This is a genomic window from Halalkalibacter nanhaiisediminis (genome assembly GCF_007830185.1).
Classification (GTDB): Bacteria; Bacillota; Bacilli; order Bacillales; family Bacillaceae_D; genus Halalkalibacter; species Halalkalibacter nanhaiisediminis.
Genome location: NZ_VLKZ01000015.1, coordinates 1 through 47,244, shown reverse-complemented (window position 1 = coordinate 47,244; position 47,244 = coordinate 1). Strand labels below are relative to the sequence as shown.

Below are 47,244 nucleotides of genomic sequence, written 5' to 3'. Positions count from 1 at the left end.
GATAACCTTGCAACCATCGTCACAAACACAGGTCGAAGACCTGTATTAGTGAAGGGCAAAAACATTAAATCCATTAATCAACGATATAACCAGTTAAAAGCTCATTATATGGGTATTCTTCGTCATGGGAAAAATCCAAAAGAAGGACCATTTACATCCAAACGTTTAGAAAAAATCAACCATAAACGTTTCAATCAAATGAAGGATTTATTTCATAAAGCAAGTTGTCAAATCGAACAAATGGCTTTAGAAGAAGATATCGACACCATCATCATTGGTCAAAACAAAGACTGGAAACAAAACTCGAATATGGGTAAAAAGAACAACCAATCATTTGTTTCGATTCCGCACAGTCTTTTGATTCAAATGATGACCTATAAGGCTGAAAGACATGGAATCAAAGTGATTGTGACCGAAGAGTCCTACACTTCAAAAGCTAGTTTTCTTGATAATGATGAAATCCCTGTTTATAGTGAGAACGATTCGAAAAAATCATTTTCAGGTAAGCGTATTAAACGCGGTCTTTACCGTTCGAAGAACGGAACTCTTCTTAATGCTGATGTAAATGGTGCTGCAAACATCATGAGAAAAGTATTTGAAAAAGCGTTTACTTGTATTGATTCATTATTTCAACCAACATCAAGTATATTAAAATAAACGTAATCCCGAAGGCAGGACTCAATGGGATAGCGGGGTTGGGTGTTTTCAGCACACCGATGTGTCAACTCCACTGGTGGTTAATCGTCATTTTTTAAGTCGATACCCCAGAAACCCCCACTTCAAATTTCGTAGAAATTAAGTGGCGGGAGTATTCATTTTTACATCTTTATAGGTTATGTATAGACCTATTTGTTTTCTTGGATGATTACCTACCTAGATGAAAAAGTTTAGGCCAAAGACAAGAAGCGATCCACAGCCTATTGAAAGCAACTCGACCAGAAGGTTCAGCATGACATCACTTTCATAGAACTCTTCACATGATCCCTTACACCTTATTGACCAGAATCCGAAAACTCACCTTCAATCCTACTCATAAACTCTTCAGCAGCGCTGTATCCTTGCTGCCTCAAATACCAGTTATTCGCAGCGGCTTCAATTAACCCTGCTACATCACGCCCAGGCTGGAGCTGAATTTCAATAGTGGGAATCTTAATACCCATATACTCTGTATATTCAGGCTCATGCTCCAATTCGTTATTCAAGTCATCCTTCTGCCATTTCGTCAATTTGATATCAAGAGCAATTCGTGTTTCCTCTTGAAATGCCTTTCGTCCGTATAAACGAACTACATTCAATAATCCAACGCTACGAAGCGCCAAAAATTCCTTTGTCTTCTCATCATGAGTACCTAGAAGTGTTTGCTGACTAAGCTTCTTTAACACCACAACATCATCTGCAACGAGTCTATGCCCCTTTCCAATTAACGTATGCGCCAACTCGCTTTTTCCGACTCCCGAATGACCACGTAGTAAAATGCCAATTCCAGACACATTCATACAAACTCCATGGATCGTCATTTCTGGTGCTAATTGCTTTACCAGATACGCATCCAGCTTGGTGATAAATTCTGTCGTTGTCTCAGGCTTGTTTGTAGCTAACAATGGGATTCCCTCTTCAATACAATATTGAGTTAAATATGTAAGCCCTTCAACACCTGCTGTTACAATGAAACATGGCGGATGATAATTAACAATATTCCCTATTCGCAGTTTTCGTTCCCCTTTACTCAACTTATGTAAATAATTAATTTCTTTTCTTCCTAAAACCTGAATCCTTTCTGTTGGAAAAAAATCAAAATGACCAACGAATTCCAGACCAGGACGATGTACCCGAGATTGCACAATCATTTTCTCTTCTAGGTTCTCACCAGCCAACACTTTCATTGAAAACTTCCGAACAAGGTTTTCAACTGTTATTGTTTTTCCCTTCATGTTCATCCTCCTCATAACCTTCTAAATCTGAATTATACTGAAAAATAATGAAATTATCATCTTTTAACGAAATGGTTTTTACGCGTTTATACTAAAATAAGGTTCAATAAAATAAGAAAAAGCCCTTTTTATTCAAGGGCTTTGACATTCAGGTATAATCAAGCATAGTGGGCAAACAACTGCTTTGTAAAAGCCTTGCTCTCTTCAGCTATAACCTTCTACTGTTTCTCCGTTAATCTAACTTTATTCCTCCCAAACTAGCACCTTTGGTAAAGAATCGCTCGATGTTCTTTTCAACCGTCGGATCTGGGATTAGTGGCGGTGCATGATGCGGTTTAATACGAGCATCAATAATGATATTATCACAAGCCCAATGCTTGTTTTCATAATAGCTGTTTACACCATAGATATCATGCGAAGGATTACTGCGTGTAAATGTTACCCACATGAAATTTTTTAACGTCTCGCTAACAAATTGACTGTCATCACATAGGATGATCATCGGGCAAGAAGTTAGAGAGCCTTTCGATTGAATCGATTTACTTAAAGCTGCCAATTCCTGTTGCGCTTTCTCGTACGTTGAAAAATTCGGACCTTGGACAGCAACAACGCCAGGCATCACTAAACGCGCATGTTCAAATCCTCGCAATTCATTCAATTCACTAGGTACTTCTTTACATAGCTCTCTTTTTTTATCTCCATAAGCTGCAAAAACAACTTTACTACCGCTATTTAACCCCGTACCAGAATAATCAAGAGTGTCAATCGTTGTATTTGTATAAAAGTGAATGTCTCGACGAAGATCCATTCTTTCTAATATATAAGTTAGAAAATCGACTTCTTTATGGGTATCTAATGGTTGGTTCTCTTCTGCCGTAATAAATAAATACTTAGCTAAACTAACTTGTCCTGTACCTAATATCCGATTAGCGATAGTAAGCAGTTCAGTCGGTTGCTTCACTTGTTGATAAGGGGTGTACCGTTCGCTGCCTATAGCAAAAAGCAATGGATGTACCCCTGCCGCATCAACAGCATGGACTTCTTTCACTCCAGGAATTTCCTGTGAAATCGCATCACCTGTCATCTCATGAATAAGATCACCAAAAGCAGTATCTTCTTGTGGCGGTCGTCCTACAACGGTAAACGGCCAGATCGCATTCGGCTTAGCATAGACTTTATGAACCTTCATCACAGGAAAAGGATGGATCAGACTGTAATAACCTAAATGATCGCCAAATGGACCCTCTGGCTTTGTGTCATTCGGATAAATTTCTCCTGTAATCACAAAATCAGCATCATTGCTAATACAATAGCCATCCTGATAGCTGTAACGAAAACGGCGTCCAGAAAGCAAACCTGCAAATGTCATCTCACTTAACCCTTCTGGTAAAGGCATAACTGCCGCCAACGTATGAGCTGGAGGACCGCCAATAAAAATACTAACTTTTAATGGTTTTCCTAGTTTGTTCGCTTTTTCCTGATGAACTCCGATACCTCGGTGAATTTGATAATGCAACCCAATTTCCTTGTCTACTTCATACTCATTTCCAGTGAGTTGAATCCGGTACATTCCTAGGTTAGCATTCATAATGCCTGGTTTTTCTGGATCTTCCGTATAGACTTGAGGAAGCGTGACAAAAGCACCTCCATCATCAGGCCAATGCTTTATAAGTGGGAGGTCAGAAATGTTTATCTCTTGAGTAGCAACTGGCAGACTATTTCCCTTTTTTAAAGGCAGCGCTTTAGAAGCAGCTAAACCGGTTCCAATATGTTTAAACGGATTTTTCAATGCTTTCATCGGATCTTCACGCAGACTGATAACATTTTGTACCGCATCTAACGTATTTCGAAAAAGAAACTTACTGCGTTCTACTGTCCCAAAAAGGTTGGATACCGCGCGAAATTTTGTACCTTTTACATTTTCAAATAATAACGCAGGCCCGCGAGCCTCATGAACTTTCAAGTGAAGCGCGGCCATTTCAAGATATGGGTCAACTTCTTCGTGAACACGAATCAAATGTCCGTTCTTTTCCAAATCGAGGATACACTCTTCTAAATTTTTATACATCATGTAATTGCTCCAATTTCATCGTTATAGTAAAGCTTTTTCAGCAATTGGCTCTTAAGTATAGTTAAAAAGATATCGGCCTTGTTGTCAATGTTAACGAGTGTGATCAACTTACTTGCACAACTTACAATAAGACGAATAAAAGTAGTTAAAAACAAAAAGACTGCATACCTTCTCATATTAATTTAAAGAATTACTTCTCTGCTCTATATATGTTTCTCATAATTAAAGTATAAATTATTCAATATTTTTCATTTTTATATAATTACTTTATTGTAATAATCGAAAATTCATTTCCTTCTTTTACACTTTCCAAATAACCTTCTACTTTTATCTGAACTTTATCTCTATTTATCTCGTCGCCCTTAGTCCTTCCTTCATCTGGAAGGTATCCAGAAAAATATTCGTTCTCCCCTGCGTTTATTTTCTGGTAATTAATCCCTCCAATTTGAACTTGGTATTGATTCTCCTTTGAAGAGTCGTTAACTTCTATCGGATTTGAAATAAAAATATTGTTTATAATAATATTTCCATCACTATTATTCTTAAGTTGAAAGTTAACATGTTCACCATTAACACTTCCTTCTAATTCGTTTAATTCAATATCAATTTCGTTGATAGTCGCTATTTCCTCACCCGAAATATTATTATTACAACCTACTAAAATCAAAAATGAAAAACACAAAATTAAGTAGCACACCCTTTTTTCCATAAAATAAACCACCTTATTCCATTTTTTGAATAGTATCATAATTTCAGTCTTTATTCTATATAAAGAAAGTTCTCACTATTGGTATATAAAAATATATCTGTATAAGTTAATGAATAAAGAAATACGTTTTGCATAGAGCTAAAAAATTCTTGAATTGCTTGTATATGCTAGATTAAATGTGTAAAACATTTAAGATAAAACCTGTTAAGATACATTTTAAAAAACACGTATAAGCTTAGTTTCAATTAATCAAAAAATAGAGGAACCAGGATCCTGTTTGTTGTATCCTCTTTCCGCTATTTCCCTCAAACTCCTCGTTTGGATATTGGCTTATTTTAGTTTCTTTTCAAAAATGAACCACAATTAATTTTATCCAACCTAGATAAAAAACAATCCTTCTCTGCTAAGCAAGAAATGGATTGTTTTTTAAAATGGAGCATAGTCAATAAGTTATGTTATCTCAATTTGACTTGAATAGTCGCAAAAATGTATAGATAGTGAATGTTACCGATCCTTACACCGAAACTGATTTTAGTAACCTATATTTTGAATCGATTCAATAAATTACTCAATTCTTCAGCAAATTGCGCCGTTTTTTCAATTGAAGCTGTAATATCTTGTATCGAAACTAACTGCTCTTCTGAAGACGAAGCAACTTCACGAATGTACTTAGTTGACTCCATTGTTTTATGTGAATTATCATTTATAACTTGTTCAACATCTTTCACCTTAGAAAGTAGGTTTTCGATCTCTATAAATATCCTATCTACTTCATTCGAAGACTCTTTAGACGAGTGGTATATAGCTTGTAAACTTCCATTAACATCTTTTAATTTTTCCATACCCGTTCCAAATTGGTTTGTTCCAGATTCAATCTCCACAACCGCATTAGAAGTGTCTTTTTGTATCTCGTTTATCAGCTCGGAAATTTGTTTAGCTGATTGAGCAGATTCCTCCGCTAACTTTTTCACTTCATTAGCAACAACAGCAAATCCTTTTCCGTGTTCGCCAGCTCTAGCTGCCTCAATAGAAGCATTTAATGCAAGAAGATTGGTTTGTTCTGATATTCTAGTAATCATTTCAACAATATTGCCAATTTCAGAAGAACGATTCCCTAGTTTTTTTACAGTATCGGATGAATTTCGAACAGAATTCTGTATAATAGACATTTGGTTTAACAACGAAATAACTTCCTCATTCGCTTTCTCAACTTCTCTGTAAGCATTCTTTGTTTTCTCAGATACCAATAAAGAATGATCTTTAATCTCTGATACACTTTGCGTAATCCCATTAATTGATTCTAAATTCTTTTTGTTTCCTCTTTCTTGTTCTGTAGAAATTTCTGCAGCATTTTGAACATTTTTTGTAACGACACCAGATAATTGAACCATTTCCTCAGCATGCTCTGAAAGAACAGTAGTGTTCTCGGCAACAACTTCTCCTTTATGGAGAATATCCCCAATTAAGTTCTGCAAACTATCTAGTAACGAATTAAAACTGTTTGCTAATCTCCCAACTTCATCATTTCGATGAATATTTAATCGTTGAGTTAAATCGCCCTCGTCATTAGCTAATTCTTCTATTTTATCAGTTACTTCTTTTATAGGTTTCAAAGATCTCATATTAATAACATAATTTATGATTGCCCCAACTACTATGAAGATAATCGTTATAATAATAAAGTAATTCAATAATGAATTTGCATCCGCAAATGCTTCACTCGTAGGGACTGAAATCATAATGCCCCAATCCATTTCTTCTGCTTTGCTATAGTAGATTAAACTATTTTCACCGTTAAAGTTCGTTTCGATTACACCTGTTTCCCCACTCATACTATCTTCAACCAATTGGTCCAAATTGCTATTTTCGTAGTCTGCAATTTTCTTATTAAGTACGTCTTCTTTATTTTGACCTGCAACAATGGTACCATCACTGGTAAAAACCGTTACGTATCCACTATCTCCTAACGTTATGTTGGAAATAATATTCATCAGACTTTCAATTTGATGACCTCCCGATGCAACACCTATAACCTCTCCGTTATTCCCGTATATAGGTGAAGAAGATAATACGATTGGAGCACCATTTAAGCTTGGTGATTGTGAAGGAACTGGATTATATGTCTTTGTAAGCTCATTCATACCCTTTTGATAGTGTTCATAGTCACTAACTGGGATTTGATTCCCGCCTAAGTATAAGAAACCTTCAGCATCCATAAAGGCAAAAGCATCTGGATTATCCATCCTTTCTGCTATTCTAATACCAAGAGCGTCTGCTTTTGTGCCATCACTTACTTTTAAATCATCAACTTCAGCCATGTATTCCATTGTTTCTTGTTTCCCTTTTATCCATATGTCTATATTGGCTTTTACCGATTCAAGTTGACTAAAAGCTTGTTCTTGAAATCTATCATATAGAAAATCTTTTGCTTTCGTATATCCAAAAGCAGAAATACTTATCATAGATATTGTAATTAATATACTGATAATGATTGTATTTTTAACAACTAACCTCATTCCTTCACTCTCCATATATTCTTTAATAGTTTCATATATAACCACAAATTTTTTACAAAAGTAATACTAAAAATAGTAAGAACTATCTCAATGAATGTCTGGCTTTTCATCAAACACAAAAAGAAAAATCCACCAAAAAGGTGGATTAATAGAACATAAAGCCATCTTATTTGGTAACCCAGCTACCATAACATTTCTGTCTTAGGTCTGAAGCTTTGCGTCCCTATCTTTCAATAGGTTTGCCATTTTCTTAAGAAAATATTTTTATCTATTAAATTTAAGCATATCGTCAATGTAAAATTTTACACATTTAAATAATACCATATTTATATTGAAAAGCATTCAATATGATAAAAAATACACATTACTAAAGTTTCACTACCTCTATCATTGCAGGAAAAAGGAAATCCCTTCAGCCTCGCAAAGATAATTTCCATTTTATCCATTAAATGCTCTACTGCAGAAACATTATATAATTCATGCGAAATGTACTCATAAACTTCTTCTAAATCATCCCTAGCAGCAGATGTCATCTTTGAAGTGAGAAGACTGTCGTCCATATTTCTTTCTTAACTCTTGCTCTCTTTCTACCTTTGCCCCGTCGCATATTGCATCATTACTTTAGAAGTCGCTTCTCCCCTTAAAACTTCACCCGCAATGGACCTTCTGCTGATTTCCACCACTCAAATTCGACTTATCCGCAGGAGTCGCTCCGAGTAAATGAGCTTGAACAGAGGTCATAGCTGTCACTTCAGCTGGGATCGTATATGTGCCATGATACGTCATCACACCATCAACGACTGTTTTAGTATTGGCAAACAACGGAACGGTCTCTGTTGTTCCATTCGCTAAATCCCTAAGCCTAGAGTTGCAACGATCGGTTGCTTTTACACGAATGCTCTCTTCTGCTACATGCTTACCATTAAACATTTTCACATAGTAATCAACAGGCTCCATCAAAGTAAAAGATGCTGACAAGACACCTTATCAGCTGCGAGGGATGTAGCTGACTTTTCCGTATTACTTTTATACTTTCGCATAATTATTTTCTCATCATTCCATTTTTTTATAGCGGAAAAATTGATTTCGTGGTGAAATAAATATATTGATTACAAGCACAATAATAAGAAATAGGTATGATCATAGATAAAGGTGGATTATCATGGGGAATCATTTCGATTATTTGGTAGAGCATTATGGATATATCGGTTTAATCATCGCTTTAATATTAGGCATTATTGGCTTACCAATCCCGGATGAAATTCTCCTTACATATGTTGGCTATATTGTCTCTCAAGGAAAGATGTCCTATTTTTCCACCATACTCTGTGCCTTTATTGGGGCAACGGCCGGGATTTCGATTAGCTATCTCCTCGGTAGTAAGTTAGGCTCACCTTTCTTAGAAAAATTTGGCCCAAAACTTCATTTAACAGAAAAAAGGATGAATACGACGAAAAGACTTTTTCATACATTTGGCCCTTATTTACTTTTCATCGGCTACTTCATTCCAGGAGTACGGCATATCACCGCTTATCTGGCGGGGATTAACTCTTTGCCTTATAAGCGGTTTGCCCTCTACGCATATTCTGGCGCTCTCTTATGGGGATTCACTTTTATTACATTAGGGAAGAAATTAGGGGATCATTGGGTGGAAGTAGAGCATTACTTCGCGATTTATAGCGTTTATCTCATTCTCTTTGTCATTATTATCGTCATTGTTGGCTACTTATATTGGATAAAAAATGAATCAAAACAAGCATAAGCGATTATGAAGGATATCGAGTAGGAGGATAATCATTAATTGATTATCCGACCTCTCACACCACCGTACGTACGGATCCGTCATACTAAGCATGTACCTTGTTGTAATGTTGAACACAAGAGATTAACCCAAACCTTTTTGCCTCGGGCTTCCTTCAGATTCCACGCCGCCATGGACATCCTTGCCTTTAGCTATGCCTGCCCAAGTGAGACAGCCCAATCAAGTACTTGGGCTCGCTATTTTATAGTAGCCACAGCACACAAAACCTCAAGAAAAATGAAATGTGATCAAAACCGATTATTCCTCAAAAATATGATATCTACTGGCAACCTCAAAATTATTGAAAACACAAAAAAGCACCTATACTGGTGCTTTCCCTAACTTCCCTATTCGATGGAGCATAGCGGGATCGAACCGCTGACCTCTTCGCTGCCAGCGAAGCGCTCTCCCAGCTGAGCTAATGCCCCATGTTTAAAATTGTCGTGCTCTATGTATCATTATAGCGCGAATTAATCGTAACGCAATACCTAATCTCGATGGCTTTATTTTCAGAAAAACAATTCCATCAGCCACCATACAATTCCTGCAATAACAGCAACAACTAGTGAACTCATGACATTTTCAAGGGTGAGTTTGCGGTGCTTAACGATATCAAAGACGAGCCACCCACAGAAAATGGCGAATGCAAAGATAAGTGTTGATGTAAGTTGAGTCATTCCGTCTCTCCTATTCCCATTATGTTCTTTGTCTATGATAGCAGAGGGTGATTGACTCGGCAAGAGAATGGCTATACTGAGTGACATGGACTCATAAAGAGAAAACGGGGTGAGTACGTGCCACAATGGTGGATATTGAGAACATTATTTGGAAAGGTCTCATTACTTATTAAGTTATTTTTGGCTGTTATGTTGACAATTGTTGTCGGTGGGGGCATTGTCCATTTAATTGAACCCGTTCAGTTTGTTCACTGGTTTGATGGTATTTGGTGGGCCATTGTCACGATTGCAACAGTCGGTTACGGAGATTATGCGCCAGAATCCATTCTAGGTAGGCTATTAGGAATGACTTTAATGTTTGTCGGTGTAGGGTTCATGACCTTGCTTGTCTCAACAGTTGCATCAGCTGCTTTTTCTACAAATCAATCTACTCGCTTCGGGGAGCTTGCGTTTTTGGGGAAAGATCATGTGATAATAATTGGTTGGAATGAACGTAGCAAACATACAATTGAGAATATTAACCAAGCACAGCCAGTTACTGAGATTGTCCTCATTGATGAAACATTACGAGAAGCTCCTAAGGGATATCAAAAGCTACATTTTGTCAAAGGCAATAGTAGTGAGGATGCCGTGCTAAAACAAGCAAACATAGGGCTTGCCTCAAGTGTGGTCATTACAGCAAAGCATCAAGGTAGTGAATTTGCCTCGGATGCCCGTGCTATTTTAACAACACTTGCTGTAAAAAGCCAAAACCCTAATGTATATACAATTGTAGAAATTTTAACGAGAGAACAGCTTGAAAATGCTCGTCGCGCTGGTGCAGATGAATGCATTGAATCAACAACATTAACAGGTGCGGTGCTTGTCACGAGCCTTCTCTATCATCATATGAGTGATGTTTTAGATGACTTGCTTAAATTTAATCAAGCAAACCAGCTTTCTTTTCAAGCAACACCTCGCAAACAAATAGGTTATCCTTTTTCACAAGTGATCGCTGCTTTTTATGAGGAAGGTACATTGTTAATTGGATTAAAAAGAAACGAGCAGGTGCTGATCCATCCGCCCGCTTCTATGCTTATTCAAGAGAATGATGAATTGATTGTCATTGAGCGCCACTTTGTTAATAAATCAAGGTGAGTTCTAGCTCTCTAATTAAGCTGTGAGCCGTGGGTAGATATTTTTCATCAATCGTTGCATCTTTATCAACAGGGTCTTGGAATTGATTAACAAGACTATTCATTGGCACGATTCCTTCTGTTGGTTCTACGTTATCATCAAGCCCACGGTTAAACTTGTGATTTAATAAATACGGCTGCCCTAGCTGGACGGTTACACCTCGTTGATCAAGCTCACCATCAACCGCTTGAAAAGGCAATCGTAAAAAGGTGTAGCCTACATCCTCATCGATTTTGTAATCAAAATAACCATGGTCATATTCCCAGCCTCCGCCAATACTGTAGCCAAGTGGCTTCAATTTATCTTCAAGTTCCTTTAATTTGAATTGCTTTCCTATGACAGCTGATGAAAGTCTGTGCATCATCCTCATCCTTCCTCTTATCTTTCTTTTAGAGTGATCACATGAATGAGGTTTTATGTATTGATTAGTAAACTTGGCATGTCTCACAGGATTTGAATAGATGCAGCGTAGCACCTTAGATAAAAATAAAGCCTGATCCCTATTAATTCTTTGGATCAGGCTAAACTAATTATTTTAAACGAGATTCAAGCTCAGCTTTTTCTTTTTCAAAACCTGGCTTTCCAAGTAAAGCAAACATGTTCTTTTTGTATGCTTCAACACCTGGTTGATCAAATGGGTTAACCCCAAGAAGGTAACCACTAATCCCTACCGCTTTCTCAAAGAAATAGACGAGATAACCGAAGTGGTATTCATTAAGCTCAGGAATGTTGACGATTAAGTTTGGAACACCGCCGTCAGTATGAGCAAGCATTGTACCTTGGAATGCTTTCTTGTTTACAAAATCCATTGTTTCTCCAGCAAGATAGTTTAGTCCATCTAAATCACTAGCTGCTTCTTCAATTTTGATTTCCTCACGTACGTTCTCTACATTCAAGACTGTTTCAAATAAGTCACGACGACCATCTTGAACATATTGACCCATTGAGTGAAGATCTGTCGAGAAATCAACAGAAGCTGGGAATAATCCCTTTTGATCTTTCCCTTCACTTTCACCAAATAATTGCTTCCACCACTCACTTACAAAGTGAAGAGAAGGCTCATAGTTCACCATAAGCTCGATTGTCTTTCCTTTGTTATAAAGCGCATTACGCACAGCTGCATATTGGTACGCTTGATTTTCCGCTAAGTTTGGATTAGCGAAATCTTTGCTTGCATCTTCTGCACCCTTCATCATCGCTTCGATATCAAGACCACTTACAGCAATCGGAAGTAATCCTACAGCTGTTAAAACAGAGAAACGTCCGCCGACATCATCTGGTACAACGAATGTTTCATAGCCTTCGTCATTTGCAAGCGTCTTAAGAGCACCTTTTTCACGATCAGTCGTCGCAAAAATACGCTTACGTGCCTCTTCTTGTCCATATTTTTTCTCAAGGTAATCACGGAAAATACGGAAAGCAATTGCAGGCTCAGTTGTTGTTCCTGATTTAGAAATCACATTGACTGACACATCTTTTCCTTCAATTAAAGCCAGTAAGTCTTTGATGTACGTTGAGCTAATATTTTGTCCAACAAAGAAAACCTGTGGAGTCTTACGCTCATCTTTAGAAAGAATGTTATAGAAAGAATGATTAAGGGCTTCTATTGCTGCACGAGCTCCTAAATAAGAACCACCAATACCAATAACAAGTAAAACATCAGAATCATTCTTAATCTTTTCTGCTGCTTTCTGAATGCGAGCAAACTCCTCACGGTCATAATTGCTAGGAAGATCAATCCAACCTAAGTAATCACTTCCTGCACCTGTTCCATTATGTAAAGCTTCATGAGCTGCTGTTACGGCCCCTTGCATATAATCAATTTCATGTTGATTGAAAAAAGGTAATGCTTTCGTATAATCGAATTGTAATTTAGCCATTCGTTGGCCTCCTTTTGTTTTTAAAGGTTTATCTCTGTACACTTTAACGAATGAAAGAGCAAGAATCAAGTAACTAGCAAAATGTAAACGGAATCAAACAAAAAAAGCTAGTACACGACTTTTATCTTGGCAAAATGATGACGTTATTATACATTTTTCGAGGACAAAAAAGGTGACCGAAGCCACCTTTTTCATTTTATAATGATGCTGTTAAAATGTTCTCTACATCATTTTTTGTTAATGGTTTGAAGTTGCCGAATTCACCGTTCTTTGCAGCAAGGCCTGCCATTTTATCAACTTGGCTATTATCAATATCATAATCAGCTAACCGATTTGGTGCACCAAGTGACGTCCAGAATGCCGATAGCTTTTCAATTCCTTCAAGAGCGACCTCTTGATCTGTCTTACCAGCTGGGTCAACACCGAGCACACGAGTTGCCAACTGAACATGGCGTTCAATTCGCTCATCTAATGCATGACGAAGCCAGTGTGGGAATAGAATTGCGAGTCCTCCCGCATGCGGAATATCATAAATAGCAGAGACCGCATGTTCAATGTTATGTGTTGCCCAGTCTCCACGTAAGCCCATTTGCGTAATACCATTAAGCGCCATCGTTCCACAATAAAGAATCGTTTCACGGTATTCTTCATTCTCTAAATCAGCGAGTAACTTCGGAGCTGTTTCCATAACAGTAAGCAGGATCGACTCCATAATACGGTCTTGTAATGGCGTATTTTCAGCCTTGTGGAAATATGCTTCCATTACATGTGTCATCATATCGACCATGCCATAAACCGTTTGATCTTCTGGTACAGTAATCGTGTTCTTAGGATCAAGAATCGAAAATTTCGGATAAGAGAAAGGACTACTCCAACCAACCTTTTCATTGATCTCCCAATTTGTCACAACAGAACCAGCATTCATTTCTGAACCAGTTGCCGCAAGCGTTAAGACAGTCCCTAATGGAAGAGCTCCAGTAGCTTCCGCTTTCTTCGTAATCACATCCCATATATGACCGTCAAATTTTGCCCCAACGGCAATCGCTTTTGAAGCGTCAATAACACTTCCTCCACCAACAGCAAGAATGAGGTCAATGTTATGCTCGTGACAAAGATCTATTCCTTTTTGTACGGTTGTTAGACGCGGATTCGGTTCAACCCCGGCAAGCTCAGTAACCACCGCTCCAGCTTCCTTTAACTGCCCAATTACTTGATCATATAAGCCGTTACGCTTAATACTTCCGCCGCCATATACGAGAAGCACATTTTCACCATAATGTTTTACTTCGTTTGCTAAAGCACTGTTTTGGCCTTTTCCAAAAATCAACTTTGTTGGATTTTGAAATACAAATGGATTCATCGAACTCCTCCTTTATTTCATTCCATTCTATTATTACCAATTCGAATTCAAATGTAAACTTTGGCACACTGTCCTCATGCATAATTACCATTACGTTATCTCATTCTATAAGGGAGGCACAACCTTTTCTTCCTGTTGTGTTCATTTAATCACTAATGGAGGTGAATGATGTGAGCGGTATTCAACGTACAGCATTACTACTTGCGATTATCGGTGCGATCAACTGGGGATTGATTGGGTTCTTCCGTTTTGATCTTGTCGCTGCCATATTTGGTGGTCAAGCAGCTGCATTCTCACGTGTTATCTATGCCATTGTCGGCCTAGCTGGTCTCTATTGTATCTCTCTTCTTTTTAAACCAAGTGAAGAGCTTGAACGTGTTCCAGAGACACAACGCTAACGACGAAAAAGGATCTGACTCATTCTACATCAGATCCTTTTTCATTTCTTCTTTTCAAGGAAAAAGCTTGATGATTAAAATCCCATGAAACCGTTAAAAACATTGTTAACAAGGTAAGAAGTTAGTCTCGTCATCCAATCAAAATAGAGCATTACGCCAAATACGATCATCATTACCCCACCGACCTTCATCATTAGGTTCATGTATTTTTTGATAACATTCATTTTGCCAACAAAGAACGTCATCGTAAAAAACGGAATTGCAAATCCAACACTATAAACACTCATGTAAAGCATGCCAGATCCGGGGCTAGTCATACTCAGTGCAATGACTGATGCTAAAATCGGCCCAATACAAGGAGTCCAGCCTGCAGCAAATGCTATGCCAATGACATATGTCCCTATATATCCACTTGGTCGCTTCGAAAATTGAATCTGGTTGTTTTTCATTAGAAATGTAGGTTTCATGACACCAAGTGTGACGAGCCCAAATAAGACGATAAACATTGCCCCAAGTTGCCTAATTAAATTGTTATACTGAATAAACAGATCACCAATTAAAGACGTCGACATGCCAAGCACAATAAAAATTGTTGAGAACCCTAATATGAAAATGAAGGTATGTAACATTGCTCGTGGTGGCAATCCCTTTCCCTTTTGCTTTATTTCATCTACTGACAAACCCGTAATATAGGCCAGAAAAGCGGGATACAACGGGATGTTACATGGCGAAACAAAGGACAACAGCCCCGCCCCGAAGGCTAATAGTATCGTAATATCAGTCATAGAAAGCTCCTTTCAGAGGTATATGGATTACGCATAGGAGTGTAATCCTGCAATGACCAAGTTTACGACAAGTAAGTTAAACATGATAATGGCGAACCCGATGACTAAAAGCCAAGCTGATTTCTCGCCATGCCACCCTCTTGAGAGACGAAGATGCAGGTAGGCTGCATAAAACAGGAAGGTGATTAACGCCCATACTTCCTTCGGGTCCCAACCCCAAAAGCGTGTCCACGCAATTTGAGCCCAAATCATGGCGAAAATTAATCCACCCAATGTAAAGACAGGAAATCCAATAATAATCGCTCGATAACTTACCTCATCAAACAATTGAGGATTTACATTTTTTAAAGCAGGCTGTATCGCAGCAGAAACACGTTTTCTTAATACAAGCCGTAAAGGAAGATAAAGAAGGAACCCAGAGAAAATAGACCACAGGAACGTATTGAGCTTACGCGGGGCTTCAACTCCATTCATCCATCCAGGTGTTTCAAATAATGGCCCAAACCGGTCCTGATCTGTTTCAATCAGTTCCCCTTCAGTAGGTCCAACAATGGGTGGCAATTGATAGTCAAGCTGCGCTTCATAATCCATCTCATTAACCCAGTTAAACGTAGCGGAATAATGAATAGCGGAAAAAATTCCTACCGTTATGGCAATACCAATTGCACATGTAACGGTAAAAACAATCGCCTCAAGCCAAAACGTTTGCTTCGAGCGTCTGGTTTGATCAACAACTCGAATTAAATAAATAAGTGCAGCAACAAAACCAATTCCTAAAATGCCTTGACCAATCGCTGTCGTAATCACATGAATATGAAGCCAATACGTTTGAAGTGCTGGTATGAGTGGTGAAACCTCCCTCGGAAAAACAGAGGCATATGCGATAATGACAATCCCAATTGGCATCGTAAAAATACCGAGTACTGGCTTTTTATAAATAAGAAAGAGAATCAGAAAGGCAAAAATGATCGTCATCCCAAGAAAGGTTGTATATTCAAACATATTACTAACTGGAGCATGTCCAGCAACCATCCATCTCGTGACGAAATAGCCAAGCTGAGCTAAAAAGCCTGCTAAAGCAAAGCCAAAGCCCATCCATCCCCATCTCTTTGTTTTTTTCTCATGTTTCTTGCTTTCAAAGTACATCGTCATGGAAAAAACAATCGTTGCGACGATATAGATAAAAAAAGCCGCGAGCAATAAATTACTGCTAAGTTCAACCATGTTCAACGTCCGCTCCTTTCAAAGATTAAGTGTCTTCTTTTCTATCTACAGGCTGTTTCAGTCCTAATTCGTCTGTCAGTTCAGTCATTTCTCTTTGAAAACTAAACCAATTTTTATTCGTATGAGCAGCGAGGATGACCTTATCACCTTCCTGCTTTAACCAAATTCTTCGATGTGTCCAGTAGCTTCCCTGCACTAAACCAACCATGAAAATAAAACCGCCTGCAATGAGAAATGGCAATGTATGATCTTTTCGAATGGTCAAAGCTGAGATATGCTTTGTTTCAATATTAGAGAGCCTAATGGTGTACGTATTGCTATCATTAGGATCAAAATTTTGACCAATTGTTAAAAAACTAACCTCGTTTTCATTTTGATTAGGGCTATTCACCACAAAGATAAATGCTGGATTTTCAGGAATACGAGATTGAGTACTTGGCATGCCATTATTATTTAGATAAAAGTCAGGGAAGTAGTCTTGCAGCGTAATCATGTAGTTACCTTCTAACTCATACAAATCATCTGGATTTAACAAATCGACTGTAAATTCATCGATCACCTCTCCTGTTTCTTCATTTTCAAGCGTAAACATCATTTTGCTAAGCTCAAATAATTTATAGTCCACTTGATAGAGCGCAAATCTATCAAATTTAATGGGGTCATTGACGATGATTTTATGCGAATCTATTTCCTGAAGTTCTCGAGGTGCCCCTACAGGCCCATCCGTCTTTTGTTGATAGAGCGTGACAGTCGTTTGATACGTTTTAACAACGGGTCCACCTTGATTCTGAATGGCCTGACCGAAGACCTCATCCTCCTCATCATATAGCTCCACTAAAAACTCATGATTTTCTAAGTAATACTCTCCGTTTGTCCCAGGAATCACCTCTATATCTCCCTCACCAATCCATAGTTGATCATCGATAAACATCCCAGGAAAAAAGCGAAGCATCCCTCCAATTAAGAAGATAATTAGACCAATATGGTTCACATACGGTCCCCATCTTGCAAAACGACCTTTTTCAGCGAAGATCGCATTTCCATCTGTCCTCACATTGTATTTTTTGTTTTTTAACTTTTCTACTAACGCATCACGAATACCCGTATTCATACTTTCTGTTTCACTGACCATTCGTTGCTTTTTCATAAAGTTTTCATGCTTCTTAACACGTTGATTTTTTAACGAGCGATATAGCGGGAAAAAGCGGTCAACACTCGCAATGATCAGCGATACCGTTAAGGCAGCCATTAACAAAAGATACCACCAAGACTGATATAAATGATGAAAACCTAATTCAAAGTAAAGTTGTCCAAGCAAGCCATATTGGTCCGCATAATACTCCGCGGCAAGGACAGTTGGAGGAATATACATTTCCTGTGGCAAAATCGTTCCTAATGAAGAAGCGACAAGCAACAGAACAATAATCCAAATTCCTACTTTTACGGAAGAAAAGAAATTCCAGATTTGATCAATAATTGATTTACTGTACGTTTGCGAACGTCTTGCCGCCCCTTCATAACGCATATTTAAAATCGTTTCTTTTTCACTATGTTCTTCTAAAGGCTTCCCACATGCCCCGCATAAAGCGGTGCCTTCGGGGTTTTTCTGCCCACAAGAGCAGATAAGCTCAGCCATTTTTCATCACTCCTATGGTTTGATGCTCTCCATATAACTAGCAATATCTGCTTCTGACATCCCACCTGTAATGATTTGGATGACAGTTCCTTGTGGATCGATCAGAAAAGTCATCGGAAGAGGAATGACCCCGTACCTGTCTAACACTAGTTGCCCACTATCCATCGGAATGGGAAAAGATAAATCATGGCGGTTTACAAAACGCTCGACAGTTAACGGAGCCTCTCCGACATTTACAGCCAGAATCTCCACACCTTGATCTTTATAAATAGCGTATTGGTTCTCCATATAAGGCATTTCTCTCTCGCATGGAGGACAGTACGTTCCCCAGAAATTCAAAAATACTCCCTCTCCCCTGTAATCTGCTAGCTCCACTTCATTTCCATCTAAATCCGTTAAAACGAAGTTAGGAGCCTCATCTCCGACTCTTACAGCGGCGCCTCTATCAGAGAAAAAATGAGAATAAAACATGTATCCGATCGCAGTAGCTATGATCAATAAGATAGCTGAACGCATAAACAAACGTCTCTTCTTTTTCATCGCTTCCTCCTTAACTGAACGTTCTCTTCGTGTAGTGTAAAAAGAAATTGTGTAGGAATCATGAAGAAGAGAGAGAAAAGTGAATTTGTCACATCCTCTTCATTTTTAAGGATCAAAAAAAGCACTCCTTGAACTATTCAAGAAGTGCTTGATGATTAATCTATTTGACGACTCTCTTTCTTTCTTCGATACTTAAAAAAGAGAAAGAAAGCCGCTGCACAAGATAGAGGAATAATTGCGTACAGACATATTGTGAAAAAGGTGTGGCCAAGGTGCTGATGAGTATCTGGAAGCATCCAAGTCGCTGAAAAGGTTAGACAAGCTATACCTAAGGTGACAAAGCCTAACACGACGAGCCATTCAATTGATTTCAAAACAGATCAACTCCTTGTGCATCAATCGATCTCAATAGTGTAATCGTAAACACAGTTCCCTTGCCAACCGTACTTTCCACCTCAATTGTTCCACCATGTAATTCAATCAATTGCTTGACAATCGATAAGCCAAGTCCTGTTCCACCAAACTCCCTCGATCTAGACTTTTCAACTCGGTAAAAACGTTCAAAAATATAAGGGAGCTCTTCTTTATCAATGCCCATTCCTGTATCCTGAATTGTTATTTCCACATGTTTTTGCGCTGCAAGAAGGGATACATCAATCTTACCACTGTCCGTATAGCGAATCGCATTTTCGATCATATTTAATAAAGCTTGTTCAATTCGCAAAGGGTCGCCCATGATGACTGTATCTTCAGAGCTCGATGCCTCATGCGAAAACCTTAGCTCTATCCCTTTTTGTCCTGCTTTATAGGAAGTCTTATCTAGAATGAGCTTAATCAACTCATCCAATTGAACATTTTTTATTTGAAGTGTAAATCGACCTTCGTCCATTTGTGCTAAATCAAACAAATCATTGACTAAATAAGTTAAGCGAGTCGCTTCATTTTCAATGATATTCAAATATTGATTTTTTTCTTCTTCGGTTTTCCATAAGCCTTCTCTTAATACTTTTGCATACCCTTTTAAATAGGTCATTGGCGTCCGTAGCTCATGTGAAATATTTGCAAAGAACTCTCTTCGCTGTTCATTAATCCGTTTCAAATCAGCAGCCAAATCATTTATTGCGCGAGCCAGTGAACCTAATTCATCCGACGATTGTTCTTGAATTCGCGTATCAAGTTTTCCTTTAGCTATCTCACGTGCAGCAAGCTCCATTCGCACTAATGGCTGCGACAGCTTCCTTGAAATAAAAATCGTCAGTCCTACTCCAAAAAGTAAAGATCCGATCGCTGCTAAAAACACCAAATTTTGCACAGTTTCTAATGATTGAAAAATACTTTCTAGCGATGAAAAAACAATGATATGGGCTAATGTATCACCCACTTCGATTATAGAAGCTGCAGCTAAAAACGTTAATCCTTCTGATGTTTTAAATGAATTTGTCAGATAAGGCTGCTCATCCAACACATTTAAGCGATCTCGAAAAAAACGAATATCCTCTTCACTCATGGACATGTGGGAATGAGCTAAAACAAGCCCTTCTTCACTTAAAATGATCATTTTTTGATTGGAAATTCTTGCTGCAACCTCGACCACATTCAAGCGATTTACCGTTGGCTCCTCATTTATTAAAGAAGCATATTGGCTCGATAATGTCAGCGTTTCTTCTTGTGCTTGATTAATGTAGAAACCGTAAAAAATCTGGTTTAGAACAAACCCCAATGGTAATAATATAGCAATTAGCAGGAGAATAATCGCTGCACCTAATTTAATATCAATTCGATTCATAAGATCTCATCACTTTTAAATAAATTTGTATCCAACACCCCAGACAGTTGCAATGCGATTATGCAAAAGCCCAGCAGCGTAGAGTTTTGAACGAATATTTTTAATATGAGAATCAACGGTTCGTTCTGCTCCAAGATAATCTTCACCCCAGATTAAAGAGAGTAGATCATCACGCGTAAATACTCGTGATGGAGAGGATGCTAGTTTATAGAAAAGCTCAAATTCTTTCGCTGTTAGCTCAACTGGCTGCTTGCCAATATATACGGTTCTATGTGTATAATCGATCTTCAATCCGTCTTCAAATAATAACTCACTTGAGTCTTGTACGGATCTCTTGTTCGTCGCTCTTCTAAGTAAAGCATGAATTCGCGCAAGCAATTCTTCTGGTTCAAAAGGTTTTGTTAAGTAATCATCTGCACCTAAATTTAACCCTTCGACTCGGTCCTGAAGCTCTTTTCTAGCTGAAAGTATTAATATTGGAATATCAGAGTGCTCTCTTATGACTTTGCACACTTCAAAACCATCTTGATTTGGCATCATAATATCAAGAATGATAAGGTCATAGTCATCCTTTGAATCGATTATTTTCGAAATGGCCTCTTGACCCGTTGATGCTTCTGACACAGCAAAGCCATCACCTTTTAAATAAATGGACAAGAGATGACGCATATTCCATTCGTCATCAACGACTAAAATCGTACGATCTAGTTTCATAGGATAAACTCCTTTTTCACCAATTACTTAAATTATATAAGATAAATGTGTGCAACATATGAAGTTGGTTCTACAAATTTTAGAACGTTTCCAACAAGATTTAGAAACTTTCATGAACTATACACTCTGCTTAAGAATGCTTCTTTATCTGTTCAACTAGAAACGAACCAACTTTCACATAAAAAAACACCCGCATATGCGAGTGCTTGATGATCGAACTTATTTCTTTGCGCGCTTGTTAAGATCAGCTTGAATTTCGTTAGATTGCTTTAACCATTCTTTAAGCTTATCTTCTAGTGTATTGAAACCTTGTTGTGGAGCTTGTTGTTGTGGCTTACGACCACCGCCGCCTGCATTTCCACCAGTGTTACGAGGCTTATTAGCTGGACGAGCTGGACGCTCAGGAGCTTCTTGAGTAGCACGGATTGATAATGAAATTTTTCCTGACTCCTCTTCAACGTTCATGATTTTTACTTTTACTTCATCTCCTACTTTAAGAACATCATTAATATCCTTAACGAAACCGTGTGCCACTTCTGAGATGTGAACTAATCCTTGTTTCTTCTCATCGATTGCAACAAAAGCACCAAATGGCTTAATTCCAGTAACCTTACCTTCTACGATACTGCCTACTTCATAATTTGACATACATATACACTCCTAAATAATTTTTAACCTTTTAATTTTAACATAAGATTATCTTTTAAGCAAAAGCGATTTATTATACACGATAAATAAGACTAGACATGAAAGAATTATCGTCTAGTCTTATTGCGTGTATCATCTGATAATCGTCCATGCGCGAGAAAACGTTCGGCTAATTCAATCTTGAGATCGCGACGATACTTTTCTAATTTGTATTCACTTTTTGGATCAATCAAAGTAATAACTGTTCCTGCTTTACCCATTCTTCCCGTACGGCCAGCACGATGCAGGTAGCTGTCAGGGCTTGCTGGTGGGTCAAGCTGAATAATATGAGTGACATCATCGACATCAAGACCACGAGCTGCAACATCTGTTGCGACTAGGATATGCGTCTCCCCTTTACGAAATTGATTAAGAGCTTGTTCTCTTTCTTGCTTAGATTGTTCAGATGAAAGCGGTAGTGCTTTGATCCCTCTATACGTGAACTTTTCTGCTGTTTCGCTAACAGTATCAAGCTGATTCACAAACACAATCCCTTTTTCAATCTTTTCGGCATGAATTAACCGACGAGCCATATCAATTCTGTCTCTTGTATCTACACGAATAAAGAGGTGTTCAACTTTTTCTGTTTCAAGTAAACCACCTTCTGCTTCGACTTGCACGACAAATGGTGCTACATCAGCTACTTGCGCAGAAAAGTCTTTTGGAATCGTGGCTGATACAAACAAAAATTGTGTATCTCTTCCTGCACGCTTGGCAATTTGCATCGTCGCTTCCCACGAAGGTCGTTCAGCCATCATTCGGTCTGCTTCATCGATGGCAACGACTTGGACCTCATGAATTTTTAGCTTTTTCATTTCGATGAGCTCAAGTAATCTCCCTGGTGTTCCAATCGCAAGCTGTGGCTTTTGTTTCTTTAGACGCTCAACTTGACGCTTAATATTAGCTCCACCAATGAACGCACCGATTTCAATTGGATGATTTTTTGTGAGATTCTTTGCGACATCAACAACTTGCATCGCAAGCTCTTGAGTAGGAGCAAGCACAATCGCCTGTAATCCTTTTTTATCTTGCTCAATTTTTGCAAGTGCTGGCAAAAGAAAAGCAAGTGTTTTTCCTGTTCCCGTTTGTGAGCGCGCGATTAAGCTTTGCCCTGCTAATGCTTCTGGAATCATTTTTATTTGGATATCGGTTGGTTCGGTTAATCCTTGTTCTGTTAATGCATTTGTTAAAAACGCCGGTAAATCAGTAAATGAAAACGTCTCACTCATCAAAAGTCCCTCTTTCTTTTCGTTACACTTCTGCTCTTTGCAGCTGATCTACTTTCTCATCTGTCACAAGCGCTAGTTCATTTAAAAAGGCTTGTTGAAAAGCCCCAATTCCAAGTTCATTCGTTTTTGAAAAAGCGATTTCAGCTGCAATTCCGTAATAAGCTACAGCATCCGTTGCCGCCGCTACAACGTCATCTCGCCGAACAGCCACATACGCACCAATGACGGCACCTAGTAGACATCCTGTCCCAACTACCTTCGTCAACCAAGGGTGACCGTTAGATATAGTATGGACAAGTTGTCCATCTGTAATGACATCCACTGCACCTGTGACAACAGCTACGCAATTAAACATCTCAGCAGCCTTTTTCGCAAGCTCGATGGTGTCACCTTCAATTGCCCCGTCTACTCCTTTAACCGTTGCCTTAACGCCGACAAGAGAAGCAATTTCTCCAGCATTTCCTCGTAGAACGGTCACATTCATTTCATTTAAAAGACGCAAGCTCATATCCGTTCGAAATGTTGTTGCCCCAGCTCCAACTGGATCTAAAATAATAGGCACACCAGCTTTGTTTGCTGCTTGTCCTGCTAGAATCATACTTTCGATTTGCTCAGTTGAAAGGGTTCCAATATTTAAAAGTAGGGCCCCTGCGATACTCGCCATATCAGCTACTTCTTCTTTTGCATAAGCCATAACAGGAGATGCACCCATTGCGAGTAGACCATTTGCCGTAAAATTGGTTACAACGACATTTGTCATACAGTGAACAAGGGGATTTTCCTTGCGAATTTGCTCCAATGTCATCAAAACACGTCCTTTCATTATAGTACGCTCACGTAGCATGAACCGCGCCAAGTACCCTCATCACGAGGGCATGTTATAAAAAGCTTACCTGTTTTACATGACGAAAACAAACAAAATTTTTTCTAACGATGCGTATAATGTTCAGATTACTGTCCATAATGGGTAGTACAATCGTATTCCCCCTACGAATAGAGAAGCTGACTCACTTTCATGAGTCAGCTCTTTTTTTGTTCTTATAATTAAAGACGCTCGAGTAAGCGATTGATTCTCTTAACAGCTTGTTCTAGATTTTCCATCGATGTCGCATACGAACAGCGAATATGCCCTTCGCCACCTTCACCAAAGACATGTCCTGGAACAACAGCCACACGTTCTTCAAGTAAGAGTTTTTCAGCAAATTGTTCAGATGAAAGTCCAGTACTCGCTATCGATGGAAACGCATAGAACGCCCCACCTGGAATATGACACTCTAATCCAATTTCAGCAAACGATTTAACAACAAAGTTGCGACGTTGCTTATAAGATTGCTTCATTCGCTCAACGTCATCCATTCCACTTTGCAATGCTTCTAACGCACCATATTGGGCCATCGTAGGTGCACACATTAAGCTATACTGATGAATCTTTAACATAGCAGCAAGCAAATCAGGTGGAGCAAGCACAAATCCTAAACGCCAACCAGTCATTGCAAACGCTTTAGAGAAGCCTGAAATTAAAATCGTTCTCTCTTTCATACCCGCAAGAGACGCAAAGCTAACATGATCCGCATCATAGCTTAATTCTGCATAGATTTCATCAGAAAAAACAAGCAAATCATAACGTTCAGCAAGTGCGGCAATACCATGCATTTCAGCTGCATTCATCGTCGTACCTGTCGGATTGTTAGGAAAACTAAGCATAATTACCTTTGTTTTCGGCGTGATTGCTGCTTCGATTTGTTCTGCAGATACTTTAAAATCATCTTCAATTTTCGTTCCAACTGCAACTGGTACACCACCAGCCATTTGAACAAGAGGAGCGTAGGAGACAAAGCTTGGCTCGACGATGATCACTTCATCACCCTCATCAAGAATTGCACGCATCCCGATATCAATTGCTTCACTTGCACCGACTGTTACAAGGATTTCTTGTTCAGGGTCATATTGAACCGAAAAACGTCGATCCATATAAGCTGCGATTTCTCGGCGAAGCTCAATAATTCCTGCATTTGCTGAATAAGCAGTAAAGCCCCGCTCTAAAGAAGAGATGCTCGCTTCTCTTACATTCCAAGGTGTGACAAAGTCAGGTTCCCCGACCCCCAGAGAAATAATATTTTCCATTTTCGAAGCAAGATCAAAGAAGCGTCGGATACCAGACGGCTTAATCTCTTGTACTCGCTTTGATAGGCGTCCATTCGTTGTCGTTTGCGATGTCATCATGGTGTCACCACAATACGACGATCTTGTTCTCCTTGTTCAAACACAACACCATCATGCTTATATTTTTTCAATTGAAAATGAGTTGTTGTGGAGATGACGGTATCAATCGTTGAAAGTTTCTCTGAAACAAAGCGAGCAATTTCAGACATTGTTTTCCCTTCAATAACAACAGACAGATCATATGCACCTGACATTAAATAAAGTGCCTTTACTTCTGGAAAACGATAAATTCGCTCTGCTACTTGATCAAAACCAACACCACGTTGAGGAGTGACTTTGACGTCAATCACTGCCGTTACACCCTCTTGCTGATCCACCTTGCTCCAGTCAATGACAGCCGAATAACTAAGAATGATCTTATCATCCTCAAGCTGTTGAAGAATATCCTTCACTTCTTCTTCTGTTACATCCACCATTTTCGCCAAAGTAGGAATGGTAATTCGACCATTTTCTTCTATTATGCGTAGGATTTCAATCGCTCTCTCGTTCATCCTAATCCCCTTCCATCTCAGCCACATTTTTATCTTTTTTTCTTTATTTTTAACTTACATTTTGTCTATCATAACACATTGATTGAAAGGAACAAATCACCTTTTCTTACTATTTAGAAGCTATATTCTATTCTTTATTCTATTCATGTTATGATGATAAGTATCTAAATGTCTAGGAGGGTTTATCCATATGGTTTCTTCTCAATCGCAAGGCTATGCCTTGCTCATTATTGATATGATTAATGACCTTGAATTTGACGATGGCAATCTTTTGTTTCCTCATGCCCTCGAAGCTGCAAAACATATTTCAGCCTTGAAAAAACGTCTAAAAACAATCGATATTCCTGTCATTTATGTCAATGATAATTACGGAAGGTGGCAATCTGATTTTCGCAGCATCGTTGATTATTGTATGGAGAGCGATGTCAGAGGGAGACCAATCGCTAATCTCCTAAAGCCCGATGCGGATGATTATTTCGTTCTCAAACCGCAATTCTCAGGCTTTTTTGCCACGCCTCTAGAATTATTACTTGAACATTTAAATGTTGATACACTCATCATAACTGGAGTGGCTGGAAATATGTGTGTACAATTCACTGCTAATGATGCGTATATGCGCCACTTTAAGCTCATGATTCCCGCTGACTGTATCGCATCCAATACTGTAGAAGCAAATCAAGAAGCCGTCCATTTGATGAAAGATGTCTTAAAAGCCGACACCTCTCTCTCTAAAGATATCTTAAATCAAGCGAATGAAAAAAACTGACCAGCTAGATAATTCTAGCTGATCAGACCTTTTAAGCAAATACTTGTTTTAACGATTCCTTATCCTGCTCTAACCAAAAACGCATCAATCTTTTCGCTCCGTCTAGATCATGTAGCTTAGCTTGACCACATTGCTTTTCCGTCGCAGCTGGTACAACGTCAATTTCTAGAGAATACTTCATTGTCTTTTCTAGAACATCAATAATTTCATCAACTGATGGAGTTCCGCTCATAATAAGATAGAAGCCTGTTTGACAGCCCATAGGCGACAAGTCGATAACATCAAAATGGTCATAGTCTTCTGCAAAATGACGAATATTTAAAGCAAGAAGATGCTCCATCGTATGAATCACATCTGGTTTCATCACTTGCTTATTTGGTTGACAGAAGCGAATATCAAATTTGTTTACTTCACCATCTGTTCCAACTTTATGCGTACCACAATGGCGTACATATGGTGCTTTCACAATTGTATGATCAAGTTCAAAGCTTTCAACTGTTGGCATGTGTTTCACTCCTTAATAAACGTTTTCTATCATTTATTATAACAGAATAAATCTTACATTAAAATGAGATTTCATCCTTTACTTATTACCTGTTCTATCAATCAAGATCGCATGTTTGTGAGCAAATTGTGCAAGATTTTCATCATATCCTTCTGGAACAAAACGATGAAGCTTCAGTCTCATTCCTTTTTTGAGATGGACAAGAACAATCGGCCTTGAACCTGCGTGAATCATATGTACTTTTTCAATTTCATTCGGCTTAACGACTCGCTTTGAAATCGCCATACTTAAAATACGAATCTCATATTTCAAGGAATCTTCTAAAATTTCTAATTTGTAATTCGTCGTCATGGCCGCAAAAAAGAGAAATAATACTACATAAGCAATATATTCAAAAGCAGAATCTAATGCATATGTGTAAGTTAGCGTCATCACAAAAAGAAGAATCCATAAAAATTTCGGTTCTTTTGCGTGATAGGTCACGTTCACATCACTCCTTATCTGTTATGGCTCTTCCATATACAAACGTCATAATCGCAAAAAGGATAAAACTAATAACTAAGATTGTTCCCCCAATAATATAGAACAATAAATAAACGATTTCTGGCATTAGAGGTGGCTTAAAATAATGGAGATACATTCCACCTGTTAAACCAAACGCACCTATAAAAGCAGTCCAAACATGTACAGTAGCAAGCTTTGAAGATTTCGGTATCATAAACATTCGATAAAAAACAGCAAATGCAAACAAGGAAAGCCAGCCAACTACTAAAATATGAGCATGTATGGCTCGAAATAACATCGAGCCAGCTCCTGCCATATGTGAGCCTATAAATGTTCCGATCAAGGCATAAATGGCTGAGGTTCGAAGTAAAAATCTAGTTCGATTCATATTTATCTTCTCCTTTTCTTAAAATGGAATCATGCTTCCGTATCATTTCATTATACACGGTTTGACCGCTAAGAAAGAAGAGACTGTCTTGAAAAAGCAAAGTTAGTAGAAAGGAGAACGTAATGAAAAAAAATTCTTTTACGAAAACGTTTATTCATCAACTGAAAACGGACCCCATTCCAGACTGGGCAGCTACCCTTGCCTTTTACTTCATGCTATCGATTTTTCCTTTGATGATTTTCATCCTTGCACTCGTTCCTTATTTAAATGTCAATATCGAGGTAGTTGATTCCTTTATCCATGATTATATTCCTTCAGCAATAGCCGAACTGTTTTCCTCAACTATTCTTGATGTCATTAGTAAACCTCAAGGAGGGCTCCTCTCTTTTGGAATACTCGCTACCATTTGGTCTGCTTCAAATGGGGTCAACGCGTTAATTCGGGCTGTTAATCGCTCTTATAATATTGAAGAAACACGTCATTTTTTTGCACTTCGCTTGCTTTCAATTCTGTTAACGATTGGCATGATTATCGTTTTTGTCGTCACTCTGCTCCTTCCAGTATTTGGTGATGTGATTATTCTAGCCATGGAGACGTACTTCTTTGTTCCAGAGAAGACCATTATACTGCTTAGCATGCTCCGCTGGATTGTAGGGATTAGTCTAATGACCTTAGTCCTCACATTCGTTTATTGGATTGCACCGAACGTGAAATTAAAGTTTAGACAAGTCATCGTTGGAGCAGTGACAGCAACAGTCGGATGGCAAATGATTTCATTTGCATTTTCAACATACATTAGCAATTTCGCTAACTTCTCTGCGACTTATGGAAGCCTTGGTGGCGTTATTATTCTCATGCTTTGGTTTTTTCTTACTGGTATGATCCTTATTATTGGTGGTGAAATCAATGCTTCCCTTTATGAACAAAAACGTAGAGCAACATGACTATAGATCATACGCTTAGAACCAGAAAGGACAATGTATATAAATAAGACATTTGGACATAATGGGTAGCAGATTAGAGTTGATTATCGAAATGGAGATGAGTAGATGAATAAAACAGAACTTGTTCAAGCAGTTGCTGAACGGACTCAATTATCAAAAAAAGATGCAGGAAGTGCTGTTAATGCTGTATTTGAATTAATTACCGAAGCGATGTCAAAGGAAGAGACAGTCCAGTTAATCGGCTTTGGGAATTTCGAAGTTCGGGAACGGGCAGCGAGAAAAGGACGTAACCCGCAGACTGGTGAGGAAATTGATATTGCAGCTACAAAAACTCCTGCCTTCAAAGCAGGTAAACAATTAAAAGATGCAGTGAAATAAGAAAAGCGAAAGCGCCTTGTTCAGCCGCGACAAGTGCTGGAGGCCTGTCCATGAGTTGCCGGGTTTTAGGCAACCATTGACAGGCAGAAGCAACCTCGAGCGGCTAGGCGCTGTAGCTAGACATAAAGAAAAGCGAAAGCGCTTTGACTACTTGCGCTAGACATCACCGAATAAAATAGAGGCTGACTCAGATACTCATCGCCATTGATGGGATAAGCTTACCTTTTTAGTCAGCCTCTTTGTTATTATGATTCTTGATACGGATTTCCTTCATCAGGTTTTTTATATGTTACATAGGTTTTCGCAAGCATGTCATGAATTCCTCGTTTATCTTTACGGAATGCAACCATAAAGATCGTAACGATCAAACCAATTCCTAACGTAATGACATAGACAAACATAGCTACAATCACTCTAAGTAACATTGTACCAAATCCTACGTTACTTCCATCCAATTTCACAATACGAACACCACAAATACGCTTCCCTATCGTATAACCATACCATACCACTGGTAGGATTAATGCATAAAGTAAATTCATTATATTTTGTATTATTTCTCCCTCTTCAAAGCTGATACCTATTAATGTAGTGACAATTAGACCTACTACAGCGATAAGTAATCCATCAATAAGAGTAGCACCGAGACGAATCCAAAAACCCGCTGGACGTTCGACCATCTTTTTATCCTCCTTTTAATATCTGATTTAATGACAAACATTCATTAGTATACCAAATTTCAAAATTCCCTGCACAAAAACCAAGCGTCCTTTGTATACCCATTTCCAAAAAATATTGACATGAAACCAGTTAATTCCTATTCTAATGTTAACCACAAATAAAAAAGATGTGAACAAATGACTCGATCCAATGCATCTTTAAGAACAGTTGCCCTGGTTCTCGTTGCAATGTTTGCGGCTTTAATGACAATTGGAGCAAACGTTACCTCCTTTTTAGTAATCGGCTCTGTTCCTATCACTACGCAAACTCTATTTGCCATTCTAGCTGGCTCCTTACTCGGAAGCAGATTAGGAGCTTTATAAATGACCATCTATTTACTTGTCGGACTCATTGGCTTTTCCGTTTTTGCTAAGTTCAAAGGTGGTCTAAGCACGTTTATTAGTCCAATATTCGGATTCTTAGTAGCATTCGTAACGGGATTAATTATTGAAAAAAGTAAGCAGAAAAGCTTAAAGACATTTATGATTGCTTGCTTCGTCGGTCTTATCATTATTTATATGTTTGGGACACATTATATGTACTTCGCCTTCCAAATCCTTACGGGTCTTAAGCAGTTAGCTACAAACTTGTGTGGAGTTGGATGGCAGCCCCGCTAATAAAAAATATTATTCTCACTATGTTTGCTGCCATTTTATCAAAACGAATTTATCATACTATCAAAAAAAGTAGAAATCATCTTCAACATGCAACCTAAAAAATAAGGGTCTGATCCAATTATTATATCCGTTTTAGAGGACAGACCTTTTTCTTTATGTCTAGCTACAGCGCCTAGCCGCTCGAGGTTGCTTCTGCCTGTCAATGGTTGCCTAAAACCCGGCAACACATGGAAAGGCCTCCAGCACTTGTCGCGGCAAAACGAGGCGCTTTCGCTTTTCTTTATGTCTAGCTACAGCGCCTAGCCGCTCGAGGTTGCTTCTGCCTGTCAATGGTTGCCTAAAACCCGGCAACACACAGAAAGGCCTCCAGCACTTGTCGCGGCAAAACGAGGCGCTTTCGCTTTTCTTATGATTGAACCTGAAGTAGACGTATAAGGAGAGGAAAAAGTTTCAAAAAAATGTCGATTGGCCTCAAATCCAATCGACATGTTTTCTTATAATACCATGGCTGCAATCCAACCAAATATAAAGAGTGGAATATTAAAGTGTAGAAATGTCGGTACACATGTATCCCAAATATGATTATGTTGACCATCTGCATTCAAACCAGCTGTCGGGCCTAGTGTACTATCAGATGCTGGTGCACCCGCATCACCTAATGCTCCAGCTGTACCAATTAATGAAATAATCGCTAAAGGTGAAAAACCAGCAGCAAGACCTAGTGGTACAAATAATGTAGCGATGATTGGAATCGTGGCAAATGACGAACCAATGCCCATCGTCACAAATAAACCTACTAGTAACATAAGCAAAGCAGCTGCAGCTTGACTCTCGCCAACAATCGCGCCTACTTGCAAAACGAGTAAATCCACATGTCCTGTTTCACGAATAACTGCAGCAAATCCAGAAGCCGCTAACATGACGAATGAAATAAAGGCCATCATTTTCATTCCTTCTGTTACGACACCATCTGCTTCCTTCCATTTTAAAGAGCCACTAACAAGTAAAACAACAATCCCAGCCAAGGCTGCCATAATCATGGATTCTGAGATTGTTTGAACAACTAATGTCGTGATAATAGAAATAATCGCTGTTATCACAGACCATGTTGAATACACTTGTTGCTCTTCTTTCATACCAACAATATCACGGTCTTGATAGTGGCGAGGTTTACGGTACGTAATAAACACCGCGACCAATAGACCAATCACAAGCCCTAAAGTTGGTAGAGCCATAGCTGTTGGTAAATCCGAAACCTCAACAACCAGGCCACTCTCTGCCATATTATCCACGACGATCCCGTGAAAGATTGCTCCAAATCCATAAGGTAAGAAAATATAAGGCGCTGTTAAGCCAAATGTTAAAATCGAAGCAACCGCACGACGGTCAACACCAAGTTCATTTAAGATTTTCAAGATAGGTGGAATTAATATTGGAATAAAGGCAATATGAATCGGCACAACATTTTGAGAGAAACACGAAATTAGAGCTAACAAAAAGAAAATAAGTGCCTTTGACAGTGCTTTTTTTCGCGAATCTTCACTACGACCAACAAGCTTAATGACAGATCGAACCATTACATCTGGTAATCCTGTACGAGCAATCGCAACCGCAAATGCCCCAAGAAGAGCATAACTAAGGGCTACGTTTGCACTCCCACCAAGACCATCACTAAAAACCGTTATTGTCTCTTCTAAGCCAATGCCGCCGAGTAAACCACCGATGAGCGCGCCTATTGCTAGAGCAAGCACTACGTGTACACGTACGAGACTAAGAATGATCATGACAATAACAGCTACAAAAACTGCATTCATATAATCAACTCCAAATTCTTTATTCTACTAAAACACTAATGTAAAAAAGCACTCAATAAAACTAACACCAGCTTACTATTTATGTCAACAGATACTTTTTTACAATAAGGAATTAGAAACAAAAACATGTTTAAGCCTATGCTTTAAACTAGGATGGAAAAGCCTCATTCTTTTCTTTCCAACTAGATACTAACCAACTTACTCCCAAAAAGCAAAAGACGCCCGTATGATGGGCGCCTGCTATTTTATATTACTGCTCAGTATGCACACTCTTCCCGCGTTCCTCTCGGCAAAATGCCTTCCTCTTGAATTTCTTCTGGACTCTTCTGAACAACCCACCACAAGCTTGAATTTTCTTCATTACACAGACCACATCATTACGAATTAAATCGTTTCAAAAATGCCTTTAAACGTTCACTTTGCGGATTCACTAAAACATCTTCCGGATTTCCATATTCTGCAATTTTACCTGCATCCAGAAAAAAAACGCGGTCTGCTACATCACGAGCAAAATCAATTTCGTGGGTAATTAAGATCATCGTTGTTTCCCCGTCTGAGGCAATATCTTTTATAACTTCGAGCACTTCACCGACGAGCTCTGGGTCAAGAGCAGCGGTTACTTCATCAAATAACATTACCTTTGGTCTCATTACGAGCGACCTAGCAATGGCCACACGTTGTTGCTGACCGCCAGATAATTGCGATGGATAATAATCCATTTTGTCTTTTAAGCCAACCTTTTCAAGCATTTCTTTTGCTCTTGTAATCGCTTCGGCTTTACTAATACCAAGCACATTAATGGGAGCGACTGTACAATTTTTTAAAATCGTCATATGCGGAAATAAGTTATACTGTTGGAAGACCATTCCAATATTTCCGCGTACTTTACGTAGATGGTTTTCGTCAGCTGGTACAAGTTTTCCATCTACTTCTTTATGCCACAGCATTTCCCCATCAACTTCAATCGTTCCTGAAGAGGGTTCTTCTAACGTCATTAGCATCCGAATGATCGTTGTTTTCCCTGAACCAGATGGACCGATTAAGGCAATCTTTTCTCCCTTGGCAATATCTAAGTCCAATTGATTTAACACCGTTGTATCACCAAATGATTTACTAACCCCTTTATAACGAACAATTAGTTTGTCTGTGACTTTTTCCGTTTGTATATCGGTTTGATTAGCTACTTGTTCACTCATACTTTCACTCCTCTTTGTTGCACCGGATTTTTAGAATCTAGTTTACCTACTCTTTTTTCTAAATAACGAATAAATAAGGCGGAAGGATAACTTAACACTAAGAATAAGAACCCTACAATCGTAATTGGTTCAACATAACGGAATGTTTGTCCACCAATTGTTTGTGCAACTTGAAGCATCTCGACAACAAAAATCGCTGATAATAGTGGCGTTTCTTTAAACAACACAATTAAATAGTTTCCGAGCATTGGGATCACCGGCGGAATCGCCTGTGGCAATATCACTTTTTTCCATGTTTGTGGTTTTGTAAAGTTTAATGCTTTTGCAGCTTCCCACTGACTTTTTGGTACGGACTCAATTCCAGAACGATAGATTTCTGAAATATACGTACTATAATGCAACCCTAAAACGAGTGCACCTGTTTGAAAACCATTTAATCCTGTAGCGTAATAAACAAAAAACAGCTGTACAAGTGGCGGGGTCGCCCGAATAAATTCAACGATTCCGGCAATCGTTAATGAGAGCACCTTTATACTTGAACGCCGTAACAACGTGAGCACAAGTCCAACTGTTAAGGAGATAATATAGGCGATGAAAGTAACACTAATCGTAACGCCAATCGCTTTAACTATATGCGGAAAGACCTCAATCGCAAATCCCCAATCCCATGCGTTCGTATTCATGCTGTACTCACCCCTTTAGATGCTCGTTTTTCTAACCACCTTGCTAAGAAGATTAGTGGTAATGCTAATAGGAAATAAAGGATTAATAAATACATAAAAATTTCGACTTGGCTTGCAAGCGATGTGTTACTACTTCTAAGTAAAGTTGCACGAAACGTCATATCGGATAATGAGATAATCGAGACGAGTGAAGTTCCTTTTAAAAGTTCAATTGCGTTATTACCAAAACCAGGTAACATTAAACGAACAGCTTGTGGCAAAATAACTAATCTCAATCGCTGCCATTTGCTCATATTTAGCGAGATTGCTGCTTCCGTTTGACTATGAGAGATGGATAGAATCGCCCCTCGTACAATTTCTGATGCATATGCGCCATAATTCAACCCTAATGCCAATGCTCCTGCTAAAAATGTCGACATCGACAACCCAGGAAAAATAAGTGGTAGTGCAAAAACGAAAAAGAACATTTGCACAAGTAATGATGTGCCACGGAATAACTCAACAAAAACAGTTGAAATAAAGCGAATACTACCTATTTGCGATGTTCTTCCAATACCAGCAACAAAGGCAATGGTATAAGCAAATAAAGCCCCAAGTAAAAACACTTGTACCGTAACTTCAAGTCCTCTTAGTAAAACAGGGATAAAATAATCTGCATTTGTGAACATTCATTTTCACTCCTTGATTCTTGCAAATTATGTAATAGAAAAAAGCATGGGGAAGCTACTTTTATGCAACAACACACCACGCTTTCCTACTCATTTCAGTTTGAATTATTGATTACAACGATCTTCAGTTGTTACGTCGCCAGTAGGAACATTACTTTCGTCAAATCCAAATTCTGAAATAATTTCTAACAATTCACCTGAGTCAATTAACTCTTGCAAATGCTCATTATATTGGTCACGCAATTCACGCCCTTCATCTGTATCAGCAAACACAGCCCCACCGTAGGCAACTTGTGGCTCACCATCAATAACAGGTTGAGTGAAAGGCTCAGCTCTTTCAATTACATCAAGATTTGCAGATTCTAACGCGGCCGTTAATGTAGCTTCTGTCATAACCGTCACATCTACATTTCCAGATTCTAACGCCGCAATATTATCAGCGATCGAGTCTGCTGTAATAATACGGCTTTCATCCATACCAAGTTGTTTTAACATTTCGATTTGATTAGCAGCAGCCATAATGGAAACAGTTAAGTCTTCATTTGCTACTAAATCTTCATAACTATGCAGGTTATGAGGATTTCCTGCTGCAACAGCCATACCCTCACCATACACCAACTCTATATTAGCGAACTCTGCTTGCTCACAACGTTCTGGTCGAATATCCATCCCTGCTGTAACAACATCGTAGTTCCCAGCATTTAATCCAGGAATTAACGAGTTCCAATCTGTGATTTCACCTTCAACATCTTCATAACCCATGCTCTGGAAAACAGCACGTGCAATTTCCGCATTTGCCCCTGTTACTTCATCCGTTGTTAAATCAATAAAGCCATAAGGTTCTTCGTTGGCAACTCCCACTTTAATTGTGTCTCCAGAACCAGAGTCCCCTCCTGTTTCATCTGATCCGCCACATGCTGCTAGGAAAAAAAGCAATCCGACTAAAACAAATGCCATCGTCAATCTTTTCATGAATTAATCCTCCTTTTGTATCACTCATTTTATAAGTTATACCCATATTAATGAAAATAGGATATGAACTGTATAACATAACCACCAAGAGAACACTCCCTATACTGAATGTTAAATTAATTCTGTATAAACGAAGAAACTCTTTAATGTTAACCCACATATTTCGTAAAAATTGAATGCCTAAAGCTAAACCAAGGGGGTAAAAATAACCATGACCCATGCTGGCATTTGCAAAGCTGTTGTCACACGTCCACTTTTATAAAGCGACATAAAATAATCAAAAGCATCTCCTGCTAAGACAAAAAGGAGAATAACTGTTATCGCGGGAATAATGATTGCTAGTGCTTTTCTAATCGGAAATGGAGCTATATCAAAAAATGCTGATATGCTAATATGTCTCCCTTTTCTCGCTGCGTACGTAACTAATGCCCCTAAATGTAGCTAGCTTTACAGCAAAGAGGCTAATTTCTTGAGAGAAAGACCAACTTCTGCCCGTAATTTGCTCGATTTATTACGTTCCCAACAACCATAATCGGAATAATAATAATGGAGTAACTAAGAATATGTTCTTCGATTTTCACAAGCATACGGTCAATTAGTCGTAGAAATTTCATCGATGTCTGACCTCCACCCTGTGAAATTGTGGAAAAATATGTATTCTTTTAAAAAATTAGTTACTAATCATGATACTTGAAAGAATAAAGTCTCACAATCTTCAGATTTTACCTTATTAAGGAATAGGCTGCTATATAACAAGCTCAGAAGATGTAGGACTTCTCATCTGTTCATATACTCTATACAACTCCCTCATATGGTCATATGCTCTTGCAATGTAAGAAAACATCACATCTACTTATACGTAAATGTGATGTTTTCTTAGATTTTGGTTATGTTTTTATTTTGTTGCGCGATTGATAGCGAATAGAGCAAGCGTCCGCGCCATCACCCCTGTACCTCCAAGTGGCCCGAGGTGTGTTGCTTTCGATTGCCAAGCCGTACCCGCAATATCAAGGTGAACCCAAGGCGTTTCTTCAGCAAATTCTCCAATAAACAAACCTGCCGTGATACTTCCCGCTAAGCGCCCTGGTGCATTATTTAAATCAGCTACATCACTCGTTCTCAGCATATCTTTGTACGGTTGAAAGTTTGGCAAGCCCCAAATCCATTCATCTGTTTTAGCTGAAGCCTCAAGCACTTCCTGCATAAGCTCTTCATGATTAGTCACTGCCCCAGTCGTACAATCACCAAGAGCAACTAAAACGGCACCTGTTAACGTCGCTACATCAATTAGCATCGTTGCACCAAGTTGTTTAGCGTACGTTATACCGTCTGCTAAAATAAGACGTCCTTCTGCATCTGTATTTCGCACCTCAATCGTTTTTCCACTAAGAGAGCGAATCACATCACCTGGTTTCATAGCAGATCCATTTAACATATTCTCTGATGATGGAATGACGGCTAAAACATTCACTTTAGGCTTTAACGTTCCAATGATATCCAGTGCCCCTAATACAGCAGCAGCCCCGCCCATATCCATTTTCATTTGATGCATGTTTTCTCCCGGCTTGATCGAGATTCCTCCAGAATCGAATGTTAGACCTTTTCCAACAAAGCCGATTAAGTCATCTGAATGGTCATTTCCTTGATACTTTATGACAATCATCTTTGGTGGCTGATCACTCCCAGCAGCCACAGCAAGCAACGCGCCCATCCCTAGTTTTTCCATATTTTCTCGTTCGAGCACTTCAAATTCAAAGTCATGTTTCTCGGCCAACTCTTTTGCTTCTTCAGCTAAATCCGTTGGTGTCAGTAAGTTTCCTGGTGTATTTACAAGTGCACGGGCACGATTTGTGCCAACTCCATATGTATAACCAACTTTTGCAGCATGAGTTAATGGCCCTTCCTCTTCCTCACTATATAAAGTAATCGACTCAAGTTGGCGATCCACTTCATTTGTCTTTTCCTTATAGTCAAGCACTTGATATAAGCTTAGTGCTAGTGATTCACCAATTAAAGTAGCGACATCAATAGCTGTAAGCGTCTCTGTTACAAAGCTATCAACAAGAATCCCGATATCCTGATCCTTCTTTTTAGCCATTTCTTTTCCAACACCTGCGATCGCTTTACGTAAGCGTTCAGATGTTAAATCTTCTTTTTTGCCAAGCCCTGTCACATATAACATGTCAGAGTCTAGTGTTCCAAGCGTATAAATAGCTGTCTGAGTTCCAAGCTTAGCTGATAGCTTACCAGACTTTTTTAACGTCGATAGTTGCAGATCCATACGCTTGTCGATTTCTTCGACACTTGAATGAAAACCACTTTCCACAAAAATACCAACGACAAGACCCTCATGTGGTTGAGTTGATTTATTTACATAGAACTTTACCATCTTCCCGCTCCCCTTTTTTGATTTTTTATTATACATTTACCTTCCACTTTAATTAAGCAACGATTGCACCTTTTTAGAAAGAGCAGATTCCTCTCAGCTTAAGAATATCATGAAAACTTATGATATAATGAGGGTCAACCTTATTCCGATTTATCATTAGATTATTTTTTCTTTTTTTCGGATATGTCATAATAATATATAAATACCTTTAATGTGTCTGATAGGAAAGGACGTTATAACCACAATGGAAATATTTGATAACTTCCCTCTCTGGGCAGCTTTATTTGCGATTGGATTCGCGCAATTTGTTAAAGTACCGCTAGCTTTCATTGCGACAAGGAAAATTGAATGGGCGTTGCTCACAAGCACAGGTGGAATGCCAAGCTCTCACTCTGCTGCCGTAACGGCACTATCAACAGCGATTGCGCTTGAATTTGGACTAGATTCCACGATTTTTGCTATCGCCGCAGTGTTCGGAATTATTGTCATGTTCGATGCAACTGGAGTAAGACGACATGCTGGTTACCAAGCAACTGCGATCAACCAACTCGTAACTGATTTTAATAAACTCGTTACGGAGGTCAAGGCGTGGCCTAAAAAGGAAGAAATAGAAAAACGAAAAGAATTAAAGGAACTACTCGGACATCAACCAATTGAAGTCTTCTTCGGAGGTCTCCTTGGGATCATTCTTACACTCGTTCTAGACATGATTATTCATTAAAGAAAGGGGCAAACAATGAGACTTATTTCTATTTGTCCAAGTAATACAGAATTACTGGCATACTTAGGTTTAACCTCGCAATTAGTAGGAGTCGACGACTATTCTGATTGGCCAGCTTCGATCAATGCACTGCCACGTCTTGGCCCTGATTTATCTATTCGAATGGATGAAGTAGAGGCATTAAAGCCTGATCTCGTTCTCGCCTCGCTTAGTGTGCCTGGCATGGAAAAAAATGTTGATGAGCTTAAAAAAAGAGGCATTCCTCATGTCGTTTACAATCCAAATTCATTGGCCGATATTGCCGCAAACCTACTTGATTTAGGATCACGCACGTCCACACAGAAAGAAGCAGAACAGGTCGTTAAAACGTATCAAGAATTGATTCGAACCTATAAACATTATTCCTCTCAAGTTGAACCGACTAGACTGTACTGGGAGTGGTGGCCAAAGCCTGTCTTTACACCAGGCGGACTCAATTGGCTAACGGAAATAAGCAGACTCGCTGGTGGTCAAAACGTATTTGAGCATGTTGAACTAGCAAGTGTTCAAACAGATTGGGAAGATGTCTATAAGCAAGATCCCGATCACATTTGTCTTGCTTGGGTCGGCATTCAACCCGAAAAAGTAAAACCAGAGCTCTTATGGAAACGTCCAGAGTGGCCTACTTTAAATGCTTTAAAAGCAAATCAAGTACATATTCTTGAGGAGCCTTTATATTGTCGCCCTTCACCGCGTTTGCTTCTTGGGTTAAAGAAGCTAGGTGCCCTGCTACACCCTGATGTTTTTCCTGCAAATGATGGAATCGACCCACTTCTTCCTTAGTCGTATATGGACCAATAAACAAATGGAGCCTCGATAGTAAACCGAGACTCCCTTGTTTATTGATAGGACATCTGATTACGAAACACTTGCACCGCATCATCTTCATTTAAATTTGTTAAATCTTCTTCAGAGAGCTTACCATTTCCTTTTTTAACTATATATACATTAATTTCCTTTTTGCCCCACTGATGATAAACATCTTCGACAGTTTCATAATACAAATCAATACGATTCCCTTTAATAGCTGATCCTGTATCTGCTACCACCCCGTACCCATATCCCGGAATGAATAATACTGTCCCAATCGGATACACATTTGGATCTGCGGCAATCGTCGAATAAAGGTCTCTTTTTACTTGCACCCCTGAAAATGTAATTCCATAGCTTGGATGGTCAGGGTGTTTGCCCGTTGATTCATAGCCTGCTGTATAGCCTGTTGCGATAACTGTTTCGGCAGGGTACTTAGACCAATCAATTGCTTCTTCTAGCGTTATCGGTTCGGGCATAACTACCTCAGAAGACATGGATTGCTCCGCTGTTTTTAATAACGGTAGCGATTTTATTTGGGATGTTATGATTTTAGATGCGTGATCTCTTGCTGTATGTAGCAGCTTTTCACGTTCTAACTCCTCATACTCAAACATCCACTGTCTAATGTCAGTGGCACTTACTCCAGAGAAGGTTTGAAACGTGGTCAACAATGCGACAAAGAACAAACTCATCATACCTACTCTTCGGCCTACTACTTTCATATGAGCCAAAAATTCCACTCCTCTCATGGATTCATCATCCCCAGAGAACATGAAATTTATACAAAAATGCTGTATCTATCTCAGCATTAAAGGTTAATAACAAAAAAGCCTCCCATTATATAGGGAGACTTTCATTTAAAACATTTGATAGCCACGAACACGTAACATTTTAATCACAATACCTGCAATAATTGTACCGATAAACCCACTTGATAAAATGAGAATATCGACAATTTGAAGAGCTAGTAAATCTGATCCTAGCATTGGAAATGCTGTTTGTGGAGATGTGAAGTAGTCAAAAAAACCGACTTCATCCACAATCAAAATAACGACAATTGGATAAAAGAAAGCCATAATCCATGTTGAACGAAGAACCATATTTAATAAGAACCCGATTCCAAAAAATAAAATAAGGAATAAGATCATTGATATCAATAATTGTGGTAAAAACACAACTTGCACCCCCATATTCCTTTTAAGTTTACTGAACTGTGTCTCCCCAAGTCAACTTAATATGATGACATCTTTGTGGCATTTTGGTTTTTTTGTTTAAGAAAAAAGAAACAAACCTGACGCCGTAACTCCATTATTAAACTCAAGCCTTATTAATTAAATAAAATTTTTTCTGAAATTGTGGTGGTAAAAAATGAATAACACCCATACCAAAAGAAGTTACTCAAGTGCCCCTTGTTGAAAGAATGCTATTCGATACGAACTTACCTTTCTTTCAGAGTATGGTATATTTTGCCCCGGATTCATTAAGTAGTTTTGAAATTCCTTCTTGATAATATGACATCAATCGGTGTCTACTTTTTTTAAATCCATCCATTCAACCGTTATGATATTTCACCTTTATGAAGTCTGCTATGAGTACGCAACAAAAATTATTCATTATATGTATTTAATATTTTTATAATTTATTACTTTTCACTTTTTATTTATGTGATAATTTATTATAATTACAATGTAAGAATGAATATTGCCTCCAAATTGTATGTTTCATATGTTGGAAGGCAGAATCAGTCGCTACTTACTCTTCTCAAAATAGAAAGGGGAAAAATGTATGGATATGAAAGACAATGAGAACATCGGAAAGTGCCCGTTTAACCACGGCAATTCGACTAGTCAAACTTCTCGTGGCACGACAAACAAAGACTGGTGGCCTAACCAGTTGAACTTGAACATTCTTAATCAGCATGACACGAAAACGAACCCACTGGGGATTGATTTTGATTATGCAGAACAATTTAAAAAACTAGATTACGAGGCATTGAAAAAGGATCTTCACGATCTCATGACAGACAGTCAGGACTGGTGGCCTGCTGACTACGGACATTATGGACCATTCTTTATCCGTATGTCTTGGCATTCGGCAGGTACATATCGTATGGGAGACGGCCGCGGTGGTGGTGGAACGGGCGCACAGCGTTTTGCTCCTCTTAACAGCTGGCCTGACAACGGCAACCTAGATAAAGCTCGTCGCCTGCTTTGGCCAATTAAACAGAAGTATGGTAACAAGATCTCTTGGGCTGACCTGCTTCTTCTAACAGGTAATGTGGCGATTGAATCAATGGGCGGAAAGACAATTGGCTTTGGAGGTGGACGCAAAGACATCTGGCATCCAGAAGAAGACGTTAACTGGGGTATTGAAACAGAATGGCTCGGGGATAAGCGCTACTCTGGCGAGCGTGAGTTAGAGAATCCACTTGCTGCCGTTCAAATGGGCTTGATCTATGTAAACCCTGAAGGTCCAAATGGCGAGCCAGATCCAGTTGCAAGTGCCCGCGACATTCGCGAGACTTTTGCACGCATGGGAATGAACGATGAAGAAACCGTAGCTCTCGTAGCTGGTGGTCATACATTTGGGAAGGCACACGGTGCAGGAGATGCAAATCTTGTTAGTGAGGAACCAGAAGGCTCATCGATTGAATCCATGGGCTTGGGCTGGAAAAGCTCTTACGAAACTGGCCACGGTCCTTTCACGATTACTAGTGGGATTGAAGGTGCATGGACACCAACGCCGACACAGTGGGATATGAGTTTCTTCGATATGCTGTTCGACTATGAATGGGAGCTGACGAAGAGTCCAGCAGGTGCGAATCAGTGGGCACCTATCAACCCAGATGAGAAACATCTTGCGCCTGATGCAGGCGATTCATCAAAACGTGTTCCAACGATGATGACTACGGCAGATATGGCGATGCGTATGGATCCAGAATACGAAAAGATTTCTCGTCGTTTCCATAAGAATCCAGACGAGTTTGCTGAAGCATTTGCGCGTGCTTGGTTCAAGTTATTGCATCGTGACATGGGTCCTCGTGATAGATATCTTGGTCCAGAAGTTCCAGAAGAAGAGTTCATCTGGCAGGATCCTATCCCAGCAGTTGATTATGACTTAACTGATGCTGAAATTGAAGAGCTGAAAGCGAAAATCCTCGACTCCGAGCTTACAGTAAGCGAGCTTGTCACAACGGCTTGGGCTTCTGCTAGTACCTTCCGCGGCTCAGATATGCGTGGTGGTGCGAATGGTGCTCGTATCCGACTTACGCCTCAAAAGGATTGGGAAGTGAATCAGCCAGAACAGCTTTCAAAAGTGCTGACTGTATTAGAAAACATCCAAAGTCAGTTGGATAAAAAAGTAAGCCTTGCTGATTTGATTGTACTAGGCGGTAGTGCTGCCATCGAAAAAGCGGCACGAGATGCAGGCTTTGATGTTACGGTTCCATTTGCTCCAGGACGCGGCGATGCCACACAAGAGCAAACGGATATAGAAAACTTTGAAGTATTGGAGCCTGTCGCTGATGGTTTCCGCAACTATCAGAAACAAGAGTATAGCGTCACTCCAGAAGAGCTCCTCTTGGATAAGGCACAGCTTTTAACCCTTTCAGCTCCTGAAATGACGGTCCTGATTGGCGGCATGCGTGTACTCGGTACAAACTACGCTGGCAGTCAACACGGCGTTTTCACAGACCGTGTCGGTACACTTACAAACGATTTCTTTGTTAACATCCTTGACATGGGAATTGAGTGGAAGCCTGTAGACGGAGGCGTCTATGAAGGACGTGACCGCAAGAGCGGAGAAATCGTACGTACTGCAACGAGAGTAGACCTTGTATTCGGTTCTAACTCTATTCTACGTGCCGTTGCAGAAGTGTATGCACAAGACGACAACAAAGAGAAGTTTGTACGAGACTTTGTCGCTGCCTGGGTCAAGATCATGAACGCAGATCGTTTCGACCTTAAATCTAAAAAAACAGCTGATACAGCTAACTAGAAGAATAAAAACTGGAACTGTGCAGATTCATGATGCACAGAAAACCTGATCCCGAAGCACCTTACAAGGGTGCCTGGTCCTAGCTCACGCTTTAAAGTGTGCTGCGGTCAGGAGCCCGAGTAAGGTGCTTTTTATCATGCATATCTAAACCTTGTTTTCTACCAGTAAAAAAAGACCAAATCATGGGCAATTCGGTCCTAAAATAGTAGTATTATTTACTGAATCTCTCTAAACGGAACCTATTATGATGACAAGACACTCTCTTTCGTTGATCGTTGCTCTCCATTCCCTTCACAATGTATACATGTTTCACTTCCACCTAAAAGCAATTGAAAATATCCCGCACCCTCACAGTAAGGACAAGACTCAGATTCTTCAGTTATATATGAATGTTTCACCTCATACACCCCTATTCTTTTATATAAAAAATATATTATCAGAATTTTCTATTCATTAAAACCTTCACAGTCTTCCTCTTGACTAATTTAAGCGTCAATATCATATATTTTCAATCATTTATACGTCTTTTCCTCACTATTTTAAACAGCTAAAAAAAAAAACGAACGCTTAAAAGCGCTCGTTTCTCAAATATACATTAAAGTGGGTTTTTACCTCTCTTTAAGACAAGTCCAGGTCCACCAAGTAAGAATAAATAGCGGTTATCAATCATTTTCTTCATAAAGTTCGCTGATGAACCAAATAATTTTCTCGCTCCAACAACACCGATTGCTTCTTTACCACCAAGTGATGCAACGGTACCTTTAATATCTGGCTTAAACGTTTTAAGTGACTCATTTTTAATGAGCGCTTTAACGTTGTTAGCACATACTTCAGCCATTTGCATTGCAATTTGAGCTGTTGGTGGGTATGGACGATTGATTTCTTCATTAATAAGAAGTGCACAGTCTCCAATAATGAAGATGTCTTCATGACCAGGAGCGCGTAAATCAGGATCAACTTTAATACGGCCACGCATTGCTTCAAAGCCAGATTTTTCAATGATTGAGCTACCACGTACACCCGTTGCCCAAACGATTGTTTCTGCTTTAATTTCATCTCCACTTGCAAGTAAGACGCCTGATTCTGTTACTTCTTTAATTGGGCAGTTGATTTTGAATTCAACACCGCGACTCTCAAGAAGGTTCATAGCATATTCTACCAACTCTGGATCGAAACCAGGTAATGCCGTAGGAGCTGCTTCAATCACATACATTTTTACCTTTTCACGTGGAACATCATAACGTGCACAAAGTTCAGGTAAACGATGAGAAAGCTCTCCAATGAATTCAATACCAGTGAAACCCGCTCCAGCTACAATAAATGTTAACAGCTCGTCCTTCTTTTCAGGCGTGTTGTTATATTTAGCAAACATATACTCAATATGTTCCTTCACTTCACGAGCGCCATTTACTGTCCACTTACTAAAAGCGTGTTCAAAAACACCTGGTACACCAAATGTTTCAGCTTCAGCACCTAATCCAACAACGAGGTAATCATATTCTAACTCGCCATTTTCAAGCACGACTTTCTTTTCGTCGCGTTTGATTTCAACAACAATATCCTTTACGAACTTGATTTTATTTAGATCAAGTACACTATTAATAGGCATACGAGTACGCTCTGGAGATAATGTTCCAGCTGCTGGCTCATGTAACCAAGTTGTTTGATAATGATAGTCATGCTTGTTCACTAACGTAATGCTAGCTTCATTATGCCCTAACTGCTTTGTTAAGCGTGATGCTGTAATCATTCCACCATAGCCAGCACCAAGAATAACGATATTCGGCTTCTTCAAACTAATCACTTCCATCTTCATAAGATTTACCTTGCTATACTTCTCCGAAAACAACATTGTGATTCTTTTCACGAACTAAGTTGCAAAAATAGTAAATAAATAAATAATGTCGTCATTCAGTCACAAAATACACCTTTTATAATATGGCTTTTCTAGTCATTTTTCAACTATATTTTTAAATTATTCTATACGTTCTTCTCTTACTTTCATTCTTGTCCTAATAATAATGTAAGCGAATCCATTTCTGAATATGCATGTAAAATGAAATCTTCATATATAAATCCTCTTCCTTTCTTTTTGGTCTCAATTGTGCATATAATGAAAAAGATTACATAATTTTTTCGGGGGTGGATAATTGATGACAAATACTGACAACATGTACGATATTACAATTATTGGCGGCGGTCCTACTGGATTATTTGCAGCCTTTTATGCAGGAATGAGACAAGCTAGAGTGAAAATCATTGAAAGTATGCCACAGTTAGGCGGTCAACTGTCTGCCCTGTATCCTGAGAAATACATCTATGACGTAGCTGGTTTCCCAAAAATTAAAGCACAAGAACTTGTTAACAATTTAGAAAAACAAGCTCAGCAATTCTCACCAACGATTGTGCTTGAACAGTCTGTCCAGGAATTACATCAGCAAGAAGACGAAAGCTATATCATTAAAACAGACAAAGAAGAGCATTACACGAAAGCAATCATCATTACTGCAGGCGCTGGTGCATTTCAGCCACGCCGATTAGAGCTTGAAAATGCGCGTCAATATGAAGGTAAAAACCTACATTATTTCGTTCAAGATTTAAGCGTATTTACTGGTAAGCGTGTTTTAATTTCTGGCGGTGGCGATTCTGCTGTCGATTGGTCACTCATGCTTGAACCAATTGCAAAAGAAGTAACACTTATTCATCGTCGAGATAAGTTCCGCGCCCATGAGCATAGTGTTGAACTATTAAAACAATCAAAAGTAAACATTTTAACACCATTTGAAATAAAAGAATTACGTGGAAATGAAGAGACCATTGAGCAAGTGCTCATCCAAGAAATCAAAGGTGACGCAACTAAAACGATGGATGTAGATGCCGTAATTGTAAATTTTGGCTTCGTTTCTTCCCTTGGTCCAATCAAAGAATGGGGCTTAGAGATCGAGAAAAATTCGATTATCGTGAATACGAAAATGGAGACAAGCAGAAAAGGAATTTACGCAGCAGGCGATATTTGCACGTACAATGGTAAAGTGAAGCTTATTGCCACTGGTTTCGGTGAAGCACCAACAGCCGTAAACAATGCAAAAGCCTATATCGATCCAAATGCCAAACTCTTCCCAGGCCACAGCACAAGTATGTTTTAATTTAGAACCTCACCTTCCGAATTGAGTTATAAAAATGAGGATACCTTATTTTCTCCATCCTCTCTCATACAACTAGTTACCCAACACCAATTCGGTTGGTTGAGGTTCTTACCTACCAAATTACCTGGCTCTCTCACCCGAGTTAAATGCC

48 protein-coding genes, 1 tRNA gene, 1 pseudogene and 1 riboswitch are annotated in these 47,244 nt (G+C 39.0%); of the genes and pseudogenes, 12 read left to right on the top strand and 38 right to left on the bottom strand.

Features of this window, described 5'->3' with window-relative positions; translation table 11 throughout:
* The coding region (locus IQ10_RS17385) for an RNA-guided endonuclease TnpB family protein (protein WP_144451736.1) at positions 1-657 on the top strand (657 nt) is incomplete at its 5' end.
* Positions 658-992: 335 nt separating this feature from the next.
* Here IQ10_RS17385 and hprK read toward each other — a convergent pair.
* From hprK to IQ10_RS17360, 5 genes are all read right to left on the bottom strand, one after another.
* Complete coding sequence (gene hprK / locus IQ10_RS17380; RefSeq protein WP_144451735.1) at positions 993-1,931, bottom strand: HPr(Ser) kinase/phosphatase; 939 nt, start codon at positions 1,929-1,931, stop codon at positions 993-995.
* A gap of 232 nt (positions 1,932-2,163) precedes the next feature.
* Complete coding sequence (locus IQ10_RS17375; RefSeq protein WP_144451741.1) at positions 2,164-3,999, bottom strand: UbiD family decarboxylase; 1,836 nt, start codon at positions 3,997-3,999, stop codon at positions 2,164-2,166.
* A 265-nt stretch (positions 4,000-4,264) separates the two neighbouring features.
* Positions 4,265-4,711 carry a hypothetical protein gene (locus IQ10_RS17370; RefSeq protein WP_144451734.1) on the bottom strand — a complete coding sequence of 149 codons (447 nt, stop codon included), beginning with the start codon at positions 4,709-4,711 and terminating at the stop codon, positions 4,265-4,267.
* A gap of 539 nt (positions 4,712-5,250) precedes the next feature.
* Positions 5,251-7,227, bottom strand: a complete 1,977-nt coding sequence (locus tag IQ10_RS17365; protein ID WP_144451733.1) for a methyl-accepting chemotaxis protein — start codon at positions 7,225-7,227, stop codon at positions 5,251-5,253.
* Positions 7,228-7,396: 169 nt separating this feature from the next.
* Positions 7,397-7,481, bottom strand: a riboswitch (cyclic di-GMP riboswitch).
* A gap of 394 nt (positions 7,482-7,875) precedes the next feature.
* Positions 7,876-8,205, bottom strand: a complete 330-nt coding sequence (locus IQ10_RS17360) for a hypothetical protein (protein ID WP_144451732.1) — start codon at positions 8,203-8,205, stop codon at positions 7,876-7,878.
* Between the two features lie 184 nt (positions 8,206-8,389).
* On the opposite strand from IQ10_RS17360, the gene IQ10_RS17355 reads away from it, so the two are divergent.
* Positions 8,390-8,989: a DedA family protein gene (locus IQ10_RS17355; protein WP_144451731.1), complete on the top strand. Its 600-nt coding sequence runs from the start codon at positions 8,390-8,392 to the stop codon at positions 8,987-8,989.
* Between the two features lie 394 nt (positions 8,990-9,383).
* Here the strand turns inward: IQ10_RS17355 and IQ10_RS17350 are convergent.
* Both IQ10_RS17350 and IQ10_RS18225 read right to left on the bottom strand, forming a co-directional pair.
* Positions 9,384-9,456: transfer RNA gene (locus IQ10_RS17350), tRNA-Ala, on the bottom strand.
* An 81-nt stretch (positions 9,457-9,537) separates the two neighbouring features.
* Positions 9,538-9,705: a hypothetical protein gene (locus IQ10_RS18225; RefSeq protein WP_199757450.1), complete on the bottom strand. Its 168-nt coding sequence runs from the start codon at positions 9,703-9,705 to the stop codon at positions 9,538-9,540.
* Positions 9,706-9,822: 117 nt separating this feature from the next.
* Between IQ10_RS18225 and IQ10_RS17345 the strand changes: the two genes are divergently transcribed.
* Positions 9,823-10,842, top strand: a complete 1,020-nt coding sequence (locus IQ10_RS17345; protein ID WP_144451730.1) for a potassium channel family protein — start codon at positions 9,823-9,825, stop codon at positions 10,840-10,842.
* On the opposite strand, the gene IQ10_RS17340 is transcribed toward IQ10_RS17345, so the two are convergent.
* From IQ10_RS17340 to IQ10_RS17330, 3 genes are all read right to left on the bottom strand, one after another.
* Positions 10,826-11,242 (bottom strand): YugN-like family protein, encoded by a 417-nt coding sequence (locus tag IQ10_RS17340; RefSeq protein WP_144451740.1) that lies wholly within the window; start codon positions 11,240-11,242, stop codon positions 10,826-10,828. The genes IQ10_RS17345 and IQ10_RS17340 overlap by 17 nt on opposite strands.
* Before the next feature lie 169 nt (positions 11,243-11,411).
* Positions 11,412-12,761, bottom strand: coding sequence for a glucose-6-phosphate isomerase (locus IQ10_RS17335; RefSeq protein ID WP_144451729.1), 1,350 nt, complete (start codon positions 12,759-12,761; stop codon positions 11,412-11,414).
* Positions 12,762-12,957: 196 nt separating this feature from the next.
* Positions 12,958-14,121, bottom strand: a complete 1,164-nt coding sequence (locus IQ10_RS17330; RefSeq protein WP_144451728.1) for an iron-containing alcohol dehydrogenase — start codon at positions 14,119-14,121, stop codon at positions 12,958-12,960.
* 170 nt (positions 14,122-14,291) lie between these two features.
* Between IQ10_RS17330 and IQ10_RS17325 the strand changes: the two genes are divergently transcribed.
* Positions 14,292-14,519, top strand: coding sequence for a DUF378 domain-containing protein (locus IQ10_RS17325; protein ID WP_144451727.1), 228 nt, complete (start codon positions 14,292-14,294; stop codon positions 14,517-14,519).
* A 74-nt stretch (positions 14,520-14,593) separates the two neighbouring features.
* Here IQ10_RS17325 and IQ10_RS17320 read toward each other — a convergent pair whose 3' ends face one another.
* From IQ10_RS17320 to IQ10_RS17265, 12 genes are all read right to left on the bottom strand, one after another.
* Positions 14,594-15,304 (bottom strand): cytochrome c biogenesis CcdA family protein, encoded by a 711-nt coding sequence (locus IQ10_RS17320; RefSeq protein ID WP_144451726.1) that lies wholly within the window; start codon positions 15,302-15,304, stop codon positions 14,594-14,596.
* 27 nt (positions 15,305-15,331) lie between these two features.
* Positions 15,332-16,528, bottom strand: coding sequence for a c-type cytochrome biogenesis protein CcsB (gene ccsB / locus IQ10_RS17315; protein ID WP_144451739.1), 1,197 nt, complete (start codon positions 16,526-16,528; stop codon positions 15,332-15,334).
* A gap of 25 nt (positions 16,529-16,553) precedes the next feature.
* Entirely contained in the window at positions 16,554-18,164 is a 1,611-nt protein-coding gene (gene resB, locus IQ10_RS17310; protein ID WP_144451725.1) for a cytochrome c biogenesis protein ResB, read from the bottom strand.
* Between the two features lie 12 nt (positions 18,165-18,176).
* Positions 18,177-18,704, bottom strand: a complete 528-nt coding sequence (resA, locus tag IQ10_RS17305; RefSeq protein WP_144451724.1) for a thiol-disulfide oxidoreductase ResA — start codon at positions 18,702-18,704, stop codon at positions 18,177-18,179.
* Between the two features lie 155 nt (positions 18,705-18,859).
* The gene (locus IQ10_RS17300; protein ID WP_144451723.1) at positions 18,860-19,078 is read right to left on the bottom strand and encodes a hypothetical protein; all 219 of its coding nucleotides are present in this window, start codon (positions 19,076-19,078) and stop codon (positions 18,860-18,862) included.
* Positions 19,075-20,490 (bottom strand): sensor histidine kinase, encoded by a 1,416-nt coding sequence (locus IQ10_RS17295; RefSeq protein ID WP_144451722.1) that lies wholly within the window; start codon positions 20,488-20,490, stop codon positions 19,075-19,077. Before IQ10_RS17295 ends, IQ10_RS17300 begins: the two co-directional genes overlap by 4 nt.
* A gap of 15 nt (positions 20,491-20,505) precedes the next feature.
* Positions 20,506-21,204: a response regulator transcription factor gene (locus IQ10_RS17290; protein WP_144451721.1), complete on the bottom strand. Its 699-nt coding sequence runs from the start codon at positions 21,202-21,204 to the stop codon at positions 20,506-20,508.
* A 219-nt stretch (positions 21,205-21,423) separates the two neighbouring features.
* Complete coding sequence (gene yugI, locus IQ10_RS17285) at positions 21,424-21,852, bottom strand: S1 domain-containing post-transcriptional regulator GSP13 (protein ID WP_144451720.1); 429 nt, start codon at positions 21,850-21,852, stop codon at positions 21,424-21,426.
* 107 nt (positions 21,853-21,959) lie between these two features.
* Positions 21,960-23,120 (bottom strand): DEAD/DEAH box helicase, encoded by a 1,161-nt coding sequence (locus IQ10_RS17280; RefSeq protein ID WP_144451719.1) that lies wholly within the window; start codon positions 23,118-23,120, stop codon positions 21,960-21,962.
* A gap of 22 nt (positions 23,121-23,142) precedes the next feature.
* The gene (gene thiM, locus IQ10_RS17275; protein ID WP_144451718.1) at positions 23,143-23,925 is read right to left on the bottom strand and encodes a hydroxyethylthiazole kinase; all 783 of its coding nucleotides are present in this window, start codon (positions 23,923-23,925) and stop codon (positions 23,143-23,145) included.
* A gap of 239 nt (positions 23,926-24,164) precedes the next feature.
* The gene (locus IQ10_RS17270; protein WP_144451717.1) at positions 24,165-25,340 is read right to left on the bottom strand and encodes an aminotransferase; all 1,176 of its coding nucleotides are present in this window, start codon (positions 25,338-25,340) and stop codon (positions 24,165-24,167) included.
* Positions 25,340-25,834 carry an Lrp/AsnC family transcriptional regulator gene (locus IQ10_RS17265; RefSeq protein ID WP_144451716.1) on the bottom strand — a complete coding sequence of 165 codons (495 nt, stop codon included), beginning with the start codon at positions 25,832-25,834 and terminating at the stop codon, positions 25,340-25,342. Before IQ10_RS17265 ends, IQ10_RS17270 begins: the two co-directional genes overlap by 1 nt.
* Before the next feature lie 190 nt (positions 25,835-26,024).
* On the opposite strand from IQ10_RS17265, the gene IQ10_RS17260 reads away from it, so the two are divergent.
* On the top strand, positions 26,025-26,600 hold the full coding sequence (locus tag IQ10_RS17260; protein WP_144451715.1) for a cysteine hydrolase family protein: 576 nt from the start codon (positions 26,025-26,027) through the stop codon (positions 26,598-26,600).
* Between the two features lie 31 nt (positions 26,601-26,631).
* Here IQ10_RS17260 and IQ10_RS17255 read toward each other — a convergent pair whose 3' ends face one another.
* From IQ10_RS17255 to IQ10_RS17245, 3 genes are all read right to left on the bottom strand, one after another.
* Positions 26,632-27,105 carry an S-ribosylhomocysteine lyase gene (locus IQ10_RS17255; RefSeq protein WP_144451714.1) on the bottom strand — a complete coding sequence of 158 codons (474 nt, stop codon included), beginning with the start codon at positions 27,103-27,105 and terminating at the stop codon, positions 26,632-26,634.
* A 78-nt stretch (positions 27,106-27,183) separates the two neighbouring features.
* Positions 27,184-27,588: a hypothetical protein gene (locus IQ10_RS17250; protein ID WP_144451713.1), complete on the bottom strand. Its 405-nt coding sequence runs from the start codon at positions 27,586-27,588 to the stop codon at positions 27,184-27,186.
* A gap of 7 nt (positions 27,589-27,595) precedes the next feature.
* Positions 27,596-27,997: a hypothetical protein gene (locus IQ10_RS17245; protein ID WP_144451712.1), complete on the bottom strand. Its 402-nt coding sequence runs from the start codon at positions 27,995-27,997 to the stop codon at positions 27,596-27,598.
* Positions 27,998-28,119: 122 nt separating this feature from the next.
* Between IQ10_RS17245 and IQ10_RS17240 the strand changes: the two genes are divergently transcribed.
* Both IQ10_RS17240 and IQ10_RS17235 read left to right on the top strand, forming a co-directional pair.
* Positions 28,120-28,941, top strand: a complete 822-nt coding sequence (locus tag IQ10_RS17240) for a YihY/virulence factor BrkB family protein (RefSeq protein WP_144451711.1) — start codon at positions 28,120-28,122, stop codon at positions 28,939-28,941.
* A gap of 105 nt (positions 28,942-29,046) precedes the next feature.
* Positions 29,047-29,319: an HU family DNA-binding protein gene (locus IQ10_RS17235; protein WP_144451710.1), complete on the top strand. Its 273-nt coding sequence runs from the start codon at positions 29,047-29,049 to the stop codon at positions 29,317-29,319.
* A gap of 245 nt (positions 29,320-29,564) precedes the next feature.
* On the opposite strand, the gene IQ10_RS17230 is transcribed toward IQ10_RS17235, so the two are convergent.
* Entirely contained in the window at positions 29,565-29,999 is a 435-nt protein-coding gene (locus IQ10_RS17230) for an RDD family protein (RefSeq protein ID WP_144451709.1), read from the bottom strand.
* A 177-nt stretch (positions 30,000-30,176) separates the two neighbouring features.
* On the opposite strand from IQ10_RS17230, the pseudogene IQ10_RS17225 reads away from it, so the two are divergent.
* Positions 30,177-30,754: pseudogene (locus tag IQ10_RS17225) on the top strand (biotin transporter BioY).
* A 396-nt stretch (positions 30,755-31,150) separates the two neighbouring features.
* Here the strand turns inward: IQ10_RS17225 and IQ10_RS17220 are convergent.
* From IQ10_RS17220 to IQ10_RS17190, 8 genes are all read right to left on the bottom strand, one after another.
* Entirely contained in the window at positions 31,151-32,470 is a 1,320-nt protein-coding gene (locus IQ10_RS17220; RefSeq protein ID WP_144451708.1) for a Na+/H+ antiporter family protein, read from the bottom strand.
* A gap of 377 nt (positions 32,471-32,847) precedes the next feature.
* Positions 32,848-33,666, bottom strand: coding sequence for an ectoine/hydroxyectoine ABC transporter ATP-binding protein EhuA (ehuA, locus tag IQ10_RS17215; RefSeq protein WP_144451707.1), 819 nt, complete (start codon positions 33,664-33,666; stop codon positions 32,848-32,850).
* Positions 33,663-34,349: an ectoine/hydroxyectoine ABC transporter permease subunit EhuD gene (ehuD, locus tag IQ10_RS17210; protein WP_144451706.1), complete on the bottom strand. Its 687-nt coding sequence runs from the start codon at positions 34,347-34,349 to the stop codon at positions 33,663-33,665. The genes ehuA and ehuD overlap by 4 nt, the downstream gene beginning before the upstream one ends.
* A complete protein-coding gene (gene ehuC / locus IQ10_RS17205) occupies positions 34,346-35,017 on the bottom strand; it encodes an ectoine/hydroxyectoine ABC transporter permease subunit EhuC (protein ID WP_144451705.1) in 672 nt (223 codons plus the stop codon). The genes ehuD and ehuC overlap by 4 nt, the downstream gene beginning before the upstream one ends.
* A gap of 105 nt (positions 35,018-35,122) precedes the next feature.
* Positions 35,123-35,989, bottom strand: coding sequence for an ectoine/hydroxyectoine ABC transporter substrate-binding protein EhuB (ehuB, locus tag IQ10_RS17200; protein ID WP_144451704.1), 867 nt, complete (start codon positions 35,987-35,989; stop codon positions 35,123-35,125).
* Positions 35,990-36,175: 186 nt separating this feature from the next.
* Entirely contained in the window at positions 36,176-36,358 is a 183-nt protein-coding gene (locus IQ10_RS18470; protein ID WP_242009874.1) for a hypothetical protein, read from the bottom strand.
* A gap of 92 nt (positions 36,359-36,450) precedes the next feature.
* On the bottom strand, positions 36,451-36,603 hold the full coding sequence (locus tag IQ10_RS18465) for a hypothetical protein (RefSeq protein WP_242009873.1): 153 nt from the start codon (positions 36,601-36,603) through the stop codon (positions 36,451-36,453).
* A 281-nt stretch (positions 36,604-36,884) separates the two neighbouring features.
* Positions 36,885-38,378 carry a leucyl aminopeptidase gene (locus IQ10_RS17190; protein WP_144451703.1) on the bottom strand — a complete coding sequence of 498 codons (1,494 nt, stop codon included), beginning with the start codon at positions 38,376-38,378 and terminating at the stop codon, positions 36,885-36,887.
* A gap of 244 nt (positions 38,379-38,622) precedes the next feature.
* Here IQ10_RS17190 and IQ10_RS17185 point away from each other — a divergent pair, with 244 nt between their 5' ends.
* A complete protein-coding gene (locus tag IQ10_RS17185) occupies positions 38,623-39,099 on the top strand; it encodes a divergent PAP2 family protein (RefSeq protein WP_144451702.1) in 477 nt (158 codons plus the stop codon).
* A gap of 15 nt (positions 39,100-39,114) precedes the next feature.
* Positions 39,115-39,921 carry a cobalamin-binding protein gene (locus IQ10_RS17180; RefSeq protein WP_144451701.1) on the top strand — a complete coding sequence of 269 codons (807 nt, stop codon included), beginning with the start codon at positions 39,115-39,117 and terminating at the stop codon, positions 39,919-39,921.
* Between the two features lie 56 nt (positions 39,922-39,977).
* Here IQ10_RS17180 and spsC read toward each other — a convergent pair whose 3' ends face one another.
* The gene (gene spsC, locus IQ10_RS17175; RefSeq protein WP_437177699.1) at positions 39,978-40,682 is read right to left on the bottom strand and encodes a stationary phase survival protein SpsC; all 705 of its coding nucleotides are present in this window, start codon (positions 40,680-40,682) and stop codon (positions 39,978-39,980) included.
* Between the two features lie 126 nt (positions 40,683-40,808).
* On the bottom strand, positions 40,809-41,126 hold the full coding sequence (locus IQ10_RS17170; protein ID WP_199757449.1) for a YuiB family protein: 318 nt from the start codon (positions 41,124-41,126) through the stop codon (positions 40,809-40,811).
* A 610-nt stretch (positions 41,127-41,736) separates the two neighbouring features.
* Between IQ10_RS17170 and katG the strand changes: the two genes are divergently transcribed.
* Entirely contained in the window at positions 41,737-43,947 is a 2,211-nt protein-coding gene (gene katG / locus IQ10_RS17165) for a catalase/peroxidase HPI (RefSeq protein ID WP_144451699.1), read from the top strand.
* A 242-nt stretch (positions 43,948-44,189) separates the two neighbouring features.
* Here the strand turns inward: katG and IQ10_RS18095 are convergent, their stop codons facing one another.
* Complete coding sequence (locus IQ10_RS18095) at positions 44,190-44,345, bottom strand: YuiA family protein (RefSeq protein WP_242009872.1); 156 nt, start codon at positions 44,343-44,345, stop codon at positions 44,190-44,192.
* Between the two features lie 197 nt (positions 44,346-44,542).
* Positions 44,543-45,757, bottom strand: coding sequence for an NAD(P)/FAD-dependent oxidoreductase (locus IQ10_RS17160; protein WP_144451737.1), 1,215 nt, complete (start codon positions 45,755-45,757; stop codon positions 44,543-44,545).
* 343 nt (positions 45,758-46,100) lie between these two features.
* On the opposite strand from IQ10_RS17160, the gene IQ10_RS17155 reads away from it, so the two are divergent.
* The gene (locus tag IQ10_RS17155) at positions 46,101-47,093 is read left to right on the top strand and encodes an NAD(P)/FAD-dependent oxidoreductase (protein WP_144451698.1); all 993 of its coding nucleotides are present in this window, start codon (positions 46,101-46,103) and stop codon (positions 47,091-47,093) included.
* Positions 47,094-47,244: the final 151 nt, after the last annotated feature.

Coding starts and splice junctions, on each gene's coding strand:
- katG (WP_144451699.1), top strand. CDS start 41,737: ATGGATATGAAAGACAATGAGAACATCGGAAAGTGCCCGTTTAACCAC.
- IQ10_RS17180 (WP_144451701.1), top strand. CDS start 39,115: ATGAGACTTATTTCTATTTGTCCAAGTAATACAGAATTACTGGCATAC.
- IQ10_RS17375 (WP_144451741.1), bottom strand. CDS start 3,999: ATGTATAAAAATTTAGAAGAGTGTATCCTCGATTTGGAAAAGAACGGA.
- IQ10_RS17245 (WP_144451712.1), bottom strand. CDS start 27,997: ATGAATCGAACTAGATTTTTACTTCGAACCTCAGCCATTTATGCCTTG.
- IQ10_RS18225 (WP_199757450.1), bottom strand. CDS start 9,705: ATGACTCAACTTACATCAACACTTATCTTTGCATTCGCCATTTTCTGT.
- IQ10_RS17320 (WP_144451726.1), bottom strand. CDS start 15,304: ATGACTGATATTACGATACTATTAGCCTTCGGGGCGGGGCTGTTGTCC.
- IQ10_RS17235 (WP_144451710.1), top strand. CDS start 29,047: ATGAATAAAACAGAACTTGTTCAAGCAGTTGCTGAACGGACTCAATTA.
- IQ10_RS17160 (WP_144451737.1), bottom strand. CDS start 45,757: ATGGAAGTGATTAGTTTGAAGAAGCCGAATATCGTTATTCTTGGTGCT.
- hprK (WP_144451735.1), bottom strand. CDS start 1,931: ATGAAGGGAAAAACAATAACAGTTGAAAACCTTGTTCGGAAGTTTTCA.
- IQ10_RS17230 (WP_144451709.1), bottom strand. CDS start 29,999: ATGGTCGAACGTCCAGCGGGTTTTTGGATTCGTCTCGGTGCTACTCTT.
- IQ10_RS17355 (WP_144451731.1), top strand. CDS start 8,390: ATGGGGAATCATTTCGATTATTTGGTAGAGCATTATGGATATATCGGT.
- IQ10_RS17240 (WP_144451711.1), top strand. CDS start 28,120: ATGAAAAAAAATTCTTTTACGAAAACGTTTATTCATCAACTGAAAACG.
- IQ10_RS17155 (WP_144451698.1), top strand. CDS start 46,101: ATGACAAATACTGACAACATGTACGATATTACAATTATTGGCGGCGGT.
- ehuB (WP_144451704.1), bottom strand. CDS start 35,989: ATGAAAAGATTGACGATGGCATTTGTTTTAGTCGGATTGCTTTTTTTC.
- IQ10_RS17280 (WP_144451719.1), bottom strand. CDS start 23,120: ATGAGTGAGACGTTTTCATTTACTGATTTACCGGCGTTTTTAACAAAT.
- ehuC (WP_144451705.1), bottom strand. CDS start 35,017: ATGTTCACAAATGCAGATTATTTTATCCCTGTTTTACTAAGAGGACTT.
- IQ10_RS17265 (WP_144451716.1), bottom strand. CDS start 25,834: ATGAACGAGAGAGCGATTGAAATCCTACGCATAATAGAAGAAAATGGT.
- IQ10_RS17220 (WP_144451708.1), bottom strand. CDS start 32,470: ATGAATGCAGTTTTTGTAGCTGTTATTGTCATGATCATTCTTAGTCTC.
- IQ10_RS17340 (WP_144451740.1), bottom strand. CDS start 11,242: ATGCACAGACTTTCATCAGCTGTCATAGGAAAGCAATTCAAATTAAAG.
- IQ10_RS17260 (WP_144451715.1), top strand. CDS start 26,025: ATGGTTTCTTCTCAATCGCAAGGCTATGCCTTGCTCATTATTGATATG.
- resB (WP_144451725.1), bottom strand. CDS start 18,164: ATGGCTGAGCTTATCTGCTCTTGTGGGCAGAAAAACCCCGAAGGCACC.
- yugI (WP_144451720.1), bottom strand. CDS start 21,852: ATGTCAAATTATGAAGTAGGCAGTATCGTAGAAGGTAAGGTTACTGGA.
- IQ10_RS17185 (WP_144451702.1), top strand. CDS start 38,623: ATGGAAATATTTGATAACTTCCCTCTCTGGGCAGCTTTATTTGCGATT.
- IQ10_RS18465 (WP_242009873.1), bottom strand. CDS start 36,603: ATGAAATTTCTACGACTAATTGACCGTATGCTTGTGAAAATCGAAGAA.
- ccsB (WP_144451739.1), bottom strand. CDS start 16,528: ATGGTTGAACTTAGCAGTAATTTATTGCTCGCGGCTTTTTTTATCTAT.
- ehuA (WP_144451707.1), bottom strand. CDS start 33,666: ATGAGTGAACAAGTAGCTAATCAAACCGATATACAAACGGAAAAAGTC.
- IQ10_RS17290 (WP_144451721.1), bottom strand. CDS start 21,204: ATGAAACTAGATCGTACGATTTTAGTCGTTGATGACGAATGGAATATG.
- thiM (WP_144451718.1), bottom strand. CDS start 23,925: ATGACATTGGAGCAAATTCGCAAGGAAAATCCCCTTGTTCACTGTATG.
- IQ10_RS17330 (WP_144451728.1), bottom strand. CDS start 14,121: ATGAATCCATTTGTATTTCAAAATCCAACAAAGTTGATTTTTGGAAAA.
- IQ10_RS17270 (WP_144451717.1), bottom strand. CDS start 25,340: ATGACATCGCAAACGACAACGAATGGACGCCTATCAAAGCGAGTACAA.
- resA (WP_144451724.1), bottom strand. CDS start 18,704: ATGAAAAAGAAGAGACGTTTGTTTATGCGTTCAGCTATCTTATTGATC.
- IQ10_RS17365 (WP_144451733.1), bottom strand. CDS start 7,227: ATGAGGTTAGTTGTTAAAAATACAATCATTATCAGTATATTAATTACA.
- ehuD (WP_144451706.1), bottom strand. CDS start 34,349: ATGAATACGAACGCATGGGATTGGGGATTTGCGATTGAGGTCTTTCCG.
- IQ10_RS17295 (WP_144451722.1), bottom strand. CDS start 20,490: ATGAATCGAATTGATATTAAATTAGGTGCAGCGATTATTCTCCTGCTA.
- IQ10_RS17370 (WP_144451734.1), bottom strand. CDS start 4,711: ATGGAAAAAAGGGTGTGCTACTTAATTTTGTGTTTTTCATTTTTGATT.
- IQ10_RS17335 (WP_144451729.1), bottom strand. CDS start 12,761: ATGGCTAAATTACAATTCGATTATACGAAAGCATTACCTTTTTTCAAT.
- IQ10_RS17255 (WP_144451714.1), bottom strand. CDS start 27,105: ATGCCAACAGTTGAAAGCTTTGAACTTGATCATACAATTGTGAAAGCA.
- IQ10_RS17190 (WP_144451703.1), bottom strand. CDS start 38,378: ATGGTAAAGTTCTATGTAAATAAATCAACTCAACCACATGAGGGTCTT.